This window comes from Actinomadura sp. NPDC023710 (genome assembly GCF_040639875.1).
GTDB lineage: Bacteria > Actinomycetota > Actinomycetes > Streptosporangiales > Streptosporangiaceae > Spirillospora > Spirillospora citrea.
In genome coordinates this window covers 1-56,038 of sequence record NZ_JBFAGB010000022.1, presented here as the reverse complement: position 1 = coordinate 56,038, position 56,038 = coordinate 1, and the positions used below count along the sequence as shown (strand labels likewise).

The following is a 56,038-nucleotide window of genomic DNA, read 5'->3' as shown; positions in this document are numbered from 1 at the left end:
AGGGCGAGCCGTCGGCGGACAAGGCGATCCGGGAGCTCGTGGCCGCCAAGCGGGTGACGCCCGGCTCCATGCACTCCTACCAGTGCCGATTCTGCGACGGCTGGCACATCGGCCACACCCGCCACGGAGGGAGACGCCCGCAATGAGGTTCCAGATCGAGCCGCTCGGCGCCTGGACGGACCCCGAGACACCCGACCGGACGCGTGCGTTCTTCCGCGCAGGATGGGCCCACACGGTTGAGCTGCTGAGCCGTGAGGTGGGCTGGCTCGGCGCGGACCTGGTCGTCATGCAGGCGGACGTGGCCGAAGATGCCCGCCGCCGCCGCGACGGGATGCTCCTGGCCAACGCCTGCGTCCGGCAACACCCGGGCGTCGTGATCAGCTTCAGCAGCGACCACGGGCCGCTCCGGTACGCGACCGATCAGTTCACCGCCTGGCAGGACAACGTCCGCGGCATCGCCCTCTCCCTGGCGGCGTTGCGCGCCGTCGACCGGTACGGCGTCACCCGCCGCGCCGAGCAGTACGTCGGGTTCCGGGCCCTGCCCGCCGCGGTCGCCGAGTTCGGCACGGCGGACGACGCCGCCCGGTGGATGCGCGAACAGGCCCGCCCCCACGCCAAGGACGCCGACACCTCCACACCGCGGCAGCTGTACCGGTTCCTCGCGCGCCGCTGGCACCCCGACGCCGGCGGCGCCGGAGCCGAGTGGGAGCGCCTCGACCAGGCCCGGCGGCTCCTGGAGGAGGCGCACCTGCTGTGACCGCTGTCCTGACCGTCCGCGCCGGCGGCTCCGTGGCGGGGTCGTGCGGCAGGTCCTGCTACGACGCCGAGCACGAACCCTGCCGCTGCGTGTGCGGGGGCGTGAACCACGGCGCGGGCTTCGAGGCCGCGGCCGCGAACGCGCAGGCCATGGCCGAGGAGTGGATCGCGACGGCCCCCGCGGACGGCTGGGACATCGACACCTACCTGCTGCTGGGTGCCCCGGCAGATCAGCACGCCCTGTTCTGAAGGAGACGACATGCGCAAGAAGAAGGACAAGAGGCGCCGCTGGGAGTGGCTCGGCGACCTCGTCGACCTCGCCGTCGAGCTGCTGGTCGGGTGGTGGCGTTGAGCGCCGGCGGCCAGGGCGTCTGCACCGGCTGCGGCCGAAGCAAGCCCATCACCATCACCGGTCTGGTGTACCGGCATCGGGGACCGGGCGGCGAGCCGTGCCCCGGCCAGTCCCAGGCCCCGGAGGGGGCGGGTGTTGCCCCCGCCACCGTCGCCGCCACGCTGGATCAGCTCATCCAGGACCTGCGCGTCCACAACCTCCCCGGCCACGGCGCCGTCGTGCGCCTCGACGACGTCACGACCGCGATCGACAACGCCCGCGTCTCCGCCAGGCTGGAGCCGCTCGGAGCCACCGATGGGTGAGCCGCTGCCGATCGTGAGGGCCCTGAGGGCGAGGCGCCGCGCCCTCAGGCTGAGTCTGGCTTCTGCCGCCGCACGCGCTGGAATGACCAGCTTGGCGCCGGGGTCGTGGGAGCGGGGCGACCGGTGCCCCTCGCTGGAACGCACCTACACCTACGCGGCGGCGCTCGGGATGGCGCCGGTCCTGCTGGCCGGCTCCGGCGGATGGGTGCCGGTGCCTCTCGCCGCCTGCTCCCCGGACGAGCGGCGGCCTCCGGTCCTTCGGCAGTTGCGTGCCACTCGACTCGCCCGCGACCTCCCCGTGGTGCAGGTGGCGGCCGCCCTTGGGGTGGCGACGGTGACGCTGTCCATGACGGAGAGCGGCGAGCGCCGCGTCCAGCTCGACCAGGCGCACGCTTACGCGGACATCCTCGGCATGGTCCTCACGGTGGAGGAGATCGCTCCGACCGGGGCCGCGCTCGTCGAGGCCTCCGGCGCGGTCTGCGTGAGGAGGGCGGAGTGATCGCCCCCCACACCGTTCCCTCGCCCGTCGAGACCTCCTGGCGGTGCGGAGGCGGATGTGACTGATCGGTGGCAGAGGCCGTGCGTGCACTACTCGGCCGCCGAGGAACGCACCTGCGGTGCGACGCCGACCCGCCTGTACATTCAGGGCCCCCGGTGCGTGCTGCACACGCCGTCGGCGGAACGTGGCCTGCCGGAACCGCCCGAGGGCAAGTGCGCGCCGGCGCGCTGCCACTGCGGGCGCCCTTCGTGCCACGCCTACGACACCTACGGCCGGGACTCCTATTCGGCGCAGGGCTTGGCGTGGGCGGCGGTCGACGCCCGCGCGGTCGCGTCGGGGAAGCGCCGCGCCTCACCCGCCGAGCAGGCTGCGGCGAAGGCGGCGGTGCAGGAGCAGAAGGACCGCGACGCCGCGCTCCGCCGGCCCGCCGGGCCACCGGACGGAGCGAGCGGGTGAGTGCGCGGCATGCCTGGGTGGCGCAAGGCAACACCGAGGCGGCGGCGGCGCAGCCGCCATGGGAGCCGGCCCCCGACGATGTCCACACGCTCAGGTACGGGTACAACCTCGCGGACCTGGACGTCCTCACCCGCGCGGCTGTACGCCGTGTCGCTGGCATGCGAGGCGACTACCGCGACCGGTACGAGACGGCCTGGTCGGCGGTCGCCGAGCATCTCTACGCGCGCCAGTCACCGCCCGCCCCGTTCGACCTGATCGACGCGGGCCGGGACGCGCTGCGCCGTCACGTCGTCGAGGAGATCCACCACCACGGGCGGCGCCGCGCCGGGCCTGGCGCCACCGAGCCCATGCCGCGGTACTTCCTGTACTGGAACTGGGCGGGTTGGCGCCCCGATCCTGCGCACATCCTCGAACACGTCGCGGTGTGGCAGATCTGGGAGGACCTGACCGACCGGGACCGCGAGATCCTTGCGCCGCTGACGGCTGGCCTGTCGCAGCGCGACGCGGCGCGGGCACTCGGCATGAACCGGGCCGCCTATGTGATGGCTCTGCGCATCGCCAGACGGCACTTCCTGGACCGGTGGCATGAGGGCGAGGACGTCCCAGGGCAGTGGGGGCGGGTGGCCAGGTCGGGTGAGACGACGTACCGGTCGGCGATGCTGGCCCGCAGGCTGCGCACGGTGGCGACGCTCCCGAAGCCGGAGTGCGGGAAGGCGTCCACCTACCAAAGCGGGTGCCGGTGCCTGCCGTGCACCACAGCCGCAACGCAGAAGACCTCAACACGGCGCCGGGCCCGGACCGGCGCGACGCAGCGACGCTTCCTGGGCGACGCAGACCGCGCCCGCATCGTCGAGCTGTCCGTCGCGGGACTCACCGTCGACCAGATCATGGCGGAGACGAAATGGTCCCGCCCCACCGTCAACAACGTCCGCCGCGCCGCCCGCGCCCGAGGCCAGCTATGACCGGAGCAGAGAGCCTCGCGAAGGCGTTCACGGCCGCACCACCCCGGCATGAGGGCCTGGACGAGAACCTCGCCGGCGCCCTGCTGGCGGCGGTGCCGCTGCGCATGCTGGAGATCCGCGGCTGGACGCCCGAGCAGCAGGCGAACGACGCCGCGTGGGTGCAGGAGCTGATATGCGCCGGCGCGTCCGGCGACGAGCTGCTGTACGGGGCGGGCGACGGCCGCCCGGCCGCGGCATTAGCTGCCCTCGTCCGGGGCCTGGCGGCGCTGGCGTACGTCGAGGGCGGCGTGACGGTCGCCGGACTGCATTGGTGCGCGGAGCAGCACAGCGAATGCCCGAACGGCCCCCAGTGGGCGCACCTCGCGCAAACCCGGAGCGCAGACCGGGGGCCCGGGGTCATGGAGCAGATGACGGAGAGGGGGATGGGTGGCGGAACCAGAGCCGGAGCCAGAGCCGGACGGCCTCCTAGTCCCCGGCGCGAACTGGGTGGGCCGATTCGAGTGGGAGCGGCTGATCCGGCGCTGTCGGCTGGGGTTCTACGAGGGCAAGACCAGGGACCCCAAGCGGTGGGTTCCCCACGCGACCGTTCAGCACGTCGCGCTCGTCCTGGCGACGTACGCCGACCTCGACGGGACACGAGTGCGCCCATCGGCCAAGCGCGTCGCCCACGTCTGCGAGCTGGACGAGCGCAAGGTCCGCGCCTGCATCACGCACCTGCGGCAGTCGATGCTGCTGGAACTCGTGCGCCCGGCCCGAGGACCTGGCCGCAGCGGCGGCCCAGGGCGTCCAGCCGAGTTCCGGATGTCGGTGCCGGACGACCTGCTGGAGCGCCTGGCGTACCTGGATCCGGACGAGCAGGTCGTGGTGGTCCCCACGGGCGCCCAGATGCCGCCGGAGCGCAAGCCGCGCCGCCCGAAAGAGGATGCGCCGCCAGGGCAGGGGGCTGTGGATATCTCATGATCGCCCGAATAAAAGACCGGCGGGTACCCGCATATGATTCGAAAGACCGGCGGCCACCCGCCGCCCATTCCGAAAACACCGGCGGGTACCCGCAGAAACACCGGCGGGTACCCGCCGCCTACCAGGACCAGACACCAGTACCAGAAAAGAACACCAGCACCACTGAAGATCATGACCATGCCACACCCGGGGTTCTGTCGCTGCTGGCTGAACTGGAAAGCAGAACCCGCGGCCGACGACCCTGTGGAAAAGCGATGACTCAGTTCTTCACCCAGGTCCGCACATCCCGGAAGCTCCGACAGTGCGAACGCTGCCTCAAGCCGATCGGCCCCGGCGAACGCTACAACCGCCACTCAGCCCCACCCGGAGGAGAACTGGGCAACCTCGGCTGGTGGCACATCATCGAGCACCCGGCAGACGGATGCCCCGAGGCGGTGCCGCCGCCGCGATGAACCGGCCACCCGCCACAGACCTAGCGACCACCGCCGCCCGCTCCGTGACCGAAGCAACCGCAACGCCACCAGACGAACTGCCCGACAACCCCCAGGCGTACCTGCGGTGGCTACGCGACCCCACCCGCCCCGTACGCCGGCCACGCCCACGCAAGCCGCTCAAGCCATCCCCGTCCAAGCGCGGACCGGCCGCAGTCCGCGACCCCGCCTACCCAGCAGCCGCCGCACTCCTGTCGACACTGCCCGACCTCGGCACCGCCCACATCGAACGCGCACGACAAGAAACCGGCGACACGACATGGGAAGCCCTCGTCATCCGCGCCGCCGAGAACGCGTCACGAAAGCTAGACGGACACAAACGCCAATAAAAGCCGTACACCCCATGAGAACCCACCACCGTCAAAAGGGACAAAGAATGGCCGGAAACCCCGACACCCCAACCGCTCCACCGCCCCACACCGACACGAACCCATCCAGCCGCCCCACAGCCGACCGCCACACCCCGAACACCCGCGATCACGTATCGCGACCGAGCATGGCCCCTCCGAAGCCGTCACAGGCGATCTCAGCGCGCCGACGCCTCACCGCCCTAGGCGCCGGTGAGTGACTCGACGGCGCTCGGCGACCGGATGAAGGCTTACGAGCAGGTCACCCGGATGGTGGTGCCGCGCCGCACCTACACGATCGTGCGGGTTGACGGCCGGTCGTTCCACTCGTTCCTCCGGCACGCCGACCGGCCGTTCGACGACGCCGTCATGGCCGCGATGAACGCCGTCGCCGAGGCCCTCTGCGCGGACATGTCGGGTGCGGTGTTCGCCTTCACCCAGTCCGACGAGTGCTCGGTGCTGCTGACCGATTTCACCGGGACGGGCACGGAGCCGTGGTTCGGCGGGGTGGTTCAGAAGATGGTGTGTTCAACGACTCGTACGTGCCCGCGGGCGGCGGCACACGGGGCGTCTGCAGCCACGACAGCGCCCGCTGCGCCAGCGCCTCCAGCCCCAGCCCCAGCACCACCAACTCCGGCTGCAGTGCGGTCGCCAGCGCGGCCAGCCTGGCCTGCACCGCGGCTGCGCTGTCGGCGGTGATCCACCACACCGGATTGCACCGCCCAGCGCCTGGGTCGGCGTGGGCGATGGTGTAGCGGGCGGCCAGCGCGGACTTCCCCACCCCGCCCCAACCGTGCACCGCAGCCACCACCACCGGTGTTTTGCCGCTGTGGGACCGCGCCCGACGTCTCCTTACCGACGGGTCGACTCCAGGTTCTCCCGCACCATCTCGGTGAGTGGGTGATCACTACCAAGGGCCCGTTCGCAGTCGGTGAGGGTGGTCTCGTACAAGGCGATGGCTTGGTCCAGCTCCCCGGTCGCCTCGAAGGCGGTGGCGAGGGCATAGCGCGTGGTCAGGATTTCCACGTGGTCGGGGCCCAGTACCTGCTCGCGGTCGGGGAGCGTCTGCTGCAGTAGCGGGATGGCCCGGTCTAGGTCACCTGCCTGGTAACAGGCAATGGCGAGGTTGCTGCGCGAGGCCAGGGTTCTGGGGTGGTCGGGGCCTAGTACTCGTTCGCAGTCGGCGAGGGTGGTCTCGTACAGGGGAAGAGCTTGGCTCAGTTGCCCCGCGGCCTGGTAGGCGGCGGCGAGATTGTTGCGGGACTCTACGGTGGCGGGGGCATCAGGCCCCAGCATCCGTTCACGGGCGGTCAGCGTCTGTTCATGCAGCGGGACGGCTCGCTGCGGGGCCCCGGCACCGTAGTACGCGTTGGCCAGGTTGTTGCGTGTGTTCAGGGTTTCGAGGTGGGCGGGACCTAGCACCCGCTCACGGTCGACGAGTATGGCCTCATACAAGGGGATGGCTACCTCCAGCGCCCCCGCCGACTGGTAGGCGTAAGCGAGGTTGTTGCGCGAGGACAGCGTGGCGGGGTCGTCAGGTCCCAGCACCCGCTCACGGTCGGCCAGCGTCGTAGCGTGCAGTCGGATGGCCTTGTCCGGGTACCCAGCTGCCTCGTAGGCGACGGCAAGGTTGTTGCGCATGCCTAGGGTCCCGCGGTGGTTGGGTCCCAGCAGGCGCTGGTGGGCGGTAAGAGCGCGCTGGTGGTAGGCGAGAGCGTGCTGGGCATTGCCCTGGCTGTGCAGGAAGAGGCCGGTCAGGTCGAGCAGGTGACTGGTCGTGTCGGTGTCGGAGTCGGACGGCGCGCGTTCGATCAAGGCGTCGATGTGGGGCAGTAGCGCCCGCCACGCCGACCAGGTACCGGGGTCTGCATAGTCATCGGGGGCGGCTTGGGCCAGCAATCCAGTGGCCTGGTGCAACGCGGCAGTGATATCGCTCTGCTGCCGGTGCGGGTCTGCTGGATCGGGTGTGCGGGCAACAGCTTGGACCAGCCGGTGCACCGAGACCACGTCTTCCTCCAGGCCGATCATGTTGTAGGCGGCCAGCTGGCCCAGCGCATGCACCAGGTCCGCCTTACCTGCTGAACCGCCCTCCGCCTCGCGCGGGCTCGGCTGGAGGGAGTGCTCCCACAAGGCAGGCGGGATCGCCTCGGCCCCGTACCACGCCAGAATTCGCAGCAACTGCCCGGCCAGCGGGGCACCATCGGTCAGCCGATCCAAAGTGATCCGCCATATCCGGGCGATGGTCCGCTCTCCGTCGACCCCTTCGGCGGCCCGGTCGTACATCACCGCCGGCTGCTCGGCCAGCAACTCCAGATACGCCGCCGGCGACAGCCTGGCCTGGCGCAGGTAGGCGGCCGCCTGCTCGACCGCCAGCGGCAAGCACCCGAGCTCGGCCACCAAAGCAGCCGCACCCTGCAACTCCGCCCCCGCCCGGCCGGCGCCAGCGATCCGCATGAGCAGAGCCACTGCTTGCCCCTCGGTGAGCACATCCAGACGCAGCACCGACGCATCCAAGCGGTGCCAGCCCTCGCCCAGTCGGCTGGTCACCAGCACCCGCCCCGACAGAACCCGGCTCACCAGCGGCTCCACACCAGCCGGATCACCGACATTGTCCAAGATCAGCAGCCAGTCCTCATGGCAGCCCAGCCACGAAGCGGCGTAGCCGGCCAGCTCCTCCAGCGGCAACCCCCACGCCGCGCCCGGCACCAGCGCGACCGCCAACGCAGCCAGCCCGGCCTGTACCGATGCCGCACTGTCGGCGGTGACCCACCACACCGGATTGAACTGCCCGGCGTGAAGAGCGGCGTACCGGGCGGCCAGCGTGGACTTGCCCACTCCGCCCAGCCCGTGCACTGCTGCCACAATGACCGGCGGTCCCGCGCGCTCCAGCTCCTGCTCCAAGCGCGCCAGCTCGTCGTCCCGCCCGACGAACAAGCCCGGATGCGGGGTGCGCACCAGTCCGGGCGGAGCCTCTACTTGATCGACCGGCGGCAGCGAACCTCTTGGCAGCACCACCTCGGTGATGACCTGGTCCCCGCCGGCCTGATACACCCGGGCCTGCCCGGAAGCCTGCGCCCGCTGCGCTACGGCCGACTGCTCCTCAGGCGGCTGCGCCGACTCCGGAGTCGGCATGGAGGTCACTTCTCGTTAATGGTCTGGTCCCGGCCGGCCTGATAAACCCGGCCGTGCCCGGACGCGGTCGCGTTCTGAGTGATGTTCTGCACCCGCACCAGCTCGTCCGCGGGCAGCAGCGGCTTCCACACCTTGTCCAGCACCCGCTGGATCTCCGCGGCGATCTCAGGATCGGCGGTCACCAACCGGGCCAGCTTGCGCTGCCACTCGGCGGCCAAGCCCTCCTCCACGCCGGCCTCACCAGCCTGGCGCGCGGCCAGCACCTCACCGCGCACCTCCTCCAGTTCGGCCTCCACCGCTGCAACCCGCTCGGGATGCGCCCGCCGCCACAACGCCACCGCTCCAGACCGGGCCTGCTGCCATCCATCGGTAGCCACCGCGGTCACCAACGCCGTCCCCGCCGCCATCAACAACGGATCCATACCCGCACCTGCCTAACGCTCCACCGGTCGGCGCACACACGCGCCATTCCCCGTCGCAACCATCCTGGACCCCGCAAAGATCACACACAGCGATTTGTCCCGAACCGGCGGCATTTTCCCAAGCCGCCGGAAGCGCAACACCTGCGGCAGTAGCCACGGGAGGGCCGTGGCATCCGGCGTGGAGGCGTTGATCCACTGAGACCGCCATCGTTTCTCGACACTCGGCGAAGCCGATTCGGGACGTGATCAAACTCGTTGTCTCGGCGTCGAGTGGGTTTTGGTGTCCGGTTGCGGCGGATGTGCCTGATGGCCTGGTGCCGCCGGGGCGGGCGGGTCGATGATGTCGGCCATGACGGGGCGCGTACTGACATGGGCCGGCGGACTCATCGCGGCGGTGTCGGTGATCGGGTTGATCGTGTACTTCGCGGTGAAGGGGTTCCACTGGGGTGACACCGTGGGGGTGATCGGCGCGGGGGTGGGGATCGCCGGGCTGGTGATGGCGGTGTACGGGATGATCGTGGCCCGCCGCACCCCCGACACAGGCCAGCAGCCCGATCAGGTACCGGGCGAGCGGTCGGTCAACCTGCGCGGCGACGCCCCCAACAGCGGCATCGTGGCCACCGGCGACGACGCCGCCAACACGCAGATCACCGGCAACGTGTCCGGGCACGGCCGGCTCAACCAGGCCGGCCGGGATCTGAGCATCAACGAGTCGACCGTGTTGCCCCCAGAGGCGGTGCGGCCGGTCTCCGAGGTGGCGGCGCCCGGGTTGGTGAACGTTCCGGGGCACCAGCATGTGTTCGTCGGCCGCGGCGACGAGCTCGATGAGCTGGATGCGGCGTTGCGGGCGCCGGGTGGGGTGGTGGTGGCCGCGGTGCATGGGCTGGGCGGGGTGGGCAAGTCCACCCTGGCAGCCCGCTACGCCGCCGCCCACGCCGCTGGCGCTGCGCACGCCGCGGCCGAGGCGCGGGCGGGGCTCGGTGAGGCGGTGTTTGATCCGGTGTGGTGGATCACCGCCGACACCGCCGCGGCCGTGCAGGCAGGGCTTGCCGGTCTGGCGGCCGCGTTGCAGCCGGAGCTGAGGACGGCGCTGGAGTTGGAGGCGCTGGCCGAGCGGGGGCTGGCCTGGCTGGGCTGCCACTCCGGGTGGCTGGTGGTCTTGGACAACGTCACCGACCCCGGCCACATCGCGCCGCTGCTGGACCGCACGATGCGCGGCCGGGTCCTGGTCACCAGCCGCCTCGGGCAAGGCTGGCACCGGTACAGGGCCCAGGTGCTGCGGCTGGACGTCCTCACCGAAGAACAAGCCGTCGACCTGCTCACCCAGATCGCCGCCCCCGCCGGGCCCGGCGCCGGATCCGGCAGCACTGGTCTGGACGGCGCGGCCGAACTGGTAGCCGAGCTGGGGTGCCTGCCGCTGGCGGTCGAGCAGGCCGCCGCCTACCTGCTCCAAAACCAACTGTCCCACGCGATTACCTGGACCTGCTCGCCGCTTCGCCGGCGGTGATGTATCACCAGGCCGCCGAGGGCAGTACCACCGGCACCGCTGGTGATGCCGGTAGTGACGCACGGACGATCGCACGGATCTGGCGGATCACTCTGGACCGGATCACCGCCGACACCCCCCCGGCCGGTGAACTGCTGCGGATCCTGGCCTGGTACTCGCCCGAGGCCATCCCCCGCACCATGCTCAACGGCCTCTCCGAAATGGAGGGATGGCAGGAGAACGCCGCGCCGCCGCTTCTGCAGGCCGCGCTGGGCAAGCTCGCCGCCTACAACATGATCACCCTCACCCCCGGCACCGTCACCGTCCACCGCCTCGTCCAAGCCGTCGCCCGCACCCCCGACACCCACGGCCCGGTCGAAGACCGCGACCCGCACCGCCACCCCGAGGCCATCACCACCGCCCGCCACACCGCCTCCCGCCTGCTGAACCAGACCCGCCCCGCCGACGTCGTCGATCCGGGCGGATGGCCACGGTGGCGGCAACTGCTGCCCCACATCGATGCGCTGGCCACCCATACACCTCCCAGCACCGACGACACCTGGCTCAGCCTGCTACTCGACCGCGCCGCCTCCTTCCTGCAGAACCAAGGACTGCTGAACCGCGCCATCCGCTACTTCGACCGCTCCCTGGCCACCCACCACCGACTACATGGCGGCGACCACTCCGACACCCTGATCTCCCGCAACAACCTCGCCTACGCCTACCGGGCGGCCGGGGACTTGGGCCGGGCGATCCCGCTATACGAACAGACCCTCACCGACTCCGAACGGGTCCTGGGCCCCGACCACCCCTCCACCCTGACCTCCCGCAACAACCTCGCCTACGCCTACGAGACGGCGGGGGATTTGGGCCGGGCGATCCCGCTGCTGGAGCAGACCCTTACCGAGCGCGAGCGGGTCCTGGGCCCTGACCACCCCGACACCCTGAGCTTCCGCAACAACCTCGCCTACGCCTATCAGATGGCGGGGGATTTGGGCCGGGCGATCCCGCTGCTGGAGCAGACCCTTACCGAGCGCGAGCGGGTCCTGGGCCCTGACCACCCCGACACCCTGAGCTCCCGCAACAACCTCGCCGGCGCCTACCGGGCGGCGGGGGATTTGGGCCGGGCAATCCCGCTATACGAACAGACCCTCACCGACTGCGAGCGCGTCCTGGGCCCCGACCACCCCGACACCCTGAGCTTCCGCAACAACCTCGCCGGCGCCTATTGGGCGGCGGGGGATTTGGGCCGGGCGATCCCGCTGCTGGAGCAGACCCTCACCGACTCCGAACGGGTCCTGGGCCCCGACCACCCGACAACTGGGATCGTGCGTAGCAACCTCCAGGCAGTGACAGAGCCGTAGATGGCTGCCTCAGAAACGTTCGTTTTCTAACAGCCGAGGTTGACGCGGACCGGCCGGATCCGGGCACCGTGTGGGCGGGCGGCCGGTGAACGCGTGGTGCGGCGGGCGCGTCTGAACCACATGGGCAGGGCGGACTTGGAACGGCGGGGTAAAGGCGGGCTACGGCGGCCGGCGCGGCTTGTCCCGGTGTGGGTGGCGCTGGCGGCCACGTGCACCGCAGCCGTGGCGGTCGCTGGGCTGACGCTGTGGCTGGGGCTGGATCTTCTAGATGTGCACGGCATCAAACGCGAGAAGCAGATCACCTCGTCGGTGCTGTTCGATCTGGTGAAGCTGTCATTCGCGGTCGTGGCGGGACTGGGCGGCCTGGTGGCTTTGGTGGTGGCCTACCGCAAACAGCGCACCGAGGAGAATGCCGCGCTGCGCGAGGACACCAAGCCGCACGGTGACCGGTTCACCGCCGCGGTGACCCAGCTCGGCGACACCTCCCCCGCCGTCCAGTTGGGCGGGGTGCACGCGCTGGCCGGCCTGGCCGACGACGCCCCTACGCGCCAGCTACGCCAGACCTGTATCGACGTGCTGTGCGCGTACTTGCGTCTGCCCTATGACCCGAACCCCAGCGACGATCCTGGCGAAGGCCAGGACCCGGCCGGGCACGCCCGCGCGCGCCACCTTCCGCGCGATCCGCGAAGTCCGCCACACCGTTATTCGCATCCTCGGCAATCACCTGCGCGATGACGCCACGGTGTCCTGGCAGGGCCACGACCTGGACTTCACCGACGTCGTCTTCGACGGCGGTGACCTCCCCGAGGCCGTCTTCACCGGCGCCACCGTGTCCTTCCGTGGCACCCGGTTCGTGGGCGGGAAGGTCGACTTCGGGGGCGCCCAGTTCGTGGGCGGCATGGTCGACTTCGGGGGCGCCCGGTTCGTGGGCGGCATGGTCGACTTCGGGGACGCCCGGTTCGAGGATGGCATGGTCAACTTCGTGCACGCCCGGTTCGTGGGCGGCACGGTCAACTTCATGCACGCCCAGTTCGTGGGCGGCATGGTCGACTTCGGGGGCGCCCGGTTCGAGGATGGCATGGTCGACTTCGGGGGCGCCCAGTTCGTGGGCGGCATGGTCGACTTCGGGGGCGCCCGGTTCGTGGGCGGCATGGTCGACTTCGGGGACGCCCGGTTCGAGGATGGCATGGTCAACTTCGTGCACGCCCGGTTCGTGGGCGGCACGGTCAACTTCATGCACGCCCAGTTCGTGGGCGGCATGGTCGACTTCGGGGGCGCCCGGTTCGAGGATGGCATGGTCGACTTCGGGGGCGCCCGGTTCGAGGGCGGCATGGTCGACTTCCGAAGCGCCCGGTTCGTGGGCGGCATGGTCGACTTCGGGGGCGCCCGGTTCGAGGATGGCATGGTCGACTTCGGGCGCGCCCAGTTCGTGGGCGGCACGGTCAACTTCATGCACGCCCAGTTCGAGGACGGCACGGTCAACTTCATGCACGCCCAGTTCGAGGACGGCACGGTCAACTTCATGCACGCCCAGTTCGAGGACGGCATGGTCGACTTCGGGGGCGCCCGGTTCGAGGGCGGCACGGTCAACTTCGTGCACGCCCGGTTCGTGGGCGGCACGGTCGACTTCGGGCGCGCCCGATTCGAGGACGGCATGGTCGACTTCGGGGGCGCCCGGTTCGAGGACGGCACGGTCAACTTCGTGCACGCCCAGTTCGTGGGCGGCACGGTCGACTTCAGGGACGCCCAGTTCGTGGGCGGCACGGTCAACTTCGTGGGCGCTACCGGTCGGCGGCCGGAGCAGTTGCCGGACGGCATGGCCGACCACTTGTCGCAATAACATTCGTTTTCTAACAGCCGATGTTGACGCGCACCGGCCGGATCCGGGCACCGTGTGGGCGGGCGGCCGGTGAACGCGTGATGCGGCAGGCGCGTCTGAACCACATGGGCGGGGCGGACCTGGAACGGCAGGGTAAAGGCGGGCTACGGCGGCCGGCGCGGCTTGTCCCGGTGTGGGTGGCGCTGGCGGCCACGTTCACCGCAGCCGTGGCGCTCGTTGGGACGACGCTGCTCTGGCTGGGGTTGGATCCGTTAGACGTGCATGACGTCAAACGCTAGAAGTAGATCACTGAGGTTCCCCCGGTAGCACGGACAGCTTGATATTCCCCCGGTAGCACGGACAGCTTGATATTCCCCCGGTTTTCCGGACCCGATTGTTGAGAGACTGAGGGCTTGTCCGTTCGGGGAGGACATGTCCCGGGCGATCGAGAAGTTCAGTGAGGGCCTCGCGGATGTGGGGGCTTTGACGGGGCGGACGCGGATGGTGGCGTTGGCGCTGCTGCGGAACCGTCTGTGCTGGCGGGGCGGGATGTCGGCGCGTCGGGCGCATCGGATTCTGTTGCGGGGCCGGCGGGCACGGTGGCGGTTCTGGTCCGGGCAGTTCTAACAGAAGCAAGGCAGAGGAAGCGCCCTGCGGCCCGCGGGCTCGGAGGGCGCTTCTTCTGGTGCTGTCGGGCGGCTCTGGTCATTCCCGGCGCTCGCTGCCGGAGGAGAGGACGGCGCGCCGCGCAGGGGTGCCGCAGTCGCACTACCAATCCAGGCCTCGGCCGTGACCGGTACCGGGAAGTCGAAGCTCGTGGCCGGGCGCGCTGCCGGAACACGGTACGTGCCTTGACCGGCAGAGGGGAACGAGAACGCGGCCGCCAGCGTTCACACGTCCAATGAGGTCGCACATAGTGATGAAGTGACCCCGGAAAGCAACGGGAGGCTTCTTTGAGCGAGCAGGACACGCCCCCGCCGCGCATCCGGAACGGCGGCGCCTTCTGGTGCGACGAGCACCAGCGCTGGGAGTGCGTCAAGAACCGCAAGCAGGCACGCGGCGGAGGCCGCTGCCACCAGCCCGCCGTGACCGGCCTCGACCGCTGCCGCTCCCACGTCGGCGTCACCCTCGAACTCGCCGAAGTTCAGGGGGCCGCGATGGACGCCTGGTCCGCCACCTACGGGCAACCCGCCGTCGACCCCGCCCAGGCCGTCATCGGCATGCTGAACCTGGCCGTTTTCCGCGCGAACTTCTACGCCGGCCTCCTGGAGGAGCAGGTCCTCCGGGCGCAGGAAGACCGCGACGACGGCGGCGACCCCTACACCAAGGGCGCTCCCCCGGTGGGGGAGGGCGTCGGCCTCATCGGCCACACCTACTCCGCGGACAAGGAGTACGGAATCTTCGCGTCCGGCGAGGCCATCCGCGGCCTGGTCCTCCTCGAGGGCCAGGAACGCGACCGCGTCGTCCGGTATGCGAAAGCGGCCCACGACATGGGCATCGCCGAGCGACACATCCGCGTCGCCGAACAACAGGCCGCACAGCTCGCCGACGCCATCCGCAAGATCCTCGATGGCCTCAACCTTTCGCCGGATCAGCAGAAGGTCGTGCCGCGGCTCGTCCCGTCCGTCCTGCGCGCACTCGCCGCTGGCAACCCCGCCGCCTAGGAGAACCCCATGCCACGACTCTGGGAACTGACCCAGGACGACTTCCCCTGCCCGTTCACCGAACGCGAGCAGGAATTCGAGTCCTGGACCGAACTGCGCGACAACGCCGACCAGCACGACAACGCCCTGAACATCGTCATCTGGTGGGACTGGTGGCCGCCCTACGACGGCTGCCCGTCCGAGAGGATCACCCTGTACGTCGCCATGCCGAACCGCGAACGCGTCTACCCCTGGACGGCGCCCGTCCGCCGCGAGGAAGAGCCCGAGATCCGCGCCTGGCTACAAGGACGCCTCGCCCGCCTCGCCCGCTGGTGGCACGTCGAACCCACCCAAAGAGAAGCATGAGCGGCCTCGCCATCCCCGCCACCGCGGCCGCGCTCGACGACCGCGCTGACGTCGGCGGCGGGTTCTGCCCGCTCTGCAAGGCGTCCGCCGACCACAGCATCGGCCACGCCCGCATCACCCAGCCCGGCCCCATCGACACCGTGCTGATCGACCTCCCCAGCGGCGCCCTGGAGGGGCTGCTGGCCCGGCTCGCCGAGCTACCCGGCCCGCAACGTGTGGTCGCGGACGTCCTGGACGACTGGAACCACCGCCACAGCGGCCTCGCGTCATCCTCGCACGGCGTCGGCCTGTTCCTCGACCTCCTCACCGAGGCCGGCTACCGCATCACCCCGATCACCACCTCGAACGGCCCGCTCCCGGCGCCGCCCACCGAATGAGAACGGATCCCCGACCATGCGCAAGATGCCCACGATCTTCGTCCGCGACTGGGAGCATGCCCCTCCCGCGTCACCCGCGAACCCAACCCCCACTGCGCCTGGGTGTTCGCCGGCGAAGGCCGCGCCACCCGCAAGCTCGACGGCACCTGCACATGCTTCGACGGGCAGCGGTGGTGGGCGCGCCGCGAGGTCAAGCCCGGCAAGACCCCGCCACCCGACTTCCAGCTCGTCCAGGTCGACGACCGCACCGGGAAGCGCACCGGCTGGGAACCGATGGAGCAGTCCTCCTACGCCCGCTGGCACGCCGAAGCCCTCGCTCCCGATGCCGACGCCGACCACCCCGAAGGCACCCCGCAGACGTGGCAGCCCGGCACCTACGAGCTGTGGGGCCCGAAGATCGGCCGAGATCCCGAGGGCTTCGGTGAGCACGTCCTGATCCGCCACGGCTCCACCGGCCTCGTGGACGTCCCGCTCGATTTCGACGGCCTTGCAGCGTGGCTGCTCGCCCACCCGTACGAGGGCATTGTCTGGCACCACAAGGACGGGCGGATGGCCAAGCTGAAGCGGAAGGACATGCCCGCCGAGACCACAGGAGCCGCCGAGACCGCAGGAGCCGCAGCCGCGGCGGCCGCGCGGGAACTCGTCGACCAGCCGTACGAGTGGAAAAGCAACCACCGGCCAGTCGACCTCCGCGCCGGGAACCTCACGGGAGAGCCGGCCGGTGAGTAGGGCCGTCCGCACCCACCGGCGCCGGTTCCGCCGCTGCAACCCGACCGGGAACCCCACTCCGCTGCTCGTCGACGGCGCCGCGTACGCGCGCCGTGGGAAGGCCCGAACTCGAGGGAGGCGTCATTGACCGAATCAGCCGTCATCCCGACCAACCCTGCCGAGGAACTCGCCCAGCTCGTCCGCGAGCTCGTCGACGAGGTCACCACGGACGAGGCCGTCACCCGCTACCAGGGCGTCAACCGAGGCGCCGGCCGCACCGTGACGGTTGTCGACCCTGACGCCCGGCACCGCACCCGAGACGTCGGCCTCCTCGACCAGCTCCACGCGATCAAGTCCGCGAAGACCACGGTCCCGGTGAAGGTGTACCAGTGGGCCAGCGACCACCGCGGCCCCGACGGTGACGGCTGGGACGATCGCTGCAAGTCCGCCCGCGAAGGCCTGAAGTGCGCGCACGGCCAGTGGATCCACGTCCGCACCGAGCAGCGCCCCGCCGGCCGCCTCGGCGTCGTCACCGGGGGAGCGGCCATCCCCGGCGGATCACCCGGCTGGGACCGCGACGGCGCCCTCAACCCACTCCGCTCCCTGGGCTTCGAGTCCGTGTCGCCGGCCACCAGCGCGCCCGAACTCTACGACGACATCCGCCGCGGCATCGACCGCCTCCGCCGAGACCTCCGCCAGGCCGCCAGCCGAACCTGGGGCGGCCGCAAGACGCCATCAGCTGCGCTCCACGAGTGCGTCGGCCTGCTCCTGGACGTCGACGACGACACCGCCCGCGACGCCGTCCACCAGGTGCGGGGCTGGGTGTCGACCTGCCGGATCTTCCTCGGCTACGACGCATCCATCGTCAAACTCCGCGACCTCGTCTGCGGCCAGTGCGGGGGAGACCTTCACGTCCGCGCCGACGCCTCCACCGCCGTCTGGTGCGCTGGCCACCCAGCCGTCCAAGTGTTCGGGCCGGGCGGCCCCTGGACCGAATGGGGGCCGGTCGAGTACCCGGCCGAGCCTGGGTGCGGCGAACGCTACCCGCGCGGCTCGTGGATCAGACTCCTCGAACAAGCAGCTAAACAGGCTGAGCACGGATGATCGAACGGGCTCGCCCGGCCAGCCCCATGGACGAGGAAGCGCTACGGCGAGCCGCCGTTATGCGACCTGGCTGTGACCGCTTCGGGCCGTGCTCAAAAATCTAGAAGCGCACATAACCCCAATAGGGGATCATATGGCCGTGTCCCGCTACCTTGACGACGTTCAACCCCAACTCATCGCCCTCAGCGGCGTAGAGGCTCAGATCCTTGCCGACCTGGACACCGCCAACGGCGGCGTTGCCTGGTGGGATCACCTGGACCCGGCACGTCGAATCTTCATCGGGGATTACCTCCTCAGCCTGCTCAATTCCATCGAAGGCAACTTGACTGAAGCTGCCATGCATCGCAGCAAGGTCATCATCCTCTGGCGTCGAGAGAACGCTTGGTACAGCGGCCGAGTAGTGCGTCAGCGACTGGGCGATGAGCACTGGCTAAAGGCGAATGAGGAGACGGAAAATCGCCGGGTCGAGATCGATGCCCATCTAGGCGGTTTCTTTCGAGCCATCGGCAGCGTCATGGACAACCTAGCCGGTCTTGTTATCGGTGTAGCAGGTCTCAAGAAAGACATCGTTCGGGCCAGCGTCTTGGATCTACAGCTGGACAAGAGCGCTCCCAAGGGTGTGCAAGCAGACGGAGTTCCTGGGGGAAATCTTCAGATCGCGTGCGTCGATGCGCTCAAACAGGCCGTCGAAGGCGGCCCCCCTGGCTGGTGGCCATGGGTGAACGCTATGCGAAACACACTCGTTCACCGTGCGCGCCGACTCGCGTTCTCCCTTCCGGACAATCGGCGCTCCAGCGGCTTCATGCGCCCGCTGCCGCAGAACCCGCAACAGAGTGATGCGGAATCTCTCGCGCGGGCTAGGCGGTTCCCCGGCAATTACCTCCAAGAGGACGCTGAAGACACACTGAACGGCGTCATGGACGTTGTTCTGCAAGTCGTCCGGGCTACGGCAAGCAAAGCAGTTGACGTGTGGGCGGACCGTCGAAGCAACCCGAGCCTCATTCTCCAGCCCGCTGAGCAGTGGCCCAAACTCGAAGACCAGCCCTTGGCCTTTCATGGCTGTGCGCCTGGAAGTCTGCCGCGTCTCAGCAACACAAACATCTTCGTGATGGTGTCACCGGACCGGGGCAGGCGATTCCAAGCAGCGATGCTGCTCGACGCCAGCCGGGGCCAGTGGCCCCGTTGGTTGCGTGCCGATGGGTAGGGCACCTGCGAAGCGGCGACTGCCGAAGGGGCTTGGAGCCGTATCGAGTGCTCAAGCGGCGCAAGATCCCCTAGGTGTATGAGCCTCACCGATCTCTGTGCCAACGGAGGTCTAGGCATAGTCACTTTGGGTGATTTCTCCGCAGTAGCGTGATTCGCGAGGAAGTCGGCCCAGCCTGGGACGCAGACTGAGTGGCGATGGCGCCCCCCCGCCTAGATCCGATCAGGAGCGGCCGTGACAGGGAACCACTTCGAACTGCACGAATCGTTGGTCGAGTGGGTCTTCGCCCGCGCGGGTGAAGCGTCGGATGGCCGGGTAGACATCAGCGAGTTCGGCAAAGATCATCATCTCGACTCGCCAACCACCTTCACCCTGCTGAGTCAATGTAAAGAGCGCGGCTTCCTCGAAGACCGGCACAGCAGCATGGGCAGTCCCATAGCGAGTCTGACGAGCTACGGCTACGACTGGATGAAGGCCCGGCTCCTGCGTCAAGGCGACAAGGTGCAGCGGATGATCGCTGCGCGGAACGGTCTGCTGCGCTGGCTCTGGGAACAGAAGCAGGACGGCAGGGGATACCCCGTCGTGACGAACTTCCTCAAGACTGATGAGGCCAAGTTCGAAGGAGCCTTCCTCACGGAAGCGGAGATCGACAGGGCCGCAGCGTCGCTGACCGAGCGTGGTCTGATCCACGGCATGAGGTCGAGCGGGCGGCGCGGCCCGGTACGTGCGGAGACAACGGATGAAGGCGACCGCTGCGTCGAGCAGTACTCGGGAGATGTCATGGGGTACGAACAGGCGAAGCACACGGGCGGCCCGACGTTCAACTTCGGTGGCGACAACAAGGGCAACGTCTCTGCCGGAGACCACAACACCATGAACTCGACCGTCGTCGAGGCTGACACGGCCGCCAAGGTCATGGGGGTGGTCGAGCAGTACCGGCAGGCGAAGCCGATGATCAGCCTTCCGGCCGAGGCCGAGGCCGAGGTAGTCGAAATCATGGAGGAACTGGAGCGCGAGGCCAACAGCGACTCTCCAGACGTCGGCCGGCTCCGGCGCGGCCTCCAGTTCGTCGGCGCGCACCTGAACACGGCTGCTGCCGGAGCGCTCGGGAACCTCATCGCCGCCGGCGCCCTGGACCTGGCGGCACAACTGCACTAAGCGGAATCGGACATGCTCGCCTGGACCTGAACGGCCTGCGCTCTATGGCGTGGGCCGTTCAGGTCTCGCTGGCATGATGACGGCATGAGCCGCGTCTGCTTCCACTCGCCGTCCGGCACTGCCGAGCTCCTCGGCGCCGAACGCGCGCACGCCGGCCTGACCGCCCAGCGGATCGCCCTCGGCGCCGTAGACGCTTTCCATCATCACGAACGGCTCCGCGAGCTGCTCAACCCCTCGCACTACGCGGCGCGCAGAGACACCGCAGGCGAGATGATCACCTGGGCGTTCCAGTTCGAGCAGTCGCTCGCCACCGACAGTGCGGCAGAGCCCCTGCTTCTCTACCGCGGGCACCGCATCGACGCGTTCTCCCTGCTCCTCAACACTGCCATCGCCGTCGGCAGTGACCCCGTGAGGCTCCTGGCCCGGCTCCATGGCCAGTGCGAGCTGCACGGCTACGTCGAGGGCCCGAACCGGGCGTGGCTCGCCCGCATCATCGACCAGGGCCTCGCCGACGGCGTCCTCCGCCGCACCCTGCGGTACCAGCCGGTCGGCGCACGCCGCCGGGTCGCCGACCTCGTTCAGGGCGTCGTGGATGAGCTGGGAGAGGCGGTCGGTCAGCGGTTGGCCTGGATGATCTCTCGCATCTGGTCGGGGCCGTATGCGTCGCACCAGGTGCCGCGCAGGTTGCCCATCGACTCCAGGGATAGGATGAATGATGCGAGTTCCTTCTCTTCGCCGGCTTCCATGACGCAGACGATGTCGTAGGGACCGCCCGGAGTCCAGTAGATGTCCTTGAACTGCACGCCGTGCTCGCCTGCCGTCTTCCTGGCCTGCTCGTAGCGGTCGAGCGTATCCCGGTAGTTCTTTACGCCTTGCTCTGTCCACTTCAGAAACGCGACACCCGTTGTCATCGGAACCTCCCTTATACGCTGCGGCTTCTGCCAGCCTAGGGAGGAGCCTTTCACTGCGCCCCCAAGAGCGGGCTGCGTTTGCGCAGATCAGCGGGTCGGGCGGGCCGGGTCGTTGACGGGACGAGCGGACGGGTCCAGGACGCGTTCGCCGACGAGGGGGACCGCGCTCGGTAAAGTCGAAGCGCCGGCGACCGACTGGGTGACCTTGCCGGTCGCGTAGCGGACCTCGGTGTGCTCGGTCGCCTCCTCCGAGCCGAGGGGTACTCGTCCGGCCCTCCACCAACGCCCGTCGCAGCTCCGACACCCCACCGAGCCTTTGCCCCTGGGGAGTTTCTGCCCAGTTTCGCGGTACTTGGCGCAACCAACAGTGCGGTGCATCGCCCACGTGACCGAGGACGGCGGCGTGCACCTGTGGTCTCGGCGGCAGAAGCGCCTCAACGACGCCTTCCCTGAGATCGTCCTCGCGGTCTTTGCGGTGGACTGCGGAGCGCGGCTGCGTCGAACGGTAAGGGTCGCCTCAACGATGCGGGACAACAGGCTGGAAGCTCTTGGCGCGGAGCTGGAGGCGAAGCAACGTGTCATCTGAGCTGATGACAACGGCTGGACAGCGGTTACCTTCTCCGTCACCAAGGATGACTTCGTCGCCTCTGGCGATGTGCTCCAGACCTGGGCGCGCGAAGCGTCGGGAGGCAAGAACAACCCCGTCCGCATCCACCGAGTTGAAGTCGGCCCAGACGTCGTACTCCGTGATCACTGTGGCTCCCTAGGGTCTCCAACGTTGGCCGCGCTCTCAGCCTAGTTCACATGAAAGAGAAGATCCCCTCGGCTCTGGGGCGGGCTGAGGAGGGCTTGGAAAGTGCATACCTGTGCGTGGAGATCGTCGTGTTAGCCACACGGTGTGGTGTGGTTCAGCCCCCGTTGGCGCGATCTCGAAGCCCGCCTGTGTCAATGCTTCTGCGGATACCAGCCGATAGGTGGTGTAGTGGCTCAGGGCCGGATTCACCTGCTCGGCCGCCGATAGAAGATCGAAAGCGGAGAGATCGTTCGCTGCGTATACAGACAGTCCTGGCCGTCCACATCGATCAACGCACGTCTGTGCTGACTTCTGCAGATCACCCGGTAGCGCGAGACCAGCCCGAAGGATCCATGCCTCGGGCCGGAGCGGTGTATCGACTTGGCGGCCCAGCACTCCCATGTAGTGGGCACTACCCCAGGAGATTGTTTGTGAGCTACATGTAGGCGCAAAGACGACCCCAGGATCCCGTCTGCTTCAGGACTCCTTGAGACCCAGTAGCTCTGTAACTGTATCTGTTCCGTGGAGATCAGCGTAGACGCCGCCGTTGGACGTGGCGGCTGACGCGGAACGACCCCTGGTAGCCCCTGGAGACTGGGTAATGGGTCTGGGCGAGGCCGTGGTCGCCGTCATCCAGGGTGACCACGTCGACTCAAAGGCCGTCTGGCCCGAGCAGGTAGCGCGCGTCGGCCGTGCCCGCGGCGTGCTCTGGCTGGCGTCGGGGGCCCAGACCGTTCTCTGAGACGAGTGCCCGCGTCAATCCCGGCGTGGAGTCGTGGGCATCACTCTCCGTGTGTGGCGGGTATGCGGGGAAGTCTGGGGTGATAGAGGTCCTCTCGCTTGCGGCTGCCTCGTCCTCGGAGGCATCGGTGTTATCGGGGGTGCTCACGCCCCAATTGTGAAGGCTCGCTCTCTCGAGGGGCGACCGAATTGTCTGCTGTCACCGCCGACGGTCCCCGTGGCTGGCAAGCTCGAGCGGGACCGGCGGATACAGGCGCGAACGCCTGGTGAGACACCGCCGGCCCCATCGCAGATTGACCCTCAACAGAGTCAGAGCCTCAAGCATACGGCGACCCCGCCGCCCCCAGAACAGTCCCTGCGCCGAACCTCACAGCTCCCACGAGGGCCCATCGCTGACCCGCTCACCGTCGACATTCGTCGGCGCGTACTCGGCCAGGTGCGGGCGCTTGCCCTTCGGCGCCTCGAACAGCACCCAGCCCCGCATACACCTGCCGGGGCGAAGCGTCTTCTCGAACCCGGGGAAGAGCGGGACCGAGAACCAGTCGTCCGACCAGGACCTGACCGGGTCGATCGTCGTAGCGTCCGGATAGGTCAGCGACCACGGATCCCACGAAACCGTCGACGGCCCCGGCCCGCCGTCCAAGCACACGCGGACATCCAGGCCGGCGAAGACGTACCCCGCGCGCCGCGGCGGGAACTGGCTGCGGAGCGGCTGGCGGAACGAGAACACCGTCGCGGTGACCTTGTACTCCCCGTTCAGGAGGTGCACGGCCTGCCCCGGCCGGGGCAGAACGCTAGGGGACGGGCTCGGCGTCGCCGCTGTACTCGCCGAACGCGGAGCCGCGGGCGCCGCGGCATCGCCGGGGGAGGAGCCGCAGGCTCCGAGCGTGAGGCAGAAAGCGTTGGCCAGCGTTGCGATGCCCGAGGCGACCCGCCGGCGAGGAGGAGTCTTCACGACCGAAGGGTGCCCCACACCCGGCGGCCCACAGGCTTGGTTGCCGGTAGCGGTCAGGGAGACAACCTGTGCAGATGAAGCACGTCGCGCCGCCGACGCCCGTCTGCCCCGAGGTGGCGCATCATGATCGTGTGATCGTCAGACGAGTCCCCGGCGGGATCCTCGCCGACCGCGAAGCGCTCTCAGTGGAACACGGCCGGCCCCAGGCCACCATCCGCGCCCGATGCACCCCCGCAGCATGCGACATTGCCACCCGAAGGGTCCTTTACTGGTCGCACGAGGTGCGCGAAATGACACTCGCCACACCGAAACGGCGCCGGAAACTTGCGGAAACGGATGCCCTTACAGCACCCTGATCGCAGTACCACCTGTGTCTCCAAAGCCCGGCCACCGTGCCGGGCTTCTGCATGTCCGGGCAAGGACATCCACCGGCAGAGGCCAGGGCGTCACACCCGCACTCGTAGGCCGCGCATCCTCAGCGGGCGTCGCGGCGGGCTTGGCGGCGGGCGCCCTTGGCGCGGGTGGCGGCGTGGCGGCGGTTCAGCGCCGGGTCGGCGGTTGTGGGTCTGCGGCGAGCTGTCGTTTGGGGCGCCATCGACCCGGGTTGCGGGGCGCCGGGCTGATGTGGAGCTGGGCGGGACGGGTTGGCCGCGGCGATGCGCTCGGCCTTGATCTCTGAGGCGCTGCGCCTTGCGGCCCTGGCCAGATACCAGCTCACGCGGGCCAGGGCGTCCTCGAACACCTCTGCCTTCTGGGCGGCGCGGGTGTTCTTCGGACGGGCCTTGCCCCGTCCGCCATACTCCTCGATCCGCGCGCTCGCGGTACGGCGGTACACCTTGCTGTACTTGTTGCGGGCGCGCCGGATCCGCGTGTGCAGATCGACGAGCCCGTCCTCGGTGAGGTCAGAGAGTTCGGCACTCTCGGTCTCCCGGACAAGAGCCTTCTCGGGCTCGTTCAGCGAGTTCAGCAGCGCCTTCATCAGCCCCCCAGACGGTCGGTGCGCCCCTGTCGAGCGTCGCACGAACCTCCGCAAAGAGTGGGACGAGAACACCCCAAAAACGGCCATCACCGCAGTTGACCTCAAGTTACGTTGACGTCCTGCGTGAACGCCAGTTGCGGACGTCCGGCATGGGCCATGGTGAGCGCCCCTCCGTGTCGCCCCTTAGTTTTCGTTCTCTGCTTCGCTCTGCGTCAATTCAGATTCACCGTGGTTCCGACTCTTTCGCCTCGTAAACCAAAACCCGCCACCAATGGCCCCTAGACCGCTGAGGACGGCTGCGAGCGGGATAGCGAGGGTGACCAAGTGATTCTCGGCTTCTTTGGCCCTGTAGCCGATTGTTTGGTCGGCAATCAGATCCATTTGGAGAGATGGGGCATCCGCAACCAGGGGGTCGGCCGTGTTGCCCTTCAAAAGTGTGAGCGTGAGGGTAAGATGGTGAGTGCCAGGCTTCAACGCCTGGACGTCCCAACTCCAGTGGGCGCGGTCTTTTCTCCCGACCACCGGGAGTGTCCTGTTCGGACTCTTCAAGGTGACCTTCACGGTTTTTGAATCCGCGATTAGGTCGGCTTTTATGCGTCCGCCCGCTTTAAGTAAACCTGCTGCTCCGGGGCGAACGGTAGGGGTGCCCTGTTGCGGTTTTCTGCTTAGTGAAGGTGAGGGTTCCTCGGCGGGTAGCGGGCAGTCCATGTCTTTGGCGGCCTTGGGGCCGCAAACATATGCGTTCACCTCTGTGATGCTTCCGACGTTGACATGAAGGCTGCTGATACTCACCGTATACCTTGCCTCAAACAGCAGCGCTCGGTCCTTGAGGACCGTCCGGACAAGTTCTTGCTGTGGCGAAGGCCCGGGCGAAGCTGGCGAAAACAACTCCGCCACTTGGTGCCCCGCTGGGACTGCAAGGGCCAGGATCGCCGTCAGCGCTAGAGTGAGGCCGATGGCCTTCCTCTGTATGTGTGTGCCTGATCGTGAAGGCCTTCGATTTGGCTCGGTCGGCGGACCGTCATGCGGGTTCTTTGTTGCCACGAATACAAATATAGAGCCGTCTCTGAAATAAAAGGGATCTATTCGTTGCGGTGTAGGGGCCAGTTGCGGCCACGTTACAAGTGAAAACCCGCAGCTATCCGTCTGGAGGGGGCGGCGCGTTAACCGCCTCGGCTGGTTCTCCCGGCCTCGGATGCAAGCGGGTGCTGCCGTCACTAACGCATCATGGGGGGCGTGATCGTTCGTCTTACCCCGGGTGGGGTGCTCGCCGACCGGGAAGCCCTGTCCGTCGAACTCGGCCGACCGGTCGCGACAATCCAGGTCAAATGCACGCCCGTGGCCTGCGACGTCGCCACCCGGCGGGTCCTGTACTGGACCCGGGAGGCGCGAGGGATTCTGGACGCCACGCCGAAACGACGCCGGAAACTTTGCGGATTCGGATGTCCTTATAGCACCCTAGGACCGCAGCTTTGCTATGCCCGAAACCCGGCCAGTGCCTGCCCAGTCGGCGCTCTGACCATCCCTTCGCCGGCACTCCCGGGGGAGGTGCTCTGTGGCCGTAGATCTCGCATGGGAGTACGCCGCCCGCCAGTTCGACCCGCCACCGGTCAGCCCCTACCTCGGCAACCCGGTCGGCTGGATGACTGAACGGCTCGGCGCACACCTGTGGTCCAAGCAGCGCGACATCGCCAACTCGATCGTCACGCACAAGCGCACCGCGGTGAAGTCGTGCCACAACGCCGGCAAGTCGTGGATCGCCGCGCAGACGCGGCGTACTGGATCGACGTCCACCCGCCCGGCGAAGCCTTCATCGTCAGCACGGCACCGACGTACGCGCAGGTCCACGCGATCCTCTGGGAAGAGATCCGCAAGGCCGCCAAGAACCCGCACGGTGACCCGCTGCCCGGCCGCGTCCTGCAGTCCGACGAGTGGAAGCTCGACGACGGCACCCTGGTCGGGTGGGGCCGCAAACCCGCCGACAACGACCAGCACGGCTTCCAGGGCATCCACCGCAAATTTGTACTCGTGATCCTGGACGAGGCGTGCCACGACGACCAGACCGAAGTCATGACGGAGTTCGGCTGGCGTCTCTTCTCTGAACTGGACGGCACTGAGCGCCTTCTGACGATGGACCCATCCACACATGAGGCGCGCTACCGGCTGCCTGAACGCGTCATCGCCAAGCCCTACAGCGGGTCCATGTACCTGTACGAGGCCAAGGACGCGAACTACTGCGTCACTCCCGACCATGACATGTACTTCCACGGAAGAAATGGACGCGCGCAGGACACCACATGGCGTAAGGCGCCGATGTCGTATCTGGCGAACGCGACAAACAAGTACATGTCCAAGGCCATCACGTGGCGCGTCGCCGACGTTGAGACTCACACTGTCCCTGCCTACCACGGCGACCGGAAGTCATTCCCGGAACTGACCGTTCCGATGGACGAGTGGATGGAGTTTCTCGGCTGGTATTGCTCCGAGGGGCACCTGATTCGACGCGGAGACAAGGCGTACGGAGTCGGGATCTCTCAGAAGGACCCGGAGACGCTTGCTCGGATCCACAAGCTCTGCGTCCGGCTCGGTCTTCCGGCGAAGCTCTACCCCAATCAGGTGCACATCCACAGCCGCCAGATCGGTGAGCATCTTGCCGCTCTCGGCACTGACTGCCTCACCAAGCGGATCCCGGTATACGCCAAGAACGTCAGTGCCCGGCAGATCGGGATCTTCCTGGACTCGTTCTCTGAGGGCAACGGGTACCGCAAGGGCAAGGGCGAGATCCTCTATACCTCGTCCGAGGGCATGGCCGACGACCTCCAAGAGATGACGCTCAAGACGGGCGTTCCGTCCGTGGTCCGCCGTCGCGACCTGGCGGGGCGACGCAGCAATTTCGGCACCCACGTCGCTACCTCGTCGACGGATGGCTACGTGGTGACTCGGCCTCTTGAGTCGTCGAAGATCAAGCACTACCCGAAGAACGTTCGGGAGATCGACTACGAGGGCATGGTGTACTGCGCGCGCATCCCGCCCGAGAGCCTCCTGCTCACGCGCCGCAATGGTTACACGCTCTGGTCTGGAAACTGCGGCATTCCCGAGCAGCTGTGGACGGCCGTCGAAGCGATCACCACGACGAACACGTGTCGCATCCTGGCGATCGGGAACCCCGACGATCCCAACACTGAATTCGGGAACGTGTGCAAGCCCGGCTCCGGCTGGAATGTCATCCGCATCTCCGGGTTCGATACCCCGAACTTCATCGGCGAGGAGGTCCCCGACGCCGTCCGGGACCTGATGCTGTCCCCGGAATGGGTCGAGGACAAGCGGCGACGCTGGGGCGAGAACTCACCCCGCTACGTCGCCAAATGCTTGGGCGAGTTCCCCGAGATCGGCGACGACACCCTCATCTCCCCGCGGTGGATCGAGGCCGCGCAGGCCCGCCAGCTCGAACCCGGCCCGCACAGCGTCCTGTCGGTGGACGTCGCCCGGTTCGGATCCGACTCCACCATCCTCGTCCTGGCCCGCGGCGCGCTGATCCGCGTCATCGCCGAGCACTCCAAACTCCGCACGACCGAGACCACCGGCCACGTCATCGCCGCCAAGCGCGAGCATCAGGCTGACGAGATCCGCGTGGACGGCGTCGGAGTCGGCTCCGGCGTCGTCGACGAGCTACTCGAAGCCGGCTACGACGTCGTGGACATGCAGTCCGGCGCCGCCGCGCTCGACTCCGAGCACTACGCCAACGCCCGTGCCGAATGGTGGTGGGGTCTGCGGCAGCGGTTCGAGGACGGCGACATCGACATCGACCCCGATGACGACGAACTCGCCGCGCAGCTCGGCACGATCAAGTACAAGTACACCGCCCGCGGGCAGGTGCTCATCGAGTCCAAGGACGAGATGAAGAAGCGCGGCCTGCCCTCGCCGGACCGGGCGGACGCGGTGATGCTCGCCAAGGCCCGCGTGATGCCGCCCGACCGACTTGTCGAGGACGAGGACCTCGACGAGGACCTCGACGACTTCGAGATCTCCCCATACTGATCAGCCCGAGGAGGTGGCCGTGCCCGTCCTCGACCGTCTCCAGGAAAGCGTCCAGCCATACTGATCAGCCCGAGGAGGTGGCCGTGCCCGTCCTCGACCGTCTCCAGGAAAGCGTCCAGGGAGTCTACGACCGGGTCACCGGCCGGTCCGCAAGGTTGTGGCTGGCGGAGTCGGCCCGCGCCGAACGGGAGATGCGGCTCCACCTCGAAGAGTCGATCTCCGACCTCGAGAACCGGATGAGCGAGCCGGGCTGGCAGCGGCTGACGACCCTGGCCGATCAGGAGTTCTCGCGGGACGGCCTCAAGCAGGTCACAGCGGTGTGCCGGATCATGGCGATCAAGAACCCGCTGCTGAAGCGCGGCCTGTCGCTGCGCGCGTCCTACGTGTGGGGGCAGGGAGTCCAGATCTCCGCCCGCGCGCAGGGCAAACGCCCCGGAGAGCAGGACGTCAACGCGGTCATCCAGCGGTTCCAGGACGACCCGTCGAACCGGCGGACCTTCACCAGCCTCGGCGCGTGCGAGGACAACGAGCGGGCGCTCGGCACGGACGGGAACCTGGTCATCAGCCTGTTCACGCGCCCGATGACGGGCCGGGTGCAGGTGCGAATCCTGCCGTGGGACGAGATCACCGACGTGATCACCAACCCGCAAGACCGGTCCGAGCCCTGGTTCTACCGGCGGGAATGGTACGAGGAAGAGCAGACCGGCTCCGGGGTCGTCGACCGGCGCCGCATCGCCTACTACCCGGCGCTCGGCTACCGGCCCCGCCTCCGCCCCCGCAAGCTGTCCTTCCCCGGGCGCGGTGACGGCGGTTTGGTCGAGGTGTTCTGGGACGCCCCGGTCCTGCACGTCGCCGTCAACAGCCCGCTGCACTGGAAATGGGGCATCCCCGACAGCTACGCCGCTGTCGACTGGGCCCGTGCCTACACCGAGTTCCTGACGGACTGGGCGCGCCTCATCAAGAGCCTGTCGCGGTTCGCGTGGAAGCTCACCACCCCGGGCCGCAAGCAGGCGCAGGCCCGCGCCCGGGTCGCAGCCGCCCCGTCCCGAGACGGCCTCTCGGGGGAGCCGAACACGGCCGGCGCGACGGCGATGCTGCCGCCCGACATGGCCCTGGAGTCGATCCCCAAGAGCGGCGCCACCATCGACTCCGAATCGGGCCGGCCGCGCGCCGCGATGATCGCCGCCGCGCTCGACCTCCCTGTGACGATGCTGCTCGGCGACCCCGGCGACCCCGGCGTCACCGGCTCCCGCGCCACCGCGCAGACCCTGGACCAGCCGACCGAGCTGGCGATGCAGATGCGCCGCGAGCTGTGGACCGATGTGCGCCGCACGATCCTCGACTACGTCATCGACCAGGCCGTGAAGGCCCCCAAGGGCCCGCTCACCGGCTCGGTCACCCTGGATGAGGACGGGCCGACACGTTCCGGGAGCCGCTTGCCGACGTGATGCTCGCCGCCGTCCCGGACAAGGCCCGCGCCCAGGCCGAAGCGATCATGGCCGAGTTCCTCCGCGTCCGGGAGATCGACAAGACCGGCGTCACGATCTACCAGGAGCAGCGCGCCGAGCTGGAGAAATCCAGGGCCGCCAATCGCGAACTCGGCCGGATCGTCGAGCACCTGGGCGACCTCATTAAAAACGCCTTCAGCAACGGTGCGGAAGACCCCATCGAGGCGCTCCACACCCTCGGCAACTATCTGGCTGAGACGCTCGTCCTCGACGGCGTCGAGTACGACCGCGCCTACCAGGCCCTGGAAGACAGGCGCCGCGACGACGCAGCGCTCAAAGCCGCGCTGGCCGAGGAGCGCCTGCAGCTGGAGCAGGTGCGCGCCGCCCTGAAGCCGAAGGAGACCCCGCCAGCCAGCGGCGCGGCGGCATGCGAACTCGCCGAGTGTGAACAGTTCCGCGAGTGGATGTCCGGTGGGAAGGCGAACGCGGACAAGCGAGCGCGGCAGGCTGAGACCGACCGGGACGAGCTGCTCGCTGAGCTGGAGGAGGAACGCCGGACCGTCGACGCCCTCCGGCAGAACCGCGACCAACTCCAGGACGAACTCACCGCCGCACGCAAGGGCAAGATCGAGCAGATGCTCGGTCGCCTCGACGACTGGGACGGAGACCTCGCCGCCGTCGTCTCCGACCGGTCCAGGCTCAACGCTCAGCGTGACGCCGTCCTGATGCTCATCGGCGAAGCGCACAGCCTTGCCGCCGCCGACATCCAAGCTGGCGGGCCACGCAACCAGCTCGACGACCTGGCCATCCCGGTCCACGACCTGCTCATCGCGTTCGGCGTGCTGGGCCAGGACGGCACCGGGCGAGTCGAGCAAAAGCCGGGCGACCAGGAGCGCCGGAACCTGGTCGCGGCGACGATCGCCACCGCCCTGGCCCGCCGCATGGTGATCTGCGAACACACCCAGGTCATCGAGTACGGGAGCTGCGCCGACGCCGTGCTAACCGCCCTCGCCCGATGGGACGACGAAGGACTGCGCCGCGCCGGCCGACTCGACGGGACGGAGGCGGAACGTGCCTGATGCCCTGCCCCGAGCGCTCTACATCCCGGCGCTAACGATCTGGAACCCGTGGGCCGCGATGATCGCCGACGGCTACAAGACGATCGAGAACCGGCCCTGGATGACCTACCACACCGGACTCCTGGCCATCCACGCCGCCGCCGGCGCCAGGACCCGCGCCTACCAGAAACACGCCATCGACCTTGCCGCGCGCATCGCCGGCCTCTCACCCGCGATCGTCGAGCGAAGCATGGAAGTCCGCGGCGCCGTGGTCGCGGTCGCGCGCCTCACCGGCGTGTGCTCGCTGTCCGTGCCGAAGCCAGCCGGTCAGCCCCCCGACTGCGACTGCGGCCCCTGGGCCTTCAGCGGGCAGCGGCACTTCAAGCTCGCCGACGTCCGCGCTCTGCCCGAGCCGGTGCCGTGCAGAGGCTTCCAGAAGCTGTGGACGCTGCCGGACGACGTGTACGAGGCCGTCCTCCCCACCGCAGAGGCGGTGCTCCATGGATGACCTGACCGTGGTCGAGGACCTGCTCACAGCCGCTCAGCGTCTGCGTAAGACCGCTCAGGGGACCACGCCCACCCCCTGGCGCGTGCACCTCCGCTACTACCGCAAGAGCCCCAACATGCTGGCGGGTGCGGAGTTCGAGACGCCGCAGCACACGAGCGGGATCTCACTCAAGTACCCCCACGTGCTGGCCGACAAGCAGTGGAAGGCGTTGGCTTCGCCCGTGCTCGCCGAGCCGCTGGCTCGTGCCTTCGAGAGCCTCGCCGCCACCATCCTGAAGATCGGCCTCCCGCCTGACGGCGGACTCGCACAACATCTGATCGACCTCGCCCGGACGCTCCTGGGGAGGACACCATGAGCCCTGCCTATGAGATGCGCGCAGCCGCGATCGCTCACTGGAGCCTCCGATGATCGATGAGCTGATCGACCTCTGGCATGACGCGCCCTGGTATGCCCGCGCTGTCTTCTTCGGCGTTGTCCCTGCCAGCGTCCTGGCCATCGTCGCGGGGGTCGTCCTGGCGGTGCGCGCATGACAGCGGTCGAGATCGTCGCCACCCTCGCCCAGACCCGAAAGACGCGCCGCCTCGGGCAAGGACGTATCGCCGCCCGGCTCGGGAAATGCCGGAACAGCGTCCTGCGGTGGGAACTCGGCCACTGCTCCCCGTCTCTCGACGCCACCGCGGCGTGGGCGGAGGCGCTCGGCTACCGGCTTGCGCTCGTCCCCGCCGAGCCGGGAGCCGACGGTCAGGAACCGACGCCATGAACGATGCGCTGTTCGACCTTCCCCCGGCCCCGCAGCCGTCCACAACGGCCAGCCGACCGAGACCGTCCACCCGACGCCGCCCCCCGGCCGCCCCCGCGCCGCCGGACCTGTTCGGCCCCGGGACCGACGCCCGCCGCCAGATCGACGGCCTGACCTGCCTGCGCGACTCCGTGCCCGACGCAATGCACATCCTTTTGCACCTGTGCTACTGGCGCGGCCACGACGACCGTGGGATCGGCGCGTCTGGCGATTGGGCGTACTCAATCCGCCGCAACGGACTCCACTACGAGCACACCTACGACTGGTGGAAGGGGGCGCGGCGACGCGGTGAGCGGTACGGCTGAGACCGCACCCCTGCCCGCCTCATCACCTGGGGGGAACTGGCCGCCCATCTCGGCGGGCACTCCGCCCGCGCGGGCATCCTCGCGTGGGCGGACGCGCTGCCCACGCCGTCCTGGAACGAGATAGGGCGGCCGTACGAGCTGTGGCCAAACCCGCACGAGTGGGCCCCCGGCTACATCACGCGCGACCGTGAGCGGCCCACCTGGCCCGAGCGGATCGCCGCCTGGCGCGCCCTCCAGGCGATGTGCACGGATGCCATCACCGCACTGGAGTCGGCATGACTAACCCGATGATGCCGCCCGAGGTGGCCGAGTGGATCCGTGACGAGGTCCTCGGCGCGTACCACTGGGCCGTCTGGACCGGCGACTGGCGGACCGGCACCCCGGCCAACGAGCGCAACCCCGAGTGCCAGCCGGACTACACGCCCGACGAGCCCGACCCAGCGTCGGTGCACTTCTGCGAGCGGATGGGAGCCCTCGTCGGCCCCGGCCGGCGCCGCGGAGACCAGTCGAAGAGCTCCCCGGTCCGCAAGTACGAGGTGTACCTTGCGCAGGCCGTCCAGGCCGCTGGGCTGCCGCCGTTCACCGTCGAGCGTGCCGCGTGGATCCGCGCGCACGCCTGGACAGCGGGCATGCGCGAGATCGACGCCTCCTACCCCGGCGGCCGCGGCTGCTTCCTGTACCGGATCAGCCCGTGCGAGATGCGCCGGTGCGGCGCCTGCGACTCCGGCCGCTGCGACCGGTGCATCGCCCGGGAGCAGGACGGTCTGGCCCTGGACTTCGAACAGACCGTACGGGAAGACCGTTCCGCCGCCCTCAGCGCACTCTCGCGCTGGCCGTCCCGATGGGACGCCGCCGTCACGCTGGACGGCCGCACCGTCGCGCACCTGTACGCGGTCGAGAACCAGAGATGCGCCGGCTGGGTCTGCACCTGCGACTGCCGACGCGCCGAGCCGGCCGACACCGGCGAGGGCGAGGTGGCGGGCCCACACGCCGCGCCACGCCCACGCGCCCGACGCCGAGATGAGCAGCGTGCCCGCCCGGCTTCTGAGCTCGTCCAGGACGCCCTCTTCCCTGCGCTCTTCCCCGTTGGAGACGCGACGTGACCGCTCCGAACCGCCCGCCGATCCCGGCGTCGTGCGCGCACCGGCCAACCGTGGGCGGACTCGTCGCCCCGGTGATCAATTTGCGGCTCGCGGATGGAGGTGTCGACTTCCGGTCCCCGCACCAGACCACCTACGCCCGCTGCTGGACGCAGCGCCTCTGCCAGACATGCGGGAACGGCCTCGGCCGCCCGGCTGTCCTGTTCGGCGGCCCCAACCAACTGGCCTCCCGCCACTTCGACGAGCCGCCGCTCTGCCCGCCCTGCGCCCTGTACGCGTCCCGCGCCTGCCCGATGGTTGCCGGGCGGCAACCGTTCTACGCCGACCGCGCCCGCGTCTCCGACGGCCACCGCGGCAAGACCTGCACCGACCCGGCCTGCGACTGCGGCGGCTACGTCCCCAGCGACCTCAACGCCAACGACGCCGGCGGGGCCCCCGCGCACCCCTGGTACGCCCTGTACGTGGAGCCGCGCGGCTACACCGTCACCGTCCAGGACGTCGAGTCGCCCTGCCCGGACGCGCGATGCCGGCACGCCTCCCACCGGCGCAGGATCGTGAACGGCGGGATCCTCAACCGCCCGCCGCTCAAGGTCGTGCTGGTCTCCGCGCCCGGCGAGGGCCGGCCCTGGCGGCGCCTCACCGCGGCCGAGGCGGCCGAGCTGCTGCCCGCGGACTACCGACACCCGAAAGGGGCCCGCCGTGCCTGACTCCCACAGCTCGGCCCCGGCATGCCCGTCCTGCGGCAGGGAGAAGAACCCACGCCACTACCTGTGCCGCGGCTGCTGGGCGCAGCTGCCCGACACCGTGCGCCGGCTCCTGTACCGCAAGGACCGGCTCGCGTTCCGCCGCCTGTCCGACCTCCACGAACAGCTCCGCAACAACGTGCCCCTGCACGAGATCGAGGTGACCCCTTGAGCGAGCACACCGCGATAGACGAGCGCGCCCTGGACGAGGCCGCGCAGACCATCCACGAGCGGCAGGACGAGCTCCGCGACAGCCAGCTCGTCACCGCGGCGGGGCAGGTCACCGCCGTGTGCGAGGTCATCGCCTACGCGCGGCTCCGTGACCGGGAGCTGCTCGACCGGCGAGACGCCGAGCCCCGCGACCGGCGGGAGTGTCGCCTCTCTTGGGAGCGGCGCGCCGGCGACGTCCGCGACCTCGCCGACCGCCTCCAGGCCGCCCTCGACAACGCCCAGCTCGTCGAGCCCACGAACCTTCCGCACGCGCCGGTGGTCGCGCCGCTGGCATCGGGGGAGTGGGGCGTGTGCTGCCTCGCCTGCTCCGACGCCGCGAAGGACTACGTGCCCCGCTGCATCATCCGGCCGGACGGATGGCCGCCCCTCGTCCTGCGGGACGGGCCGCCGAGCACCCTCCTGGAAGCCCGTGCTCGCGCCGCCGCCGACACCTACGGAGCCCCTGGTGAACCATCCGCCTGAACTCGTCGACCAGGTCGCTGCCCGAATCCGCGACCTGGTCCGCATCCACCCCGGCCCCAACGCCACCGCTGCCCTCACCGCGGGCCGGCCCATCATCCTGTCCGGCCGGGAAGCTGAGGTCGCGGCGATCGCCGGGCTCGACGTCCTCGGCCCGAAACTGGACGAGGAGCGCCAGCGAGCCGACACTGCGGAGCAGGTCGCCGGCGAGTTGGAGGCCGAGGGCGTCGAGCGGATGGCCGACCGTTTCATGGAGCAGACGAAGATCCGCTCCATGGAGATCCGCGGCGGTATGGACCTCGACCTGGAACCCTCCCGCGAACTGGTCGCCCTCTGGGTCGGCGCAGCCCGCGGAATGCTCGGCGACGCCCCGAACTACACCGAAACGCTGTTCGAGGTCCCGACCGACGACGACCCGAAGGTCTCCATGGAGGTCAAGCTCGCCGGCGAGGTCGACCGGTATGCGTTCGTCCTGCAGCGAGTGGGGAAGGTCACCCCGCACCAGGCCCGCATGCAGGCGGAAGAACGCGCCGACCGCGCCGAAGAGGAGGCGGCGCAGCTCCGCGAGGAGATCTCTCGACTTCGCGCTCAGAGAGGTGAGAATGCCTGATCAGTGGCGCATGCACGCCCACGACGACGGGGTCTACATCAACCTCGGCGCCCGCCCCTCGGTCGAACTGCACGGCCTGCGCCTGCCGATCGTCCCGGTCGACGTCCGCCAGGTCGCCGACGACGACCCCGCCGCGACGCACTGGGGGTGGCTGAAGACCGGCGCGGACGAGCCGACGATGATCTGGCCGTCCCACGCCCAGTTCTCCGTCTGCTTCCCCTACGGCTACCGCGCCGAGGAGGAAGCAGGGAAAGGCCGCGCCGTCCGGCTCGCCGTCACGCGGGTCCCGCAGCGCGTCCAGCGGCGCCGCACAAAAGGATCTCGACTGCCCTCCGGCGCCCGAGTGATCGACCGGACGACCGGCTTCGGCAACCCGTTCACCATCGCCGACGCCACCGCACACGGCCACGAGAACCCGCAACGCGCCTGCGTCGAACTGCACGCCGCGTGGCTCGACGGCGAAGGCCCCGACCAGTACCACGTCGGCAACCGGTGGTTCGACCGCCGCTGGGTCCTCGAACACCTCCACGAACTCCGAGGCCGCGACCTCGCATGCACCTGCGGCCCCGACGACCCCTGCCATGGCGACACATTGCTGCAGCTGGCCGCCGGAGAGACCCAGGTCCGGTTCGCAAATCAGGAGGATCGCCGCCACAGGCGCGAGTAGGGTGTCCGCCGTGACGCTTTCGATTGATCCGTCTCGAGCATTCCTCTTGCCGAGCCAGCTCGCGCAACTGGCTAAGGCCGTTCGGGATGCTGGCAAGCATGATGAGTCCAAGTGGATTGAGTGGAAGAGCTCTCTGCCATTGGACAAGCTTCCCGGTCACATTCATCTGGTCAAGCAGATTCTCGGATTTGCAAACCGCAAACCAGACATCGCAGTGCAATGGGCAGAGGGATACGGTTACATCCTAGTAGGCGTCAGCCCCGGCGAGGTGAAGGGAGTTGCGACTGTCGATCCCGACAGGCTGTCTCAAGACCTGGATCCGTACCTCGGACCGGATTTGGAGTGGTCACCTGAGTATGTTCGGTTGGATGAAAAGGATGTGCTCGTAGTTGTTGTGCAACCCCCGCGTTATGGCGACCCGATACATTATCTTTGCAAGCCATTGCGAGATCCTTCAAAAGGGACGACTCTTCATGCTGAGCATACGGTGTTTATTCGTCGCAACGGGCGGACTGTGCATGCTGGTCGCGAGGAGTGGCAGATGCTACTGCAACGATTCGCAGCGACGGGTGGGCGCCTTACTGTCCACGTGGAGAATGCTCGAGCGGTGATTGAGATGCCAGCGGGCATCCCCCAGCACATCAGAACTAATCTTGACCGGCACCGCCTGAGACTCCTTGCCACCAGAGCCCAATCAACGGGCGGGTGGCCGTTGGGGTTCGACACTCGGACCCGCGAGCAATACGAAGCTGAAGTAGGCGAGCATCTAAAGGACCTCGAATCGGTATTCAAGAAGCGACTTGCCGCTGAAATAGTTCGACATGAACCATGCGGACTGTCGCTTGTCGTCGTAAATAACACCGATCAGCCATTTAGAGATGTGCGAGTGACGGCCTTGATTCGTTCCGAATCTCGTATCGGCTGGATGAAACCTGGCCACGGGGCAGCGCCAGCGGTCGAATTTCCGAACCCCCCAGAGCTATATGGCACGCCGAAGCACGCTAGGCTGCTCGTCCCCGGAATGCTCCTGCCTAGGCGCCCGAGAGTGCCTGCGCTGGATGACGTGTGGGACTGGCGCGCGAAGCGGGTGAAGGACGGTCTGCACATCATCTTCGATCCAGTGGATGTGCTCCCGCGAGATCGAGTTGAACTGGAACAAGTCCCACTGGTGATCCCTCAGGATTCTGAAACAGAACTGCACGTCGAGTGGACTGCCGCTGGACTTAGCGTTGACGGATTGGTAACCGGAAGCTTTGCCCTTTCTGTTGTACCCTCCACGCTGAAGCCGCTGACTTCGAAAAGGCTTGGTCGATGGGCAGAACTGTCAGATCCCTTGAAAAATACGGAGAGTTAGTTCCCGAGGAGGTCCGCTCCTGCGGTCATGCTGGTGCGGTCGGGGCGTCGGGGTCTCCCCGTTAGATCGTGATGTCGAATCGCAGTGCAGGATTCGCGGGCCGGTCTGACACCCCGTGAGGCGCACCGCCGGCGGGAGCGGAGCACCGCCGGGATATCGTTCTCGGCATCCTCACCGAGTTGCACCCGCGCGGCACGCGATGAACCGCCGCGACCATCTCCCGCCATGGGGGGGAGGACGTCGAAGAGGCGGCCGTCCTTGCCCTGGACCGCGCCTGTCTACTCAGAGTCCCCCTGGGGTCTGCTTCACGCAATCTCGGCGCAGGGTGCCCGGCGGCTGATGATCCTGCTGTCGGGCTCGGCTGAGATGAAGCGCTGCTCGCTACTGCCTCGCCGCGCGCAGTCGTGCCTTCGCTGCGAGTTCTAGAGCGTCGTCCACGGCGTCTCCGCTGTTAAGCGTGAGGTTTACGCCATAGGGGTTTTCGGTGGTGCTGAGTTCGGCGGCCCGGGCGTGAGCGTAGCCGTCGGCCTCGCTGGGGGGTAGTCGGAAGTTGATGTAACCGCGTGGACGGACGCGTGCGTATGCGCCGACTCTCTGTTTCCCGGTGTGCCGGAGTTGCACGTACGGCGGTTCGCCACGCTGAGTGCCTTGCGACCTGCCGAAGTCGTACTGGGTGCGTGGGTCGGCAAGCATGTGGGCGAGGAAGGTGTGTACGTGCTCGCGAGTGCGATCCGTGCTGGGTGCTTGGGCGAGGTAGTCCTCAACCTGCTGCGGGAGATCGGGTACGGGAGGGCTTTGGACAGCGTCTGGCGTCTGGATGGCGAGCCAGGCTCTTAGGTCGAACCGGGCAAGTTCGTCGGGGGTGCCGCAAAGCCTGATCACGATCTCCATGAGGCCCTCACAGTCGGATGCACTCGTGTGTATGAAGCTTCGCTGTGTGCATCGATGCTACCAATCTGTACACAGAGATCACAATCGTTCACGTGGGCGGAGTGAACCTGCCCAGCGTTCACTCGAAGAGGGCTGCTCGCAGTTCGCGGACCAGGCGGCGAGCCCTATAGAAAAGGAGTACGCGTCATCGTGCGGGTGGTGCGGCCTTTGTCGCTGGGCGACGTGTCGGACGAGCATCGGGTACGGCCTGGTGAATCCTGGGGCTGCGGCAGACCGGCTGGGGGACCATGGGGGCGCCCAGGAAACCAGTCGGGGTGGCCTTCGCGGACACAGCGGAGTGTCTCGGGGAGGCAGACTTAGAAAACTACTTAGGGCAGGTCCCTGTGGAGATCCATGTGACCTCCACACGGCTCTGCTGCCGTACATGGTGTTGATCGACCAGAACGTCATCCAACCGGATCAACACTCGGGAAGGAACGACCCCCTCAGCCCACGGTTAGCTCACCCAGCGGACGTCGAATACCCGCAACATCCTGGCCTGTGGGTCCACGACAACCGACGCCTGCCCTGTCACATCGACACCGAAATCTACCCGGCGGACATTCCTATCAGTGGTCGGCCGGCTGTGGCTGTCGTCGAACGGGGCATGTGCGGCGAAGCGGAGCGCGTCGGTCAGCGACAGGAAGTCATCAGCCGTCAGCGACGTGCTCTGGAAGGCAGCGTTCTGCCGAAATTCCACCGAGCTTTCCCAGTTGGCTGTTCGTCCCATGAGCGACCAGTGCCTGCTTGAAAGGAGGCGACGAGCCAAGCTCGAACCGGCAAATCCGAGCGAGGTCAGCAGCTTGAAAAGCTTGCCAGGGCGATCGTCGATGTACGCGGCAAGTTCTTCGGCCAGCGCCTCGGCCTCAACTGGCTCATCACAACGAAGACGGGCTGACCACCGCACGAGTTTGTGCGCCAACCAGGGCGAGAGCTCTGAGCATTCGTTGATCAGCAAGCTAAAGAAGAAAGTGAACACGATGGCGCCCACAGTCATCGGACATCTCCCTGGAGGGCAGCACGCAAGACTCTGCCGAACGCGAACCCGGGACGCGGTGCTATATGCGTTGATGTTCGGTGCGATCGCCTCTCCGCGAGGAGTTGCCTGGCTGCAGTTAGGCCATCCGGTGTGAGTCGGTAGTAACGCCGTCGTGGTCGGTTGGGCTGAGGGTACTCATCCTCCCAACGGCCGACGATCCAGCCAGCGTTGAGTAGCCGCTCCAGAACGCCATAGATAGTTGGTCCTGACCGCTCAGTCGCCTTCGCGATCTGCCAACCGTGCAGGTCATCGCGGTCCTCGCTATGTGCATGAACAAACACTTCAAGGACGTCAAGCAAAGGCGGAGTCACTCGGAACGGTTGCGACATGACCCTTACTCTACCTAGGTCGAGTAAGGGTGGTTGGCCGACTCGCCGAAGTTTGTCGACGTGAGTTCGTCCGCAGCCGCAAGACGCCGCCTCGGTGCTGGTGTTCGTCGGGCTGGAGGCGGAGGTTCATGCCCTTTGACTGCAACGTGGCATGTGCCTTGTCCTGTGGGAGACCCGCCGATGAGCCGACCAGCCCTGCGTCGTCGGCGAACCAGACGAGCACGGGAAGCCAGTCGAGCGGCTGCCGCACGAGCCAGTTGAGGGCTCGGAGTTGGATGACGGTGGTCTCGATCTCGCGGACGGTCATGGGCCTGCCGTGGGTGGGCGACGCGTGGGCGACGATCAGGCGGGAAAGGGCGTGTCAGGGACGGGATTCAGCGCGCCAAACACGGGGGCACATCTGGGCTGAGCAGGGAAGATGCAGGTCACCAGTCCACCCGCGAAGATCTTCACCATCTTCGAGGGCACCTCGGAGATCCAGCGCCTGGTGATCGGCCGCACCATCACGGGCCTGCCCGTCAGATAGAAGCTGAGCTGCACAGACAGCGGGGGCGACCTCTGGTAAGACGATCTGCCGCCCCCGCTGTCCTCGTCCAGCACCCGGACAGGCGAGCGCGGCGCCCGCCCGACGCCGCCGGCGTCCAGCAGCTCGCCGAGGCGATCCAGTCGCAGCTGCCCGACATCGCCCCGGACCTCATCGGCCGCGTCATGCTAACCGCCTTCGCCGCTATCGCTCACGAAGCGGGAGAGCCCCCCGGGCCCACGCCCGCGACGACGGCCCCGCAGACCACCGACCCGCCTCCGGAGACGCCGGAGCCCACCCCATGGAGGAGCCGGAGCGTTCCGCGACGGGAATCCACGAGGCGCTGCTACGGCTGCGGAGCGCCGTGTAAGAGGGGGTCGCCGCCCGGCGACGTCCGCGACGACGTCGGCCTCGACCTCGGCAACGTGATCGAGCGGATGCTCGACGAGAGCCGGCCCCCCGCGAGCGCCGCCGGGAGGACGTCGCCTACCTGCAGAACAAGATCGCCACCCGCACCCGGGAGGGCGGCAGCTCGGGCGGGCGCGCCGAGGAGCCGCACCTGATCCTCGACCAAATGTTCCTCTAGACGCACCCCTCGAACTGCGGCACCTCGATGATCGACAGGTCCAGCCCGGTGCCGCCGAACCACCGGCGCATCAACCTCGCCGCCGTCCCGTCCTGGTACATGCGGGTGATCGCCCGGTTCAGCGCCTCACACCCCTCGACGTCGCCGCGGCGGAGCCCGATGCCGGTGTTCTGCTCGCTGATCCGCGCGTTGACAAGCCGATACCCGCGGCCCTCCCGCCGGACGAGGCCGGCCAGGATGACGTCGTTCGTCGTGATCGCGTCCACCGTCCGACCTTTGATCATGCCCATGCACTGGTCATAGTTCTTGGCGGGGACGGTCCTGGCGGTCATCCCGTGGACCGCCAGCAGCCGCTGGATGGGGTCGGCCCCCTCGACGGCGCAGAACCGGCGCCCCGTCAGGTCCCGGACGCCCTTGACGCCGCGCTCGTCCGCCCGGACCAGCACGTCCTGGTAGGACATGTAGTACGGCCCGGCGAACGCGATCTGCGTCTTGCGTTCGGGCGTGACCGACAGGGTCGCGAGGACGAGGTCGGCGCGCCCCGACGTCAGCGCCGTGATCCGCTCGGACGCCAGCACCTGGACGAACCGCACCTTCTTCCCGAGCCGGTCCGCCACGTACCGCGCGACATCGATGTCGAACCCCTCGAACCGGCCGTCCGGTCGCCGCAGCCCCAGCCCCGGCAGGTCCGGCCGCACCCCCACCACCAGGGTCGGCTCGTCCAGCAACGACTCGGCGCCGCCCTGCCCGCACGCTGTCAGCATTCCGCCCGCCAGCACGACCGCCGCCAGAACCCGCCCTACCGCCACCCGGACCTCCCGCACATTTCCGACGGAATGACCATAGACCGGCTGAAGGCGCTGGAGGTGGACGCCGCGCAACGCCGCGCCCGTGCCGCTCTCCCCAGCGGCCTGCCCGCGGACCGCGTCCATCAGGATGCTCGCCAGCAGGCCGTGCTCGCGCTGCGGGAGCGGGATGCTCACCCGCACGTCGATCAGTGAGCATCGCCGCCGTCCAGAGCCGACTACACGGGGCCGCTCGGCCCGGCCGCGCCCCAGGGACGGGTTCCCGGTCTCCGGGTCACCGCGGGAAGTACCTCGCCATCGGCGGGGCCGTCGCCGCCGCCATCGCCGCGCCGGAGCGTGCCGCATGAACCCGACCGTCTCCCGCGAAGACTTGGGCGAGCTGCGGGCCGGCCTTGCTCGCCACACCACCGAGTGGCACGACGAGTAGAAGGCCCGCTTGGCCGCTGAGCAGGCCCGCATCGCAGCCGACCAGGGTGACACGACGTTCCGCCGCGCGCTGGCCGACTACGCCGACCGGCTGGAGAACCTCGCCGTCGGCCAGGCGGCCCTCGTCGAGCTGGTCCACGAGATGCGGACCGTCGCCGCCCTCGGTGTGGTCGCCGCTGGTGACGCGGTGCCCGACGTGATCGTGTGCGGCCGCGGCGGACCCGCGCCCACGTCCCGCCCAGGACAAGCGCAGCACGGCTTGGTCAAGGTCGGCCAGGTCCACGAGACCCGCGCGGTGGGCCCGCTGTCCGCGTGGTCGAGTACACGCCGGGTGCCAACCGAGCCGAGGTCGTCGACGCCACCACGCGCACCCGGCCCCGTTCGATTTTTGCGAGCGCACTGCACGCCACCGCAACCACTCAGGCTGGCTGAGCTCGTAGGAGCGGCTACGGACTCGTCCAAGAAGGCGCCCGTGGCTGACCCATCGCCCACGTCCACGCTCCGGGACCAACTTCGCGTCGCCATCCACGAGCGGGTGCGGATCTCCGTCGGGCCCAATGCGCTCGCCCCCTCCTCCCCTTTTGTACGTACTTACGTACCAGAGATCTTGAAGGTGCCTCTCCGTAGCGTCCCCGCATGGGCCGTACGCCCGTCGACCCGCACTCTGATCGCCCGGTCGTGAAGCAGGTCGCTGACCGGACCCGGGCGCAGATCGCTGAAGGCGTGCTGCGCGCGGAGCTGGGTGGCGGCGGTCTCGATCTCGCTGACGGTCATGTCGTTCCGGGGGTGACGGCTGGGGGTCGCGCGGGAGTGGATCAAGCGGGATAGGACGTATCGGGGACGGGATCAAGCGTGCCTGGAGCGGGGCCAGTTTGGGAGTGAGCAGGGAACGCAGCTCACGGGTTCGCCATCGAAGGTCTTCACCATCTTCGAGGGCACCTCGGAGATCCAGCGTCTGGTGATCGGCCGCACCATCACGGGCCTGCCGGTGCGCGGGGCGTCCCCGTGGGCCGGCGGGGTCCGGCTCGGCATCGGTGATCATCCGACAACCTGATCGCCGATGCCGAGTGCCCGTCACCGCCTGTTCGAACCCATTGCGTACGGGGGGTTGACGGGTGAAATGTTTGCGCTCACAATCGGCCCTACGCATCACTGCCGGGCTCCCGGCGCGACCGCGGAGGAGGGGACGAGTGGCGGAACACGGCTCGTCGAATCCGCCGATCATGGCCGACGTCGCCCAGCTGGCGGGGGTGTCGCACCAGACGGTGTCGCGGGTGGTCAACGACCATCCGAACGTCTCGGCGCGGACCCGCGCCCGCGTGCAGGCGGCGATCGCCGAGCTCGGCTACCGGCCGAACTCGGCGGCCCGGACCCTGGTGACCCGGCGCTCCAGGACGCTCGGTGTGGTCAGCTTCGAATCCACGCTCTACGGTCCGGCGTCGATGCTGCACGGCATCGAGCAGGCCGCCCGGAACGCCGACTTCTTCGTCAGCATCGTCAGCCTGCGCGCGATCACGCGGCGCGCCCTGCTGGACGCGGTCGAGCGGTTGGCGGTGCAGGCCGTCGAAGGCGTCGTGGTGATCGCCCCGCACATCTCGACGAACGACGTGCTGGCGCAGGCCGGCCGGCTCGTGCCGCTGGTGGGGGCCGGGTGCGGGCTGACCGCGGGGGTTCCGATGGTGGCGATCGACCAGCGGGCAGGCGCGGTGGCGGCCACCCGCCACCTGCTCGACCTCGGGCACCGCACGGTCCACCACGTCGCGGGCCCCGCGACCTGGCTCGACGCGGTCGGCCGGGCCGACGGGTGGCGCGCGACCCTGACCGGGGCCGGAGCCGCGGTGCCGGAGATGCTGACCGGTGACTGGAGCGCCCGGTCGGGCTACGAGGCCGGCCGGCGGCTCGCGGAGGACCCCGTGGTCACGGCGGTGTTCTGCGCCAACGACCACATGGCCCTGGGCGTGCTCCGCGCGCTGCACGAGGCCGGCCGCCGGGTCCCCGAGGACGTCAGCCTGGTCGGCTTCGACGACATCCCGGAGGCCGCCTACTTCATCCCGCCGCTGTCCACGGTGCGCCAGGACTTCGGCGAGCTCGGCCGCCGTTCGCTGGAGCTGCTGGTGCAGCGCCTGGGCGAACCCTCGGGGCCGCCGGGGAATGTGCTGATCCCGCCGGAGCTGGTGGTCAGGTCCAGCGCCCGGCCGGCCCCGCGCACCTGACCGACCGATGTCCGCGTACTCCAGCGATGAGGGAATTGTGAGCGCTAACATCAGCCAGGCCGCCTGCGTCGTCGGTGTCGACTTCGGCACGCTGTCCGGCCGGGCGGTCGTCGTCCGGGTCGCCGACGGCGCCGAGCTGGGCGGCGCCGTCCACGACTACGCCGACGCGGTGATCGAGCGGGCGCTGCCCGTCACGGGGGAGACGCTCCCGCCCGACTGGGCACTGCAGAATCCCGCGGACTGGCGGGCCGTGCTGCGCACCGCCGTCCCCGCGGCCGTCGCGGAGGCCGGGGTGGATCCGGCCCAGATCGTCGGGATCGGCACCGACTTCACGTCCTGCACGGTGCTGCCCGTCCTGTCGGACGGCACCCCGCTGTGCGAGCTCCCGGAGCCGGCCGGCCGGCCGCACGCCTGGCCGAAGCTGTGGAAGCACCACGCGGCCCAGCCGCAGGCCGACCGCATCACCGCACTGGCGCACGAGCGCGCGGAGAAGTGGATCAAGCGGTACGGCGGACGGATCTCCTCGGAGTGGCAGTTCGCCAAGGCGCTGCAGGTCCTGGAGGAGGATCCGGACACCTACCGGCGCATGGAACGCTGGATCGAGGCGGCGGACTGGATCGTCTGGCAGCTGACGGGCCGCGAGACGCGCAACGCCTGCACCGCCGGCTACAAGGGCATCCACCAGGACGGCGGCTACCCCTCCGCCGACTACCTGGCCGCGCTGCATCCCGGCTTCGCCGACTTCGCGGCCACGCGGCTGGCCCATCCGCTCTCCCCGCTGGGGTCGCGGGTGGGGTCGCTGACCGCCGAGGCGGCCCGCCGGACCGGTCTGCCGGAGGGCATCGCGGTGGCCGCCGGCAACATCGACGCCCACGTCACCGCGCCGGCCGCCCGCGCGGTCGAGAACGGCCGGCTGCTGGCGATCATGGGGACGTCGACCTGCCACGTGGTCAGCAGCGCGGTCCTCGCCGAGGTCCCGGGGATCTGCGGCGTCGTGGACGGCGGCATCACCGCCGGAGCCTACGGCTACGAGGCCGGGCAGAGCGCGGTCGGCGACATCTTCGCCTGGTGGACCCGCATGACCGGACGGGACCACGACGAACTGGCGGCCGGATCCGCGGCCGCGCCGGTCGGCTCGCACGGACTGGTGGCGCTGGACTGGACGGGCGGCAACCGCTCGGTCCTGGTCGACCACCACCTGTCGGGCGTGATCGCGGGAATGACCCTGGCCACGCGGCCGGAGGAGGTCTACCGCGCGCTCATGGAGGCGACGGCCTACGGGACCCGCGTCATCGTCGAGGCCTTCGAGGCGGCCGGGGTCCCGGTCGAGGAGTTCGTCGTCGCCGGCGGGCTGAAACGCAACGCGGCGCTGATGCAGATCTACGCCGACGTCCTGCGCCGGCCGGTCTCCATCGCCGCCTCCGACCAGGCGCCGGCGCTCGGCGCCGCCATCCACGCCGCGGTCGCGGCGGGCGCCTACCGGGACGTGCCGGAGGCCGCGGCGGTGATGGGCCGGGTGGTCACCGCGGCCTACGCGCCGGACCCCGCCCGGGCCCGGGTCTACGACCTCCTCTACGCGGAGTACCGCGAACTGCACGACCACTTCGCGGCCCGGGGCGGTGCGAGCAGCGCGGTCCTGCACCGGCTGCGGCGGCTGCGCAACGACGCGCTCGGCTCGGAAGGGGGCCTCTGATGCCCGGCACGCCCGACGAGCGGGTCCGCGCGCTGCGGCGGACCGTCAACGACCTGCACGGCGAGCTCGTCAGGTACGGACTGGTCGTGTGGACGGCCGGCAACGTCTCCGCGCGGGTGCCCGGCCGCGACCTGATGGTCATCAAACCCAGCGGCGTCTCCTACGACGACCTGTCCCCGGAGGCGATGGTGGTCTGCGACCTCGAAGGGACGGTCGTCGAGGGCGACCTCCGGCCTTCGAGCGACACCGCCGCGCACGCCTACGTCTACCGGCACATGCCCGACGTCGGCGGGGTGGTGCACACGCACTCCGCGTACGCCTGCGCCTGGGCCGCCCGCGGGGAACCGGTGCCCTGCGTCCTGACGGCCATGGCCGACGAGTTCGGCGCGGAGATCCCCCTCGGCCCGTTCGCGCCCATCGGCGACGACTCGATCGGGCGCGGCATCGTCGGCACGCTGCGCGGCCACCGCTCCCCAGCGGTGATCATGCGCAACCACGGCGTCTTCACCATCGGCGCGGACGCGCGGGCCGCGGTCAAGGCCGCGGTGATGTGCGAGGACGCGGCGCGGGCGGTGCACCTCGCCCGCCAGCTCGGCGACCCCGTCCCGCTGCGGCCCGAGGACATCGACCGCCTGTACCAGCGCTACCAGAACGCCTACGGACAGCGTCCGTGACCCGCGAAGGGAGCAGCCCCGCGATGGCACCGACCGTCTGGTTCCTCACCGGAAGCCAGTCCTTGTACGGCGAGGACACGCTCCACCAGGTCGCCGCGCAGTCACGGCGGATCGCCCAGGCCCTGGACGAGGATCCGGACATCCCGGCGGCGGTGCGGTGGCGCCCGGTGCTCACCGACGCGGAGGCCATCCGGCGGACGATGCTCCAGGCGGGCGCGGACGACGACTGCATCGGGGTCATCACCTGGATGCACACGTTCTCGCCCGCCAAGATGTGGATCGCCGGGCTGAACGCGCTGCTCCGGCCGCTGCTGCACCTGCACACCCAGGCGAACGTGGCGCTGCCGTGGTCGAGCATCGACATGGACTTCATGAACCTCAACCAGGCCGCGCACGGGGACCGCGAACACGCCCACATCCAGACCCGGCTCGGCATGTCGCGCACCACGGTGGCCGGGCACACCAGCGATCCCGCGGTGCGCACGCGGATCGCGTCCTGGGTCAGGGCCGCCCGTGGCCACGCCGATCTGCGGACACTGCGGCTCGCCCGCTTCGGCGACAACATGCGGGACGTCGCCGTCACCGAGGGCGACAAGGTCGAGGCGCAGATCCGGTTCGGCGCCTCGGTCAACGCCTTCGGCGTGAACGACCTCGTCACGGCCGTCGACGCGGTGCCGGACCACCGGGTCGGCGAGCTCGCCGAGGAGTACGAGCAGACGTACGCCGTCGCGCCGGAGCTGCGGTCCGGCGGCGAACGCCACCCGGCGCTGCGCGACGCCGCGCGGATCGAGCTCGGGCTGCGCGACTTCCTCGCCGCCGGGTCCTACCAGGCGTTCACCACCAACTTCGAGGATCTCGGCGGGCTCACCCAGCTGCCGGGCGTCGCCGTGCAGCGCCTGATGGCCGACGGCCACGGCTTCGGCGCGGAGGGGGACTGGAAGACGGCCCTGCTGCTGCGGGCCCTCAAGAGCGCCGCCGCGGGACTGCCGGGCGGCACCTCCTTCATGGAGGACTACACCTACCACCTCGTCCCGGGCCGGGAACTCATCCTGGGCGCCCACATGCTGGAGGTCTGCCCCTCCATCGCCGCCGGCGTGCCGAGCTGCGAGGTGCATCCGCTGTCCATCGGGGGACGGCAGGACCCGGTCCGGCTCGTGTTCGACGCGGCGCCGGGACCGGGTCTGGTCGTCGGGCTGGCGGATCTCGGCGACCGGTTCCGGCTGGTCGCCAACGAGATCGACCTGGTGGGGCCCCCGGAACCGCTGCCCCGGCTGCCGGTGGCCCGGGCCGTGTGGGCGCCCCGCCCGAACTTCCGTACCTCCACCGAGGCCTGGCTGTCGGCCGGGGGACCGCACCACACGGTGCTGTCCCAGGCGATCACCACCGAGATCCTGGCCGACCTCGCCGAGATGACGGGCGTGGAACTGCTCGTCATCGACAGCGAGACCGAGGTCGCCCGGTTCCGCCGCGAGATGCGCTGGAACCAGGCGTACCACCGCCTGGCGCAAGGCTTCTAGCCGCCAGGACACCCCACCCCCGAGATCTGTGAGGAAACCCGTCCCATGACCAGATCACGCTTCGCAGTAAGGCTGGTCGCGCTGGCCGCGCTCGCCGGCACCGCGATCGGCGGATTCGCCCCCTCCTCCACGGCGTCCGGCCGCCAACTGAAGTCCGGGATCGGCAAGGACCTGTTCGGGACGATGCCCGACGGCACCAAGGTCTGGCGCTACACCCTGACCAACGGCTCGATGCGCATCCGGGTGATCACCTACGGCGGCATCGTCCAGACCATCGAGACGCCCGACCGGCACGGCAGGCTCGCCAACGTCACGCTGGGCTTCCCGACCCTCTCCGACTACCTCACCAAGAACAGCACGTACTTCGGAGCGCTCATCGGCCGGTACGGCAACCGCATCGCCAAGGGCCGGTTCACGCTCGACGGGCATGCGTACCAGCTGACCACCAACAACAACGGGAACACGCTGCACGGCGGCACGACCGGCTTCGACCAGCACGTCTGGTCCGCGGCCCCGATCACGACCGGCGGCGGCGTCGCGCTCCGGCTGTCCCACACCAGCCCGGACGGCGACCAGGGTTTCCCCGGCACCCTCAAGACCGACGTGACCATCTCCGTCACGCGGCACAACGCCATCCGGTTCGACTACCGCGCCACCACCGACAAGCCGACCGTCGTCAACCTCACCAACCACTCCTACTTCAACCTCGCGGGCGAGGGCGGCGGCACGGTCTACGACCACCGGCTCCAGATCAACGGCTCCCGGTACACCCCCGTCAGCTCGTCAGAGCTGATTCCGACCGGCCGGATCGCCTCGGTGCGCGGCACCCCGCTGGACTTCACCCGGCCCACCGCGATCGGCGCCCGCATCCGCACCGGCTTCGACCAGCTCCTCTACGGCCAGGGCTACGACCACAACTTCGTCCTGGACGGTTCCGGCTGGAAGGTCGCCGCGCGCGTGCAGGATCCCGGCAGCGGCCGGACGCTGGCCATCTCCACCGACCAGCCCGGGCTCCAGTTCTACTCGGGCAACTTCCTCGACGGCACGCTGGTCGGCACCGGCGGCCGCGTCTACCGGCAGGGCGACGGGTTCGCCCTGGAGACCCAGCACTTCCCCGACTCGCCCAACCAGGCGAACTTCCCCTCGACGGAGCTGGACCCCGGCCAAGCCCTCCACTCCACGACCGTCTACCAGTTCGGAGCCTGACATGGAGCGCATCGATCCAGCGGTCGAAGAGGCCGTCGACACCCTCGGCCTGAGCGAGCCCACCCGGCGCCGGCTGCTCAGCGGCGCCGGCCTGGTCAGCGCGACGGCGGCCGCGTCGGCGCTGCTGGCCGCGTGCTCCTCGGACAACAAGAGCCCGTCCTCGCCCACGGGCGGGCCCGGGCACTTCCCGAAGACGCCGAACTGGAAGTTCGTGTTCGTCAACCACGTCACCACGAACCCCTTCTTCACACCGACGCAGTACGGCGCGCAGGACGCCTGCGCCCTGCTGGGCTGCTCGTTCCAGTGGACGGGTTCGCAGAACTCGGCGGTGCCCGAGATGGTCAGCGCCACCAACGCGGCCATCTCCGGCAAGGCCGACGGGCTCGCGGTCGCCGTGGTGGACAAGACCGCCTTCCGGCAGCCGGTGGACAAGGCGCTGGACGCCGGGATCCCGGTGGTCTCCTACAACGCCGACGGCGCCAAGGACGACCCCGGCACCAACCGGCTCGCCTACATCGGCCAGGACCTCTACACGTCCGGCTACCAGCTCGGCACCAAGATCGCGGCGCTGATGGCCGGGGGAGACGCGGTCGGCTTCATCGCCACCCCCGGCTCCCTGAACATCCAGCCGCGCATCGACGGCGCGCGGGACGCCATCAAGGCCTCCGGCAAGCCGATCAAGTTCACCTCGGTGGCCAGCGGCGCCGAGCTGCCCAAGGAACTGTCGACCGTCGACGCCTACGCCCAGGGCCACCAGAACATCAAGGGCATGTTCGCGGTGGACGCCGGCTCGACCGAGAGCATCGGCAAGGTCATGCAGAAATACCGCCTCAAGGGCAAGGGCGTCGCCGCGGGCGGGTTCGACCTCACCCCGGGCACGCTGAGCTCCGTCAAGTCCGGCGACCTGGACTTCACCATCGACCAGCAGCCCTACCTGCAGGGATTCCTGCCCGTGCTGGCCCTGTGGTTCTACAGGCTGTCCGGCGGCCTGGTCTTCCCCCCGGTGACCAACACCGGCCTGACCTTCGTCAGCAAGCAGACCGTCGGCCCGTACCTCACCACCAAGACCCGGTACGAGGGCTCCAGCCCGGCCCAGCAGCTGGTGCCGCGGTCCGGCGCCATCGCTCACGTCTGACAGGGAGGAACACGGAGTGAGCGAGAGCACCCTGCGGGACCAGGCGGCAACCCCGGGCACGCCACCGAGGCGGCGTGCCCGGGGGCTGCCCGGCCTCGCCACCGACGCGTTCCTGCGCCGCCGGGAGGCGACCATCCTCCTGGTGGCGCTCGGACTGCTGATCTACTTCCAGACCGCCAAGTCGGTCTTCCTGTCCCACGACAACCTGGTCAACGTCTCCCAGGGCACCGCGCCCTACGCCATCATCGCGGTCGGCGAGGTGTTCCTGCTCGTCAGCGGCGAGATCGACCTGTCGGTCGGCATGGTCTTCGCGCTGGCACCCTTCCTCATGCACTACATGGTCGACTTCTCCGGCGTCTACCCGATCATCGCGATCGTGCTGGCGGTCCTGGCGGGCGCGCTCATCGGACTCGGCAACGGGCTGGTGACGGTCGTGCTGCGGGTGCCGTCGTTCGTCGCCACCCTGGGCTCGATGTTCCTGGTGCAGGGCATCATGCTCACCACATCCCACGCCTACCCGGCGCAGATCCCCGAGGCGGCCGACGGCCTGGCGGGCGGGTTCGGGCGCGCCCCCTGGGCGGAGCTGACCTGGTGCCTGGTGATCGTGGTCTTCTTCCACCTGGTCCTCACCCGCACCCGGTGGGGACTGCACACGGTCGCCACCGGCGGCAACCCGCTCGGCGCGGCCGAGGCGGGCATCCGCACCGGCCGGATCAAGATCGGCAACTTCATGCTCACCGGGGCGCTCGGCGCCTTCGCCGGCCTCCTGGAGGCCTTCCGGGTCGGCTCCATCGACCCGAGCTCGGGCGGGTCGAACGCGATGTTCATCGCGGTGTCGGCGGCGGTCATCGGCGGCACCGCCCTGGCCGGGGGATCGGGGACCGTCGTCGGCGCGCTGCTCGGCGCGCTGGTGCTGGCCGAGATGCAGAACGGCTTCAACCTCATCGGGATCAGCGCGAACCCGTTCAACATCATCCTCGGGTCGGCGATCATCATCTCGATGGTGCTGAACGTCCACCTGGCCCGGTTGCGAAGGGCGGGGCGCTCATGAGCGAGGCTCTGCGGGTGGAGGGCATCCGCAAACGCTTCGGCGGCGTGGAGGCCCTCGCCGACGTCACGCTGCACCTCGGCAAGGGCGAGGTGCTCGGCCTCATCGGTGACAACGGCGCCGGAAAATCCACGCTCATCAAAATCATCAGCGGTTTCCAGCGGCCGGACACCGGACGCATCCTCATCGACGGCAAGGAGGTGAGCCCGCGGTCGGTGGACCACGCCCGCTCGCTCGGCGTCGACACCGTCTACCAGGACCTCGCCCTGGTCAACGAGCTGAGCGTCTACCACAACATGTTCCTCAACCGGGAGCTGGTGCGCTGGCCGCTGCTCAGCAACCGCGCGATGCGGCGACGGGCCGCCCGCCAGCTGGCCGACATGGGGGTACGGATCCCGTCGGTGGACGTCGAGGTCGCCAAGCTGTCCGGCGGCCAGCGGCAGGCCATCGCGGTCGCCCGCTCGGTCTACTCCGACGCCCGCATCCTGCTGCTCGACGAGCCGCTGGCCGCGATGGGCGCCAAGGAGGGCACGATGATCCTCGACCTCGTCCGCGACCTCAAGGCGCGGGGCGAGGTGTCCATCATCATCATCGCGCACAACTACGCCCAGGTCCTGGACGTCTGCGACCGGGTCAACCTGCTCCAGCACGGCCGGATCTCCTTCGACAAGCCGACGTCCGAGACCTCCCTGCAGGAGCTGACCGACCTGGTCGTCGCCGACTACCGCCGCAGCCGAGGACTGTAGACGCCCGTCGGGCCGGGCGCGCCGTGTCCGGCCCGACGGCGTGACCCGCCTTCGGGCCGGGTTCGGCACCGGTCAGGTGGGCGTGGAGGTCAGGCGGGATTCGCCTGGGCCTTGAGCCAGGCTCTCTGCTGCCCGATGAAGAAGAGCGCGGCCCACAGCGGCCAGATCAGGCCGTAGACGGGGTGTTCGCTGAACAGCGCCCCGACCGCGCCGATGATCGCGCCCAACATCGCCGGCAGGCTGGCCGCGAAGGTCAGGCGGGGCATCGCGGAGGCCGCCAGCAGCAGGCTGATCAGCAGACCCGGGGACACGGCGACCGCCCACCCCGGCGGGAAGGCCGCGACCATGCCCTCCTGGTGGGGGACGAGCACGATGCAGATCGCGGTGGCGATTCCGCTGAGGGCGCCCAGAAGCATGAGCCTGCCTTCCACCGGGTGACACCAACGATATTCCCGTCCCCGCGAAGGCTGCTCGATCGCCGGGCAGATGACCGGATGTGGGCGTCGATGGCGCCGCTCCGGCCCCTACCGGGCGCCCCCAACCAGCTCGCGCAGGGGGAAGCGCTGCAGCTTGCCGGTGGTGGTCCGGGGGAGCTCGTCGACGAACCGGACCGACCTCGGGTACTTGTACGGGGCGATCGTCTGCTTGGTGAAGGCCTGCAGCTCGGCGGCCTTGTCCGCGTTCCCCTCGACCCCCTCGCGCAGGACCACGAACGCCGTCACCACGGCGCCGCGGTCGGGGTCGGGAGCGCCGACCACTCCGCATTCGACCACGTCCGGATGCCCGATCAGCGCCTGCTCGACCTCGGGCCCGGCGATGTTGTAGCCGGAGGAGATGATCATGTCGTCGCTGCGGGCCTGGTACCAGAAGTAGCCGTCGGCGTCGCGGATGTAGGTGTCCCCGGTGATGTTCCACCCGTCCTGGACGTAGGTCTTCTGCCGGGCGTCGGCGAGGTAGCGGCAGCCGGTCGGGCCGCGGACCGCGAGCTGCCCGGGGGTCCCGTCCGGCACCGGCCGGCCCGCGGCGTCCACCACGGCCGCCTGGTAGCCGGGGACCGGTACGCCCGTCGCGCCCGGCCTGATGTCGTCGTCGGCGGCCGCGACGAAGATGTGCAGCATCTCCGTCGAGCCGATCCCGTCGATGATCCGCACGCCCGTCTCCTCGTGGAACGCCCTCCACACCGCGGCCGGAAGGTGCTCGCCCGCCGAGACGCAGCGCCGCACCCCGGCCAGCCGCCCGGCCAGCCCGGCGGCCAGGATCGCGCGGTAGGTCGTCGGCGCGGTGGACAGCACCGTCACGCCGTGCCCGGCCGCGATCTCGGCGAGCTCGGCCGGAGTCGCCTTCTCGATCAGCAGCGCGGAGGCGCCCGCCCGGAGCGGGAACACCAGCAGCCCGCCCAGCCCGTAGGTGAACCCGAGCGGCGGCGACGCGGCGAAGACGTCGTCCGGCACGGGCTTGAGGAGATGCCGGGAGAAGGTGTCGGCGATCGCCAGCACGTCGCGATGGAAGTGCATGGTGGCCTTGGGCCGTCCGGTGGTGCCCGAGGTGAACGCCAGCAGGGCGACGTCGTCGGCCGCGGTCTCGACGTCCTCGAAGGTCCCGTCCTTGCCCGCCGCCAGGGACACCAGGTCGTCGCCGTCGTCCGAGCCGTAGGGCACGGTACGCATCCCGGGGGTCTCCGCCGCGGCCAGGTCGTCCAGGAAGCGGTGGTCGCACAGCGCCAGGCTCGGCTCGGCCAGCTCGGCGATGGTGGTCAGCTCCCGGGCGCGCAGCATCGGCATGGTCGTGACCACCACGCCGCCCGCCTTGAGCACGCCGAGCCAGGCCGCGGCCAGCCACGGGTTGTTCGGCCCGCGCAGCAGCACGCGGTTGCCCGGCACCAGCCCGAGGTCGTCGACCAGCGCTCGGGCCACCTGGTTCGCCCGCCGCAGCACGTCGCCGTAGGTCCACAGGAGGCCGCCGGGGGTGCGGAGGCAGGGGCGGTCGGCGCCCACCGCCCTCGCCGTCTCGTCCAGCAGGACGTGCGCGCAGTTGAGCCGCCCGGGGTAGACGACCTCCGGAAGCGTGAGGTCGAACTCGGGCCACTCGTCGTAGGGGGGCAGGTTGTCGCGGCAGAACGTGTCGACGTGCGCGGAGGCGCTGGGCTCCATCGGGCCACCTCTCCATCCAAGGCGGGCGAAGACTTCGGCCGGCGTGCCGGAGGCATCGCGCTGGAATGAGCGCGGTCAGAGAGTCCGCTATAAAAAAATATAGCTGGGCTGGCCATGTCGTGGTAGTGACCGGCGCCCTGGCCGTGGCGTCCGCGCGCCGGTCGCGCTGGCCGCTACCGGCCCCGGCTCCGCCCGGCGGGACGGCCCGGTGCCTTGTTTAGCCATTGACTTATATAAGCCGCACCGAAATAATGGCCTGATGCACGTGTTCGATGTCCTGGGGGACCCGGTGAGGCGCCGGATCCTGGAGCTGCTCGCCGACGGCGAGCAGACCTCCGGCGCCATCGCCGCGGTCATCCAGGCGGAGTTCGGGATCTCGCAGCCGGGGGTGTCCCAGCACCTGCGCGTGCTCCGGGAGAGCGGCCTCGCGACGGTCCGGGCGAGGGGCGCCCACCGCCTCTACGCCGTGGACTCCGCGACCCTGCGGGAGATCGACACGTGGCTGGAGCGCTTCCGCAGGTTCTGGACCCAGCATCTGGACGCGCTGGGCGCCGAGTTCGAGGACAAGTAGGCCCGCTACGCTCCGAGGAACTCGCCGCCGTTCAGATGCAGGGTCGCACCCGTCACGTGCGGGTGGGAGACGAGGAAGCAGACGGCCTCCGCGCACTCGTCCATGGAGAGGGTTCGCTCCAGAAGCGAGGCATCTCGATGGCGGGCACGGAAGTCGGGTGTCATCTTCCGGGCCACGGGTGAGTCCTCGACGATGCTGGGGGACAGGACGTTGACGCGCACGTCCGGAGCGAGTTCCTTCGCCAGCGTCCGGGCGAGGGCGATCGTGGCCCCCTTCGCCGCGGCGTAGCACGGGTCGTAGCTTCCGCGGTAGGCGGCCGGGGACGACAGGAAGACGATGCTCGACCCCTTCGCCAGCAGATGGCGTGCACTCCGGATGAACAGGAGCGGACCGGTGACATGCGTGGCGAACATCGCCGCCGCGTGCCGGCCGGTCAGCTCGGAGAGCGAAGCGCTCGGCTCCAGATTCGTGGCGATGACGAGCGCGTCCAACGGCGGGGACGCCGCCGACGCCGCGACGACCGAAGCCTCGTCCCCCACGTCGAGGCTGATGTCGGCGCTCGGCGACCGGGACGCCACCAGACACTCCCAGCCGGCGTCCCGCAACCGCCGGACCACGGCGCCGCCTATCGCGCCCAGCCCGCCGATCACGAGCGCCCGCTGCGATCGTCCTTCCTGAACCTGCACCGTGAGGGCTAACGCGTGACCGCGCCCGGGGACGGCGCGTCGGGCACTGACGTGGACCTCGGAACGCCCTTGAAGGTGAACTTGGCGTTCTCGGTGGTGTCGGGGTTGTCGGGGTCGAAGCCCTCGGTGCCCACGATCACGATCTGGCCGGCC

Annotated in this window: 64 protein-coding genes (1 of these 64 cut by a window edge); 48 read left to right on the top strand and 16 right to left on the bottom strand. The window is 69.2% G+C overall.

Annotated elements, in window-relative coordinates; genetic code table 11:
- From AB0H37_RS24900 to AB0H37_RS24855, 10 genes are all read left to right on the top strand, one after another.
- On the top strand, window positions 1-146 hold the 3' portion of the coding sequence (locus AB0H37_RS24900; protein ID WP_360615526.1) for a hypothetical protein. 49 nt of this gene lie to the left of the window's left edge; 146 of the gene's 195 nt are visible here — the last part of the coding sequence; its start codon lies off the left edge, out of view; its stop codon occupies window positions 144-146.
- The gene (locus tag AB0H37_RS24895) at window positions 143-757 is read left to right on the top strand and encodes a J domain-containing protein (RefSeq protein WP_360615524.1); all 615 of its coding nucleotides are present in this window, start codon (window positions 143-145) and stop codon (window positions 755-757) included. The genes AB0H37_RS24900 and AB0H37_RS24895 overlap by 4 nt, the downstream gene beginning before the upstream one ends.
- The gene (locus AB0H37_RS24890) at window positions 754-1,005 is read left to right on the top strand and encodes a hypothetical protein (RefSeq protein ID WP_360615522.1); all 252 of its coding nucleotides are present in this window, start codon (window positions 754-756) and stop codon (window positions 1,003-1,005) included. Before AB0H37_RS24895 ends, AB0H37_RS24890 begins: the two co-directional genes overlap by 4 nt.
- 99 nt (window positions 1,006-1,104) lie before the next feature.
- Window positions 1,105-1,410 carry a hypothetical protein gene (locus AB0H37_RS24885; protein ID WP_360615520.1) on the top strand — a complete coding sequence of 102 codons (306 nt, stop codon included), beginning with the start codon at window positions 1,105-1,107 and terminating at the stop codon, window positions 1,408-1,410.
- 82 nt (window positions 1,411-1,492) lie between these two features.
- Window positions 1,493-1,909, top strand: coding sequence for a helix-turn-helix transcriptional regulator (locus AB0H37_RS24880; protein WP_360615518.1), 417 nt, complete (start codon window positions 1,493-1,495; stop codon window positions 1,907-1,909).
- A gap of 57 nt (window positions 1,910-1,966) precedes the next feature.
- A complete protein-coding gene (locus AB0H37_RS24875; RefSeq protein WP_360615516.1) occupies window positions 1,967-2,365 on the top strand; it encodes a hypothetical protein in 399 nt (132 codons plus the stop codon).
- Window positions 2,362-3,327: a helix-turn-helix domain-containing protein gene (locus AB0H37_RS24870; RefSeq protein ID WP_360615514.1), complete on the top strand. Its 966-nt coding sequence runs from the start codon at window positions 2,362-2,364 to the stop codon at window positions 3,325-3,327. The genes AB0H37_RS24875 and AB0H37_RS24870 overlap by 4 nt, the downstream gene beginning before the upstream one ends.
- A gap of 426 nt (window positions 3,328-3,753) precedes the next feature.
- The gene (locus AB0H37_RS24865; RefSeq protein ID WP_360615512.1) at window positions 3,754-4,287 is read left to right on the top strand and encodes a hypothetical protein; all 534 of its coding nucleotides are present in this window, start codon (window positions 3,754-3,756) and stop codon (window positions 4,285-4,287) included.
- Window positions 4,284-4,739, top strand: a complete 456-nt coding sequence (locus AB0H37_RS24860) for a hypothetical protein (RefSeq protein ID WP_360615510.1) — start codon at window positions 4,284-4,286, stop codon at window positions 4,737-4,739. Before AB0H37_RS24865 ends, AB0H37_RS24860 begins: the two co-directional genes overlap by 4 nt.
- Before the next feature lie 629 nt (window positions 4,740-5,368).
- Entirely contained in the window at window positions 5,369-5,824 is a 456-nt protein-coding gene (locus tag AB0H37_RS24855) for a tRNA(His) guanylyltransferase Thg1 family protein (protein ID WP_360615649.1), read from the top strand.
- Between the two features lie 153 nt (window positions 5,825-5,977).
- Here AB0H37_RS24855 and fxsT read toward each other — a convergent pair whose 3' ends face one another.
- A complete protein-coding gene (fxsT, locus tag AB0H37_RS24850) occupies window positions 5,978-8,257 on the bottom strand; it encodes an FxSxx-COOH system tetratricopeptide repeat protein (RefSeq protein WP_360615508.1) in 2,280 nt (759 codons plus the stop codon).
- A 5-nt stretch (window positions 8,258-8,262) separates the two neighbouring features.
- On the bottom strand, window positions 8,263-8,679 hold the full coding sequence (locus AB0H37_RS24845; protein ID WP_360615506.1) for a hypothetical protein: 417 nt from the start codon (window positions 8,677-8,679) through the stop codon (window positions 8,263-8,265).
- A gap of 349 nt (window positions 8,680-9,028) precedes the next feature.
- On the opposite strand from AB0H37_RS24845, the gene AB0H37_RS24840 reads away from it, so the two are divergent.
- The 12 genes from AB0H37_RS24840 (at window position 9,029) to AB0H37_RS24785 (ending at window position 19,908) form a co-directional block, all read left to right on the top strand.
- Window positions 9,029-10,186: an NB-ARC domain-containing protein gene (locus AB0H37_RS24840; protein WP_360615504.1), complete on the top strand. Its 1,158-nt coding sequence runs from the start codon at window positions 9,029-9,031 to the stop codon at window positions 10,184-10,186.
- A complete protein-coding gene (locus AB0H37_RS24835) occupies window positions 10,186-11,529 on the top strand; it encodes a tetratricopeptide repeat protein (RefSeq protein WP_360615502.1) in 1,344 nt (447 codons plus the stop codon). The genes AB0H37_RS24840 and AB0H37_RS24835 overlap by 1 nt, the downstream gene beginning before the upstream one ends.
- Window positions 11,530-11,715: 186 nt before the next feature.
- The gene (locus AB0H37_RS24830) at window positions 11,716-12,264 is read left to right on the top strand and encodes a hypothetical protein (protein ID WP_360615500.1); all 549 of its coding nucleotides are present in this window, start codon (window positions 11,716-11,718) and stop codon (window positions 12,262-12,264) included.
- A gap of 7 nt (window positions 12,265-12,271) precedes the next feature.
- A complete protein-coding gene (locus AB0H37_RS24825; protein ID WP_360615648.1) occupies window positions 12,272-13,369 on the top strand; it encodes a pentapeptide repeat-containing protein in 1,098 nt (365 codons plus the stop codon).
- 20 nt (window positions 13,370-13,389) lie between these two features.
- Entirely contained in the window at window positions 13,390-13,647 is a 258-nt protein-coding gene (locus AB0H37_RS24820) for a hypothetical protein (protein ID WP_360615498.1), read from the top strand.
- Between the two features lie 654 nt (window positions 13,648-14,301).
- Window positions 14,302-15,012: a hypothetical protein gene (locus tag AB0H37_RS24815; protein ID WP_360615496.1), complete on the top strand. Its 711-nt coding sequence runs from the start codon at window positions 14,302-14,304 to the stop codon at window positions 15,010-15,012.
- Between the two features lie 9 nt (window positions 15,013-15,021).
- Window positions 15,022-15,357, top strand: coding sequence for a hypothetical protein (locus tag AB0H37_RS24810; protein ID WP_360615495.1), 336 nt, complete (start codon window positions 15,022-15,024; stop codon window positions 15,355-15,357).
- A complete protein-coding gene (locus AB0H37_RS24805; protein WP_360615493.1) occupies window positions 15,354-15,734 on the top strand; it encodes a hypothetical protein in 381 nt (126 codons plus the stop codon). The genes AB0H37_RS24810 and AB0H37_RS24805 overlap by 4 nt, the downstream gene beginning before the upstream one ends.
- 102 nt (window positions 15,735-15,836) lie before the next feature.
- The gene (locus tag AB0H37_RS24800; protein ID WP_360615491.1) at window positions 15,837-16,463 is read left to right on the top strand and encodes a DUF5565 family protein; all 627 of its coding nucleotides are present in this window, start codon (window positions 15,837-15,839) and stop codon (window positions 16,461-16,463) included.
- A 123-nt stretch (window positions 16,464-16,586) separates the two neighbouring features.
- A complete protein-coding gene (locus AB0H37_RS24795) occupies window positions 16,587-17,546 on the top strand; it encodes a hypothetical protein (protein WP_360615489.1) in 960 nt (319 codons plus the stop codon).
- A gap of 139 nt (window positions 17,547-17,685) precedes the next feature.
- The gene (locus tag AB0H37_RS24790) at window positions 17,686-18,750 is read left to right on the top strand and encodes a hypothetical protein (protein ID WP_360615487.1); all 1,065 of its coding nucleotides are present in this window, start codon (window positions 17,686-17,688) and stop codon (window positions 18,748-18,750) included.
- Window positions 18,751-18,984: 234 nt separating this feature from the next.
- Complete coding sequence (locus tag AB0H37_RS24785) at window positions 18,985-19,908, top strand: hypothetical protein (RefSeq protein WP_360615485.1); 924 nt, start codon at window positions 18,985-18,987, stop codon at window positions 19,906-19,908.
- Between the two features lie 42 nt (window positions 19,909-19,950).
- Here AB0H37_RS24785 and AB0H37_RS24780 read toward each other — a convergent pair whose 3' ends face one another.
- The 3 genes from AB0H37_RS24780 to AB0H37_RS24770 form a co-directional block, all read right to left on the bottom strand.
- Window positions 19,951-20,577: a hypothetical protein gene (locus AB0H37_RS24780; protein ID WP_360615483.1), complete on the bottom strand. Its 627-nt coding sequence runs from the start codon at window positions 20,575-20,577 to the stop codon at window positions 19,951-19,953.
- Window positions 20,523-20,819 (bottom strand): GYD domain-containing protein, encoded by a 297-nt coding sequence (locus AB0H37_RS24775; protein ID WP_360615481.1) that lies wholly within the window; start codon window positions 20,817-20,819, stop codon window positions 20,523-20,525. Before AB0H37_RS24775 ends, AB0H37_RS24780 begins: the two co-directional genes overlap by 55 nt.
- An 87-nt stretch (window positions 20,820-20,906) precedes the next feature.
- Window positions 20,907-21,128, bottom strand: a complete 222-nt coding sequence (locus tag AB0H37_RS24770; protein ID WP_360615479.1) for a hypothetical protein — start codon at window positions 21,126-21,128, stop codon at window positions 20,907-20,909.
- A gap of 76 nt (window positions 21,129-21,204) precedes the next feature.
- On the opposite strand from AB0H37_RS24770, the gene AB0H37_RS24765 reads away from it, so the two are divergent.
- Window positions 21,205-21,405, top strand: a complete 201-nt coding sequence (locus AB0H37_RS24765; RefSeq protein WP_360615477.1) for a hypothetical protein — start codon at window positions 21,205-21,207, stop codon at window positions 21,403-21,405.
- 1,315 nt (window positions 21,406-22,720) lie between these two features.
- Here the strand turns inward: AB0H37_RS24765 and AB0H37_RS24760 are convergent.
- The gene (locus AB0H37_RS24760; RefSeq protein ID WP_360615475.1) at window positions 22,721-23,122 is read right to left on the bottom strand and encodes a hypothetical protein; all 402 of its coding nucleotides are present in this window, start codon (window positions 23,120-23,122) and stop codon (window positions 22,721-22,723) included.
- A gap of 260 nt (window positions 23,123-23,382) precedes the next feature.
- Here AB0H37_RS24760 and AB0H37_RS24755 point away from each other — a divergent pair, with 260 nt between their 5' ends.
- Complete coding sequence (locus tag AB0H37_RS24755) at window positions 23,383-23,664, top strand: hypothetical protein (RefSeq protein WP_360615473.1); 282 nt, start codon at window positions 23,383-23,385, stop codon at window positions 23,662-23,664.
- Window positions 23,665-23,783: 119 nt separating this feature from the next.
- Here AB0H37_RS24755 and AB0H37_RS24750 read toward each other — a convergent pair whose 3' ends face one another.
- The gene (locus AB0H37_RS24750; RefSeq protein ID WP_360615471.1) at window positions 23,784-24,287 is read right to left on the bottom strand and encodes a hypothetical protein; all 504 of its coding nucleotides are present in this window, start codon (window positions 24,285-24,287) and stop codon (window positions 23,784-23,786) included.
- A gap of 183 nt (window positions 24,288-24,470) precedes the next feature.
- A complete protein-coding gene (locus tag AB0H37_RS24745) occupies window positions 24,471-25,331 on the bottom strand; it encodes a hypothetical protein (protein WP_360615469.1) in 861 nt (286 codons plus the stop codon).
- Between the two features lie 708 nt (window positions 25,332-26,039).
- Here AB0H37_RS24745 and AB0H37_RS24740 point away from each other — a divergent pair.
- From AB0H37_RS24740 to AB0H37_RS24670, 15 genes are all read left to right on the top strand, one after another.
- On the top strand, window positions 26,040-28,325 hold the full coding sequence (locus AB0H37_RS24740) for a hypothetical protein (protein WP_360615467.1): 2,286 nt from the start codon (window positions 26,040-26,042) through the stop codon (window positions 28,323-28,325).
- A gap of 83 nt (window positions 28,326-28,408) precedes the next feature.
- Window positions 28,409-29,773, top strand: a complete 1,365-nt coding sequence (locus AB0H37_RS24735) for a hypothetical protein (protein WP_360615465.1) — start codon at window positions 28,409-28,411, stop codon at window positions 29,771-29,773.
- Entirely contained in the window at window positions 29,770-30,852 is a 1,083-nt protein-coding gene (locus tag AB0H37_RS24730) for a hypothetical protein (RefSeq protein WP_360615463.1), read from the top strand. The genes AB0H37_RS24735 and AB0H37_RS24730 overlap by 4 nt, the downstream gene beginning before the upstream one ends.
- The gene (locus AB0H37_RS24725; RefSeq protein ID WP_360615461.1) at window positions 30,845-31,339 is read left to right on the top strand and encodes a hypothetical protein; all 495 of its coding nucleotides are present in this window, start codon (window positions 30,845-30,847) and stop codon (window positions 31,337-31,339) included. The genes AB0H37_RS24730 and AB0H37_RS24725 overlap by 8 nt, the downstream gene beginning before the upstream one ends.
- Entirely contained in the window at window positions 31,332-31,694 is a 363-nt protein-coding gene (locus AB0H37_RS24720; protein WP_360615460.1) for a hypothetical protein, read from the top strand. Before AB0H37_RS24725 ends, AB0H37_RS24720 begins: the two co-directional genes overlap by 8 nt.
- A gap of 49 nt (window positions 31,695-31,743) precedes the next feature.
- Complete coding sequence (locus tag AB0H37_RS24715; RefSeq protein WP_360615458.1) at window positions 31,744-31,869, top strand: hypothetical protein; 126 nt, start codon at window positions 31,744-31,746, stop codon at window positions 31,867-31,869.
- Window positions 31,866-32,099 carry a helix-turn-helix transcriptional regulator gene (locus AB0H37_RS24710; protein WP_360615456.1) on the top strand — a complete coding sequence of 78 codons (234 nt, stop codon included), beginning with the start codon at window positions 31,866-31,868 and terminating at the stop codon, window positions 32,097-32,099. The genes AB0H37_RS24715 and AB0H37_RS24710 overlap by 4 nt, the downstream gene beginning before the upstream one ends.
- Window positions 32,096-32,443: a hypothetical protein gene (locus AB0H37_RS24705; protein ID WP_360615454.1), complete on the top strand. Its 348-nt coding sequence runs from the start codon at window positions 32,096-32,098 to the stop codon at window positions 32,441-32,443. The genes AB0H37_RS24710 and AB0H37_RS24705 overlap by 4 nt, the downstream gene beginning before the upstream one ends.
- Before the next feature lie 275 nt (window positions 32,444-32,718).
- Window positions 32,719-33,546 (top strand): DUF6248 family natural product biosynthesis protein, encoded by an 828-nt coding sequence (locus tag AB0H37_RS24700; protein ID WP_360615452.1) that lies wholly within the window; start codon window positions 32,719-32,721, stop codon window positions 33,544-33,546.
- A complete protein-coding gene (locus AB0H37_RS24695; protein ID WP_360615450.1) occupies window positions 33,543-34,250 on the top strand; it encodes a hypothetical protein in 708 nt (235 codons plus the stop codon). Before AB0H37_RS24700 ends, AB0H37_RS24695 begins: the two co-directional genes overlap by 4 nt.
- Window positions 34,243-34,458, top strand: a complete 216-nt coding sequence (locus tag AB0H37_RS24690; protein ID WP_360615448.1) for a hypothetical protein — start codon at window positions 34,243-34,245, stop codon at window positions 34,456-34,458. Before AB0H37_RS24695 ends, AB0H37_RS24690 begins: the two co-directional genes overlap by 8 nt.
- A complete protein-coding gene (locus tag AB0H37_RS24685; RefSeq protein ID WP_360615446.1) occupies window positions 34,455-34,979 on the top strand; it encodes a hypothetical protein in 525 nt (174 codons plus the stop codon). The genes AB0H37_RS24690 and AB0H37_RS24685 overlap by 4 nt, the downstream gene beginning before the upstream one ends.
- Complete coding sequence (locus AB0H37_RS24680; protein ID WP_360615444.1) at window positions 34,963-35,586, top strand: hypothetical protein; 624 nt, start codon at window positions 34,963-34,965, stop codon at window positions 35,584-35,586. The genes AB0H37_RS24685 and AB0H37_RS24680 overlap by 17 nt, the downstream gene beginning before the upstream one ends.
- Window positions 35,579-36,253 (top strand): DUF4326 domain-containing protein, encoded by a 675-nt coding sequence (locus tag AB0H37_RS24675; protein ID WP_360615442.1) that lies wholly within the window; start codon window positions 35,579-35,581, stop codon window positions 36,251-36,253. The genes AB0H37_RS24680 and AB0H37_RS24675 overlap by 8 nt, the downstream gene beginning before the upstream one ends.
- 10 nt (window positions 36,254-36,263) lie before the next feature.
- On the top strand, window positions 36,264-37,607 hold the full coding sequence (locus AB0H37_RS24670; RefSeq protein ID WP_360615440.1) for an ATP-binding protein: 1,344 nt from the start codon (window positions 36,264-36,266) through the stop codon (window positions 37,605-37,607).
- A gap of 381 nt (window positions 37,608-37,988) precedes the next feature.
- On the opposite strand, the gene AB0H37_RS24665 is transcribed toward AB0H37_RS24670, so the two are convergent.
- The 5 genes from AB0H37_RS24665 to AB0H37_RS24645 form a co-directional block, all read right to left on the bottom strand.
- Window positions 37,989-38,498 (bottom strand): hypothetical protein, encoded by a 510-nt coding sequence (locus AB0H37_RS24665; protein ID WP_360615438.1) that lies wholly within the window; start codon window positions 38,496-38,498, stop codon window positions 37,989-37,991.
- A 496-nt stretch (window positions 38,499-38,994) separates the two neighbouring features.
- Window positions 38,995-39,534, bottom strand: a complete 540-nt coding sequence (locus tag AB0H37_RS24660) for a hypothetical protein (RefSeq protein ID WP_360615436.1) — start codon at window positions 39,532-39,534, stop codon at window positions 38,995-38,997.
- The gene (locus AB0H37_RS24655; protein ID WP_360615434.1) at window positions 39,531-39,905 is read right to left on the bottom strand and encodes a PadR family transcriptional regulator; all 375 of its coding nucleotides are present in this window, start codon (window positions 39,903-39,905) and stop codon (window positions 39,531-39,533) included. Before AB0H37_RS24655 ends, AB0H37_RS24660 begins: the two co-directional genes overlap by 4 nt.
- A 1,105-nt stretch (window positions 39,906-41,010) precedes the next feature.
- Window positions 41,011-41,997, bottom strand: a complete 987-nt coding sequence (locus tag AB0H37_RS24650) for a glutamate ABC transporter substrate-binding protein (RefSeq protein ID WP_360615432.1) — start codon at window positions 41,995-41,997, stop codon at window positions 41,011-41,013.
- A gap of 97 nt (window positions 41,998-42,094) precedes the next feature.
- Window positions 42,095-42,529, bottom strand: a complete 435-nt coding sequence (locus AB0H37_RS24645) for a hypothetical protein (protein ID WP_360615431.1) — start codon at window positions 42,527-42,529, stop codon at window positions 42,095-42,097.
- A 907-nt stretch (window positions 42,530-43,436) separates the two neighbouring features.
- Here AB0H37_RS24645 and AB0H37_RS24640 point away from each other — a divergent pair.
- The 8 genes from AB0H37_RS24640 to AB0H37_RS24605 are packed head-to-tail and all read left to right on the top strand — an operon-like array spanning window position 43,437 to window position 52,478.
- Window positions 43,437-44,459, top strand: coding sequence for a LacI family DNA-binding transcriptional regulator (locus tag AB0H37_RS24640; protein WP_360615429.1), 1,023 nt, complete (start codon window positions 43,437-43,439; stop codon window positions 44,457-44,459).
- Between the two features lie 37 nt (window positions 44,460-44,496).
- The gene (locus tag AB0H37_RS24635) at window positions 44,497-46,152 is read left to right on the top strand and encodes a ribulokinase (protein WP_360615427.1); all 1,656 of its coding nucleotides are present in this window, start codon (window positions 44,497-44,499) and stop codon (window positions 46,150-46,152) included.
- Window positions 46,152-46,826: an L-ribulose-5-phosphate 4-epimerase gene (locus AB0H37_RS24630; RefSeq protein ID WP_179834652.1), complete on the top strand. Its 675-nt coding sequence runs from the start codon at window positions 46,152-46,154 to the stop codon at window positions 46,824-46,826. The genes AB0H37_RS24635 and AB0H37_RS24630 overlap by 1 nt, the downstream gene beginning before the upstream one ends.
- A gap of 23 nt (window positions 46,827-46,849) precedes the next feature.
- Window positions 46,850-48,343, top strand: coding sequence for an L-arabinose isomerase (gene araA / locus AB0H37_RS24625; protein WP_179834653.1), 1,494 nt, complete (start codon window positions 46,850-46,852; stop codon window positions 48,341-48,343).
- A gap of 45 nt (window positions 48,344-48,388) precedes the next feature.
- Window positions 48,389-49,549 (top strand): aldose epimerase family protein, encoded by a 1,161-nt coding sequence (locus AB0H37_RS24620; RefSeq protein WP_360615424.1) that lies wholly within the window; start codon window positions 48,389-48,391, stop codon window positions 49,547-49,549.
- A gap of 1 nt (window position 49,550) precedes the next feature.
- The gene (locus AB0H37_RS24615; RefSeq protein ID WP_329091289.1) at window positions 49,551-50,684 is read left to right on the top strand and encodes a sugar ABC transporter substrate-binding protein; all 1,134 of its coding nucleotides are present in this window, start codon (window positions 49,551-49,553) and stop codon (window positions 50,682-50,684) included.
- A 16-nt stretch (window positions 50,685-50,700) separates the two neighbouring features.
- The gene (locus tag AB0H37_RS24610; protein ID WP_218935141.1) at window positions 50,701-51,735 is read left to right on the top strand and encodes an ABC transporter permease; all 1,035 of its coding nucleotides are present in this window, start codon (window positions 50,701-50,703) and stop codon (window positions 51,733-51,735) included.
- Window positions 51,732-52,478: an ATP-binding cassette domain-containing protein gene (locus tag AB0H37_RS24605; RefSeq protein ID WP_179834656.1), complete on the top strand. Its 747-nt coding sequence runs from the start codon at window positions 51,732-51,734 to the stop codon at window positions 52,476-52,478. Before AB0H37_RS24610 ends, AB0H37_RS24605 begins: the two co-directional genes overlap by 4 nt.
- An 89-nt stretch (window positions 52,479-52,567) precedes the next feature.
- On the opposite strand, the gene AB0H37_RS24600 is transcribed toward AB0H37_RS24605, so the two are convergent.
- Together AB0H37_RS24600 and AB0H37_RS24595 are read right to left on the bottom strand one after the other, a co-directional pair.
- Complete coding sequence (locus AB0H37_RS24600; protein WP_360615420.1) at window positions 52,568-52,909, bottom strand: hypothetical protein; 342 nt, start codon at window positions 52,907-52,909, stop codon at window positions 52,568-52,570.
- 93 nt (window positions 52,910-53,002) lie between these two features.
- The gene (locus AB0H37_RS24595; protein WP_329091284.1) at window positions 53,003-54,628 is read right to left on the bottom strand and encodes an AMP-binding protein; all 1,626 of its coding nucleotides are present in this window, start codon (window positions 54,626-54,628) and stop codon (window positions 53,003-53,005) included.
- A gap of 259 nt (window positions 54,629-54,887) precedes the next feature.
- Between AB0H37_RS24595 and AB0H37_RS24590 the strand changes: the two genes are divergently transcribed.
- Window positions 54,888-55,199, top strand: a complete 312-nt coding sequence (locus AB0H37_RS24590; protein WP_179834659.1) for a metalloregulator ArsR/SmtB family transcription factor — start codon at window positions 54,888-54,890, stop codon at window positions 55,197-55,199.
- A gap of 5 nt (window positions 55,200-55,204) precedes the next feature.
- Here AB0H37_RS24590 and AB0H37_RS24585 read toward each other — a convergent pair whose 3' ends face one another.
- Window positions 55,205-55,885 carry an SDR family oxidoreductase gene (locus AB0H37_RS24585; RefSeq protein ID WP_360615417.1) on the bottom strand — a complete coding sequence of 227 codons (681 nt, stop codon included), beginning with the start codon at window positions 55,883-55,885 and terminating at the stop codon, window positions 55,205-55,207.
- Between the last annotated feature and the right edge of the window lie 153 nt (window positions 55,886-56,038).

What these genes read in the sequence shown, in the direction of transcription:
- AB0H37_RS24895 (WP_360615524.1), top strand. Translation starts at nt 143, where the DNA reads ATGAGGTTCCAGATCGAGCCGCTCGGCGCCTGGACGGACCCCGAGACA.
- AB0H37_RS24880 (WP_360615518.1), top strand. Translation starts at nt 1,493, where the DNA reads ATGACCAGCTTGGCGCCGGGGTCGTGGGAGCGGGGCGACCGGTGCCCC.
- AB0H37_RS24860 (WP_360615510.1), top strand. Translation starts at nt 4,284, where the DNA reads ATGATCGCCCGAATAAAAGACCGGCGGGTACCCGCATATGATTCGAAA.
- AB0H37_RS24855 (WP_360615649.1), top strand. Translation starts at nt 5,369, where the DNA reads ATGAAGGCTTACGAGCAGGTCACCCGGATGGTGGTGCCGCGCCGCACC.
- fxsT (WP_360615508.1), bottom strand. Translation starts at nt 8,257, where the DNA reads ATGCCGACTCCGGAGTCGGCGCAGCCGCCTGAGGAGCAGTCGGCCGTA.
- AB0H37_RS24845 (WP_360615506.1), bottom strand. Translation starts at nt 8,679, where the DNA reads ATGGATCCGTTGTTGATGGCGGCGGGGACGGCGTTGGTGACCGCGGTG.
- AB0H37_RS24840 (WP_360615504.1), top strand. Translation starts at nt 9,029, where the DNA reads ATGACGGGGCGCGTACTGACATGGGCCGGCGGACTCATCGCGGCGGTG.
- AB0H37_RS24835 (WP_360615502.1), top strand. Translation starts at nt 10,186, where the DNA reads ATGTATCACCAGGCCGCCGAGGGCAGTACCACCGGCACCGCTGGTGAT.
- AB0H37_RS24820 (WP_360615498.1), top strand. Translation starts at nt 13,390, where the DNA reads ATGTTGACGCGCACCGGCCGGATCCGGGCACCGTGTGGGCGGGCGGCC.
- AB0H37_RS24810 (WP_360615495.1), top strand. Translation starts at nt 15,022, where the DNA reads ATGCCACGACTCTGGGAACTGACCCAGGACGACTTCCCCTGCCCGTTC.
- AB0H37_RS24805 (WP_360615493.1), top strand. Translation starts at nt 15,354, where the DNA reads ATGAGCGGCCTCGCCATCCCCGCCACCGCGGCCGCGCTCGACGACCGC.
- AB0H37_RS24775 (WP_360615481.1), bottom strand. Translation starts at nt 20,819, where the DNA reads ATGACAACGGGTGTCGCGTTTCTGAAGTGGACAGAGCAAGGCGTAAAG.
- AB0H37_RS24755 (WP_360615473.1), top strand. Translation starts at nt 23,383, where the DNA reads ATGAAGCACGTCGCGCCGCCGACGCCCGTCTGCCCCGAGGTGGCGCAT.
- AB0H37_RS24750 (WP_360615471.1), bottom strand. Translation starts at nt 24,287, where the DNA reads ATGAAGGCGCTGCTGAACTCGCTGAACGAGCCCGAGAAGGCTCTTGTC.
- AB0H37_RS24720 (WP_360615460.1), top strand. Translation starts at nt 31,332, where the DNA reads ATGGATGACCTGACCGTGGTCGAGGACCTGCTCACAGCCGCTCAGCGT.
- AB0H37_RS24715 (WP_360615458.1), top strand. Translation starts at nt 31,744, where the DNA reads ATGATCGATGAGCTGATCGACCTCTGGCATGACGCGCCCTGGTATGCC.
- AB0H37_RS24710 (WP_360615456.1), top strand. Translation starts at nt 31,866, where the DNA reads ATGACAGCGGTCGAGATCGTCGCCACCCTCGCCCAGACCCGAAAGACG.
- AB0H37_RS24705 (WP_360615454.1), top strand. Translation starts at nt 32,096, where the DNA reads ATGAACGATGCGCTGTTCGACCTTCCCCCGGCCCCGCAGCCGTCCACA.
- AB0H37_RS24700 (WP_360615452.1), top strand. Translation starts at nt 32,719, where the DNA reads ATGACTAACCCGATGATGCCGCCCGAGGTGGCCGAGTGGATCCGTGAC.
- AB0H37_RS24675 (WP_360615442.1), top strand. Translation starts at nt 35,579, where the DNA reads ATGCCTGATCAGTGGCGCATGCACGCCCACGACGACGGGGTCTACATC.
- AB0H37_RS24665 (WP_360615438.1), bottom strand. Translation starts at nt 38,498, where the DNA reads ATGGAGATCGTGATCAGGCTTTGCGGCACCCCCGACGAACTTGCCCGG.
- AB0H37_RS24660 (WP_360615436.1), bottom strand. Translation starts at nt 39,534, where the DNA reads ATGACTGTGGGCGCCATCGTGTTCACTTTCTTCTTTAGCTTGCTGATC.
- AB0H37_RS24655 (WP_360615434.1), bottom strand. Translation starts at nt 39,905, where the DNA reads ATGTCGCAACCGTTCCGAGTGACTCCGCCTTTGCTTGACGTCCTTGAA.
- AB0H37_RS24630 (WP_179834652.1), top strand. Translation starts at nt 46,152, where the DNA reads ATGCCCGGCACGCCCGACGAGCGGGTCCGCGCGCTGCGGCGGACCGTC.
- araA (WP_179834653.1), top strand. Translation starts at nt 46,850, where the DNA reads ATGGCACCGACCGTCTGGTTCCTCACCGGAAGCCAGTCCTTGTACGGC.
- AB0H37_RS24620 (WP_360615424.1), top strand. Translation starts at nt 48,389, where the DNA reads ATGACCAGATCACGCTTCGCAGTAAGGCTGGTCGCGCTGGCCGCGCTC.
- AB0H37_RS24615 (WP_329091289.1), top strand. Translation starts at nt 49,551, where the DNA reads ATGGAGCGCATCGATCCAGCGGTCGAAGAGGCCGTCGACACCCTCGGC.
- AB0H37_RS24605 (WP_179834656.1), top strand. Translation starts at nt 51,732, where the DNA reads ATGAGCGAGGCTCTGCGGGTGGAGGGCATCCGCAAACGCTTCGGCGGC.
- AB0H37_RS24595 (WP_329091284.1), bottom strand. Translation starts at nt 54,628, where the DNA reads ATGGAGCCCAGCGCCTCCGCGCACGTCGACACGTTCTGCCGCGACAAC.
- AB0H37_RS24590 (WP_179834659.1), top strand. Translation starts at nt 54,888, where the DNA reads ATGCACGTGTTCGATGTCCTGGGGGACCCGGTGAGGCGCCGGATCCTG.